The sequence below is a fragment of the Streptomyces sp. HUAS MS02 genome, assembly GCF_055702265.1.
Map to the genome: position 1 here is coordinate 4,439,973 of NZ_CM146747.1, position 57,100 is coordinate 4,497,072.

The 57,100-nt window shown below is 70.4% G+C and carries 50 protein-coding genes and 2 pseudogenes (2 of these 52 only partly in view); 33 read left to right on the plus strand and 19 right to left on the minus strand.

Translation table 11 applies throughout. The features are described from left to right. Together ACZ9QC_RS19070 and ACZ9QC_RS19075 are read left to right on the plus strand one after the other, a co-directional pair. Window positions 1–1,501 carry the 3' portion of an ATP-binding protein gene (locus ACZ9QC_RS19070; RefSeq protein ID WP_472921208.1) on the plus strand. It extends 1,376 nt beyond the left edge of the window, so only the last 1,501 of its 2,877 coding nucleotides appear in the window; its start codon lies beyond the left edge, outside the window; the stop codon is at window positions 1,499–1,501. Window positions 1,502–1,785: 284 nt separating this feature from the next. Further along, window positions 1,786–1,929: pseudogene (locus ACZ9QC_RS19075) on the plus strand (SIMPL domain-containing protein); the annotation flags it as partial. A gap of 24 nt (window positions 1,930–1,953) precedes the next feature. Here the strand turns inward: ACZ9QC_RS19075 and ACZ9QC_RS19080 are convergent. Beyond that, window positions 1,954–2,358: a DUF5994 family protein gene (locus tag ACZ9QC_RS19080; protein WP_472921209.1), complete on the minus strand. Its 405-nt coding sequence runs from the start codon at window positions 2,356–2,358 to the stop codon at window positions 1,954–1,956. A gap of 45 nt (window positions 2,359–2,403) precedes the next feature. Beyond that, window positions 2,404–3,411 (minus strand): acyl-CoA desaturase, encoded by a 1,008-nt coding sequence (locus ACZ9QC_RS19085; protein ID WP_472921210.1) that lies wholly within the window; start codon window positions 3,409–3,411, stop codon window positions 2,404–2,406. 141 nt (window positions 3,412–3,552) lie between these two features. On the opposite strand from ACZ9QC_RS19085, the gene ACZ9QC_RS19090 reads away from it, so the two are divergent. After that, entirely contained in the window at window positions 3,553–3,690 is a 138-nt protein-coding gene (locus ACZ9QC_RS19090) for a hypothetical protein (RefSeq protein ID WP_472921211.1), read from the plus strand. Between the two features lie 8 nt (window positions 3,691–3,698). Continuing rightward, window positions 3,699–4,088 carry a hypothetical protein gene (locus ACZ9QC_RS19095; protein WP_472921212.1) on the plus strand — a complete coding sequence of 130 codons (390 nt, stop codon included), beginning with the start codon at window positions 3,699–3,701 and terminating at the stop codon, window positions 4,086–4,088. Between the two features lie 108 nt (window positions 4,089–4,196). Here the strand turns inward: ACZ9QC_RS19095 and ACZ9QC_RS19100 are convergent, their stop codons facing one another. After that, entirely contained in the window at window positions 4,197–4,706 is a 510-nt protein-coding gene (locus ACZ9QC_RS19100; protein ID WP_472921213.1) for a DUF5994 family protein, read from the minus strand. A gap of 161 nt (window positions 4,707–4,867) precedes the next feature. Between ACZ9QC_RS19100 and ACZ9QC_RS19105 the strand changes: the two genes are divergently transcribed. From ACZ9QC_RS19105 to ACZ9QC_RS19120, 4 genes are all read left to right on the plus strand, one after another. Beyond that, window positions 4,868–5,164, plus strand: coding sequence for a hypothetical protein (locus ACZ9QC_RS19105; protein ID WP_472921214.1), 297 nt, complete (start codon window positions 4,868–4,870; stop codon window positions 5,162–5,164). Between the two features lie 361 nt (window positions 5,165–5,525). Further along, complete coding sequence (locus ACZ9QC_RS19110) at window positions 5,526–5,798, plus strand: hypothetical protein (RefSeq protein WP_472921215.1); 273 nt, start codon at window positions 5,526–5,528, stop codon at window positions 5,796–5,798. A gap of 81 nt (window positions 5,799–5,879) precedes the next feature. Further along, the gene (locus tag ACZ9QC_RS19115; protein ID WP_472921216.1) at window positions 5,880–6,236 is read left to right on the plus strand and encodes a PRC-barrel domain-containing protein; all 357 of its coding nucleotides are present in this window, start codon (window positions 5,880–5,882) and stop codon (window positions 6,234–6,236) included. Between the two features lie 37 nt (window positions 6,237–6,273). Next, window positions 6,274–6,444, plus strand: coding sequence for a hypothetical protein (locus tag ACZ9QC_RS19120; RefSeq protein WP_472921217.1), 171 nt, complete (start codon window positions 6,274–6,276; stop codon window positions 6,442–6,444). Window positions 6,445–6,545: 101 nt separating this feature from the next. On the opposite strand, the gene ACZ9QC_RS19125 is transcribed toward ACZ9QC_RS19120, so the two are convergent. Both ACZ9QC_RS19125 and ACZ9QC_RS19130 read right to left on the minus strand, forming a co-directional pair. Continuing rightward, window positions 6,546–9,227, minus strand: a complete 2,682-nt coding sequence (locus tag ACZ9QC_RS19125) for a SpoIIE family protein phosphatase (protein WP_472921218.1) — start codon at window positions 9,225–9,227, stop codon at window positions 6,546–6,548. 883 nt (window positions 9,228–10,110) lie between these two features. Continuing rightward, window positions 10,111–12,375 carry an MMPL family transporter gene (locus tag ACZ9QC_RS19130; protein ID WP_472921219.1) on the minus strand — a complete coding sequence of 755 codons (2,265 nt, stop codon included), beginning with the start codon at window positions 12,373–12,375 and terminating at the stop codon, window positions 10,111–10,113. A 512-nt stretch (window positions 12,376–12,887) separates the two neighbouring features. Here ACZ9QC_RS19130 and ACZ9QC_RS19135 point away from each other — a divergent pair. Together ACZ9QC_RS19135 and ACZ9QC_RS19140 are read left to right on the plus strand one after the other, a co-directional pair. Continuing rightward, window positions 12,888–13,331 carry a MarR family winged helix-turn-helix transcriptional regulator gene (locus tag ACZ9QC_RS19135; protein ID WP_472921220.1) on the plus strand — a complete coding sequence of 148 codons (444 nt, stop codon included), beginning with the start codon at window positions 12,888–12,890 and terminating at the stop codon, window positions 13,329–13,331. Next, window positions 13,324–13,851: an aspartate carbamoyltransferase gene (locus ACZ9QC_RS19140; protein ID WP_472921221.1), complete on the plus strand. Its 528-nt coding sequence runs from the start codon at window positions 13,324–13,326 to the stop codon at window positions 13,849–13,851. Before ACZ9QC_RS19135 ends, ACZ9QC_RS19140 begins: the two co-directional genes overlap by 8 nt. Window positions 13,852–13,938: 87 nt before the next feature. Here the strand turns inward: ACZ9QC_RS19140 and ACZ9QC_RS19145 are convergent, their stop codons facing one another. From ACZ9QC_RS19145 to ACZ9QC_RS19170, 6 genes are read right to left on the minus strand one after another with little or no spacing between them, the layout of a single operon-like run. Further along, window positions 13,939–14,262 (minus strand): hypothetical protein, encoded by a 324-nt coding sequence (locus ACZ9QC_RS19145; RefSeq protein WP_472921222.1) that lies wholly within the window; start codon window positions 14,260–14,262, stop codon window positions 13,939–13,941. Window positions 14,263–14,269: 7 nt separating this feature from the next. After that, a complete protein-coding gene (locus tag ACZ9QC_RS19150; protein ID WP_472921223.1) occupies window positions 14,270–15,952 on the minus strand; it encodes a SulP family inorganic anion transporter in 1,683 nt (560 codons plus the stop codon). 8 nt (window positions 15,953–15,960) lie between these two features. Then, on the minus strand, window positions 15,961–16,638 hold the full coding sequence (locus ACZ9QC_RS19155; protein WP_472921224.1) for a GAP family protein: 678 nt from the start codon (window positions 16,636–16,638) through the stop codon (window positions 15,961–15,963). A gap of 10 nt (window positions 16,639–16,648) precedes the next feature. Next, window positions 16,649–18,082, minus strand: coding sequence for a DUF1254 domain-containing protein (locus ACZ9QC_RS19160; RefSeq protein WP_472921225.1), 1,434 nt, complete (start codon window positions 18,080–18,082; stop codon window positions 16,649–16,651). Further along, window positions 18,066–18,998, minus strand: a complete 933-nt coding sequence (locus ACZ9QC_RS19165) for an HAD family hydrolase (RefSeq protein ID WP_472921226.1) — start codon at window positions 18,996–18,998, stop codon at window positions 18,066–18,068. Before ACZ9QC_RS19165 ends, ACZ9QC_RS19160 begins: the two co-directional genes overlap by 17 nt. A 50-nt stretch (window positions 18,999–19,048) precedes the next feature. Beyond that, on the minus strand, window positions 19,049–20,641 hold the full coding sequence (locus tag ACZ9QC_RS19170; protein ID WP_472921227.1) for a DUF1254 domain-containing protein: 1,593 nt from the start codon (window positions 20,639–20,641) through the stop codon (window positions 19,049–19,051). 512 nt (window positions 20,642–21,153) lie between these two features. On the opposite strand from ACZ9QC_RS19170, the gene ACZ9QC_RS19175 reads away from it, so the two are divergent. From ACZ9QC_RS19175 to ACZ9QC_RS19185, 3 genes are all read left to right on the plus strand, one after another. Next, window positions 21,154–22,599: a DUF1254 domain-containing protein gene (locus ACZ9QC_RS19175; protein ID WP_472921228.1), complete on the plus strand. Its 1,446-nt coding sequence runs from the start codon at window positions 21,154–21,156 to the stop codon at window positions 22,597–22,599. A gap of 415 nt (window positions 22,600–23,014) precedes the next feature. Next, window positions 23,015–23,851 (plus strand): DUF2182 domain-containing protein, encoded by an 837-nt coding sequence (locus ACZ9QC_RS19180; RefSeq protein ID WP_472921229.1) that lies wholly within the window; start codon window positions 23,015–23,017, stop codon window positions 23,849–23,851. A 145-nt stretch (window positions 23,852–23,996) separates the two neighbouring features. Further along, entirely contained in the window at window positions 23,997–24,653 is a 657-nt protein-coding gene (locus tag ACZ9QC_RS19185; protein WP_472921230.1) for a DUF1326 domain-containing protein, read from the plus strand. A 432-nt stretch (window positions 24,654–25,085) separates the two neighbouring features. Here the strand turns inward: ACZ9QC_RS19185 and ACZ9QC_RS19190 are convergent, their stop codons facing one another. Next, a complete protein-coding gene (locus ACZ9QC_RS19190; protein ID WP_472921231.1) occupies window positions 25,086–26,564 on the minus strand; it encodes a sensor histidine kinase in 1,479 nt (492 codons plus the stop codon). Beyond that, the gene (locus tag ACZ9QC_RS19195; RefSeq protein ID WP_472921232.1) at window positions 26,561–27,310 is read right to left on the minus strand and encodes a response regulator transcription factor; all 750 of its coding nucleotides are present in this window, start codon (window positions 27,308–27,310) and stop codon (window positions 26,561–26,563) included. The genes ACZ9QC_RS19190 and ACZ9QC_RS19195 overlap by 4 nt, the downstream gene beginning before the upstream one ends. A gap of 221 nt (window positions 27,311–27,531) precedes the next feature. Between ACZ9QC_RS19195 and ACZ9QC_RS19200 the strand changes: the two genes are divergently transcribed. Further along, complete coding sequence (locus tag ACZ9QC_RS19200; RefSeq protein ID WP_472921233.1) at window positions 27,532–28,884, plus strand: ferredoxin reductase family protein; 1,353 nt, start codon at window positions 27,532–27,534, stop codon at window positions 28,882–28,884. 7 nt (window positions 28,885–28,891) lie between these two features. Then, a complete protein-coding gene (locus ACZ9QC_RS19205) occupies window positions 28,892–29,365 on the plus strand; it encodes an FMN-binding protein (RefSeq protein ID WP_472921234.1) in 474 nt (157 codons plus the stop codon). A gap of 189 nt (window positions 29,366–29,554) precedes the next feature. Here the strand turns inward: ACZ9QC_RS19205 and ACZ9QC_RS19210 are convergent, their stop codons facing one another. From ACZ9QC_RS19210 to ACZ9QC_RS19225, 4 genes are all read right to left on the minus strand, one after another. After that, a complete protein-coding gene (locus ACZ9QC_RS19210) occupies window positions 29,555–31,501 on the minus strand; it encodes an alpha-L-fucosidase (RefSeq protein WP_472921235.1) in 1,947 nt (648 codons plus the stop codon). A 621-nt stretch (window positions 31,502–32,122) separates the two neighbouring features. Next, complete coding sequence (locus ACZ9QC_RS19215; protein WP_472921236.1) at window positions 32,123–32,416, minus strand: 2TM domain-containing protein; 294 nt, start codon at window positions 32,414–32,416, stop codon at window positions 32,123–32,125. A gap of 354 nt (window positions 32,417–32,770) precedes the next feature. Continuing rightward, the gene (locus tag ACZ9QC_RS19220; RefSeq protein ID WP_472921237.1) at window positions 32,771–35,482 is read right to left on the minus strand and encodes an alpha/beta hydrolase family protein; all 2,712 of its coding nucleotides are present in this window, start codon (window positions 35,480–35,482) and stop codon (window positions 32,771–32,773) included. A gap of 143 nt (window positions 35,483–35,625) precedes the next feature. Next, the gene (locus ACZ9QC_RS19225; protein ID WP_472921238.1) at window positions 35,626–36,426 is read right to left on the minus strand and encodes a hypothetical protein; all 801 of its coding nucleotides are present in this window, start codon (window positions 36,424–36,426) and stop codon (window positions 35,626–35,628) included. A 188-nt stretch (window positions 36,427–36,614) separates the two neighbouring features. Here ACZ9QC_RS19225 and ACZ9QC_RS19230 point away from each other — a divergent pair, with 188 nt between their 5' ends. From ACZ9QC_RS19230 to ACZ9QC_RS19240, 3 genes are all read left to right on the plus strand, one after another. Then, the gene (locus ACZ9QC_RS19230; protein WP_472921239.1) at window positions 36,615–37,304 is read left to right on the plus strand and encodes a response regulator transcription factor; all 690 of its coding nucleotides are present in this window, start codon (window positions 36,615–36,617) and stop codon (window positions 37,302–37,304) included. Next, on the plus strand, window positions 37,301–39,127 hold the full coding sequence (locus ACZ9QC_RS19235; RefSeq protein WP_472921240.1) for a sensor histidine kinase: 1,827 nt from the start codon (window positions 37,301–37,303) through the stop codon (window positions 39,125–39,127). The genes ACZ9QC_RS19230 and ACZ9QC_RS19235 overlap by 4 nt, the downstream gene beginning before the upstream one ends. A gap of 327 nt (window positions 39,128–39,454) precedes the next feature. Further along, window positions 39,455–39,790, plus strand: coding sequence for a hypothetical protein (locus tag ACZ9QC_RS19240; RefSeq protein WP_472921241.1), 336 nt, complete (start codon window positions 39,455–39,457; stop codon window positions 39,788–39,790). 51 nt (window positions 39,791–39,841) lie between these two features. Here the strand turns inward: ACZ9QC_RS19240 and ACZ9QC_RS19245 are convergent. Both ACZ9QC_RS19245 and ACZ9QC_RS19250 read right to left on the minus strand, forming a co-directional pair. Then, a pseudogene (locus ACZ9QC_RS19245) lies at window positions 39,842–39,982 on the minus strand (integrase); the annotation flags it as partial. A gap of 5 nt (window positions 39,983–39,987) precedes the next feature. Further along, a complete protein-coding gene (locus ACZ9QC_RS19250) occupies window positions 39,988–40,914 on the minus strand; it encodes a LuxR C-terminal-related transcriptional regulator (RefSeq protein WP_472921242.1) in 927 nt (308 codons plus the stop codon). A 259-nt stretch (window positions 40,915–41,173) separates the two neighbouring features. On the opposite strand from ACZ9QC_RS19250, the gene ACZ9QC_RS19255 reads away from it, so the two are divergent. The 15 genes from ACZ9QC_RS19255 to ACZ9QC_RS19325 all read left to right on the plus strand — a co-directional run. Then, entirely contained in the window at window positions 41,174–41,311 is a 138-nt protein-coding gene (locus ACZ9QC_RS19255) for a hypothetical protein (RefSeq protein ID WP_472921243.1), read from the plus strand. A 121-nt stretch (window positions 41,312–41,432) separates the two neighbouring features. After that, window positions 41,433–43,934: a dCTP deaminase domain-containing protein gene (locus tag ACZ9QC_RS19260; RefSeq protein WP_472921244.1), complete on the plus strand. Its 2,502-nt coding sequence runs from the start codon at window positions 41,433–41,435 to the stop codon at window positions 43,932–43,934. A 2-nt stretch (window positions 43,935–43,936) separates the two neighbouring features. Further along, window positions 43,937–45,184, plus strand: coding sequence for a hypothetical protein (locus ACZ9QC_RS19265; protein ID WP_472921245.1), 1,248 nt, complete (start codon window positions 43,937–43,939; stop codon window positions 45,182–45,184). Continuing rightward, the gene (locus ACZ9QC_RS19270; RefSeq protein ID WP_472921246.1) at window positions 45,181–45,963 is read left to right on the plus strand and encodes an HAD hydrolase-like protein; all 783 of its coding nucleotides are present in this window, start codon (window positions 45,181–45,183) and stop codon (window positions 45,961–45,963) included. The genes ACZ9QC_RS19265 and ACZ9QC_RS19270 overlap by 4 nt, the downstream gene beginning before the upstream one ends. Further along, on the plus strand, window positions 45,960–47,669 hold the full coding sequence (locus ACZ9QC_RS19275; RefSeq protein WP_472921247.1) for an alkaline phosphatase family protein: 1,710 nt from the start codon (window positions 45,960–45,962) through the stop codon (window positions 47,667–47,669). Before ACZ9QC_RS19270 ends, ACZ9QC_RS19275 begins: the two co-directional genes overlap by 4 nt. Before the next feature lie 4 nt (window positions 47,670–47,673). Then, entirely contained in the window at window positions 47,674–48,783 is a 1,110-nt protein-coding gene (locus ACZ9QC_RS19280) for a DUF6001 family protein (RefSeq protein ID WP_472921248.1), read from the plus strand. Continuing rightward, window positions 48,780–49,379, plus strand: a complete 600-nt coding sequence (locus ACZ9QC_RS19285) for a DUF6031 family protein (protein ID WP_472921249.1) — start codon at window positions 48,780–48,782, stop codon at window positions 49,377–49,379. The genes ACZ9QC_RS19280 and ACZ9QC_RS19285 overlap by 4 nt, the downstream gene beginning before the upstream one ends. A 20-nt stretch (window positions 49,380–49,399) precedes the next feature. Next, the gene (locus ACZ9QC_RS19290; protein ID WP_472921250.1) at window positions 49,400–49,864 is read left to right on the plus strand and encodes a type II toxin-antitoxin system RatA family toxin; all 465 of its coding nucleotides are present in this window, start codon (window positions 49,400–49,402) and stop codon (window positions 49,862–49,864) included. Further along, window positions 49,861–50,952 carry a hypothetical protein gene (locus ACZ9QC_RS19295; RefSeq protein ID WP_472921251.1) on the plus strand — a complete coding sequence of 364 codons (1,092 nt, stop codon included), beginning with the start codon at window positions 49,861–49,863 and terminating at the stop codon, window positions 50,950–50,952. The genes ACZ9QC_RS19290 and ACZ9QC_RS19295 overlap by 4 nt, the downstream gene beginning before the upstream one ends. Beyond that, window positions 50,949–51,512 (plus strand): P-loop NTPase family protein, encoded by a 564-nt coding sequence (locus tag ACZ9QC_RS19300; protein WP_472921252.1) that lies wholly within the window; start codon window positions 50,949–50,951, stop codon window positions 51,510–51,512. Before ACZ9QC_RS19295 ends, ACZ9QC_RS19300 begins: the two co-directional genes overlap by 4 nt. After that, window positions 51,509–52,036 carry a dCTP deaminase gene (locus ACZ9QC_RS19305; protein WP_472921253.1) on the plus strand — a complete coding sequence of 176 codons (528 nt, stop codon included), beginning with the start codon at window positions 51,509–51,511 and terminating at the stop codon, window positions 52,034–52,036. The genes ACZ9QC_RS19300 and ACZ9QC_RS19305 overlap by 4 nt, the downstream gene beginning before the upstream one ends. Further along, window positions 52,023–53,411: a cation:proton antiporter gene (locus tag ACZ9QC_RS19310; RefSeq protein WP_472921254.1), complete on the plus strand. Its 1,389-nt coding sequence runs from the start codon at window positions 52,023–52,025 to the stop codon at window positions 53,409–53,411. Before ACZ9QC_RS19305 ends, ACZ9QC_RS19310 begins: the two co-directional genes overlap by 14 nt. A 97-nt stretch (window positions 53,412–53,508) precedes the next feature. Beyond that, entirely contained in the window at window positions 53,509–55,191 is a 1,683-nt protein-coding gene (locus ACZ9QC_RS19315) for a CTP synthase (RefSeq protein WP_472921255.1), read from the plus strand. 11 nt (window positions 55,192–55,202) lie between these two features. Further along, window positions 55,203–56,462, plus strand: a complete 1,260-nt coding sequence (locus tag ACZ9QC_RS19320) for an ATP-grasp domain-containing protein (RefSeq protein ID WP_472921256.1) — start codon at window positions 55,203–55,205, stop codon at window positions 56,460–56,462. Further along, window positions 56,452–57,100: the 5' portion of an EamA/RhaT family transporter gene (locus ACZ9QC_RS19325; protein WP_472921257.1), read on the plus strand. Its footprint extends 326 nt past the window's final position; the window shows 649 of its 975 coding nt (coding positions 1–649); it begins with the start codon at window positions 56,452–56,454; its stop codon lies off the right edge, out of view. Before ACZ9QC_RS19320 ends, ACZ9QC_RS19325 begins: the two co-directional genes overlap by 11 nt.

Sequence of the window (57,100 nt, forward strand, 5' to 3'; positions counted from 1 at the left end):
GCTGCGGACCGTGCTGGCCGATCCGAAGCTGCCGGACGCCGTCCGGGGCGAGATCCGCCTGGGGCTCGGCCTGGTCATGCTCAACGTCGGCGCCGACCCGACCGGTTTCCGCGAGCTCGCCCACGCCGTCGACGAGCTGGCCACGCAGCCGCACAAGGCGGCTGTGGCGATGGTCAACCTGGCCCTCTACGAGCAGGACGGTGCCGCCGCGCACGCGTGGGACTGGCAGAGCCGAGCCGAGCAGGCCGTCCACGACAGCGCCGACGACACGAGCCGCAGAGCAGTCCAGATCAACCGGCTCATCCTGATGGCCCGGGACGGCGATCGGGCCGTCTGGCCGCTGCTGGAGCGGCTGCCGCGCCGAGATGCCGCCGGAGCGGTGCTGCGCCACGCCACCTACGCGCTGTACGCCCTCGCCGAGGTGGCGATCCAGCTCGGCCACGACCGCCGGGCCCGCGCTTTGCTGGCCGAGGTCGAGGACCTGGTCGAACACGCGGCCCACGGGCGCATCGAGTGCCTCCCCCGCGTCGCGGAGCTGCGCCTGGACTGGCTGGCCGGGCGCTGGACCCGGCTGGAGGAGGACTACGCGGCCCTGGCGCACGCCCACCCCGACGTGAAGCAGATCAACGTGGACCGGGCTCTGTGCCAGGGACACCTCGCCCTCGCCCAGGGGCGGCGCTCCCTGGCCCACGACCACTTCGCCACCGCGGCGGAGGCCGCCGACGGCACGAGCGAGGTGGACGTGAGCATCAGGATCGCCGCCGCGCTCGCCGCGCTCCGGCTCGCCGAGGGTGACCCGCGGGCGGCCTGGGAGATCGCCGAACCCGCGCTGTCGATGTCGCGAGGACTCAGGTCCTGGACCCGGACCATGGACCTCGTCCCGGTCGCGGCCGAGGCCGCGCTGGCCTGTGGGCACCATGCACTGGTCGAACGACTGGTGGCGGAGGCCGAGTCGGACCTGTGCGACCGCGACGCGCCGGCCGCCTCGGCCGAACTGACGCTGGTCCGAGGGATGTTGCTCCGCGCCACCGAGCCGGCGCGGGCCGCCGAATACTTCGCCGACGCGCAGCGCAGGTGGCAGGACATCGGCCGCCCCTACGAGGTCGCCAAGGCCGCCGAACGCCGGGGCGAAGCCTTGACCTGCTCGTCTCCCGAAGACGCGGCGGCGCACCTGGCCGACGCCGCGTGCGGCTTCACCGGGCTCGGCGCGACCGGCGACGCCGCACGCTGCCAACACCGCCTTCGCGAACTCGGTGTCCAGACGTCGCGGCGACCGGGACGCCGCGGCTACGGAACCCAGCTGTCGCCCCGTGAACTGGAAGTCGCCAAGCTGCTCGCCGACGGTGCCACCAACCAGGACATCGCCCAGACCCTGTTCCTGTCCCCCCGCACCGTCGAGAAGCACGTGGCCCGCGTCCTGGCGAAACTGCGCACCGGGCGGCAGGACATCCAAAGCAGCCTGCCCAACTCCGACAAGCCCGGGTCCCACGAACCCGCCTGAGGAACGCGCCGAACACCACCGACAAGACTGTGGAGTCGCCGAGCAGAGCCGCTGGACCGCGAGGTCGCCGCTGACGTCGGCAGAGCCGATCGCATGTCTACCTCGCCGGGCGTACCGTCGAGCGGCGCCGGCCGTGGAGCGATCACCCGAAACGAGCTGATACGCACGTAGGTTGGAGCGGCAGTCGTGTCCCTCGGTCTGGGAACCGCTTCTCACGGTGAACCTCAGACGGCACACGACGACCTGCCTGCGCCGAAGACCAAGGGGCACAGGCGTCAACCCACGTCCACATCACCGCCGAGCTGACGGACTTCACGGCCCTCGGCGAACTCACCACACGACTGGCCGACCTGGAACTCGCACGGGTCGACGGCCCCTGGTGGTCCCTGCGCCCCGATTCACCCGCCCACAGGCAAGCCCGCCACGAAACCCGGGCCCAAAGCCGTTCATGGTCAGCCTCCCGCAGGGGTGCCCGCCGCGGCCGCCATGAGCGGTTCGGCGGCCTCCTCGGTCGTGTCCGGGGGCACGACCAGCAGGTCCCAGCGCCCCTGGCCGGGGGCGAGCAGGACGACGGTGGGCGGGGCGGACGCGGCCAGGGTCCTGCACAGTCGTACGACCTGGTTGGACACGAACATCCGACCGGCCGTCACGGGCCAGGCCGCCCCGTTGACGGTGACGCTGGTGACGTGGCCCCACTCCCGTGGCAACCCGGCCAGCAGAAGCGGGAGTTCGACCAGGAGGTCGTAGGAACGCGGCCACCACGCTCCGTCGACGGCCCGGGGCAGGCCGCTGTGGGGTGCCAGGCGCAGGCGCAGCACGGGGTGAGGGGGAAGCGGGGGTTGCAGTGCGGTGGTCATGGGCGGGACTCCTGTCGACTGCCATGCGCGGATGGGTGGTTGACGTCAGGCGCGACGGGCAGCGACACGCTCCGGCGTGGGCCAGCGCACGTCGTACACCCAGCCGAGGCGTTCGAGGAGGCGGATGACGGCGGCCGACGGGTCGATCTGACCGCGGTCGACGCCGTGCCGGGCGCTGGTGGGGTCGGCGTGGTGGAGGTTGTGCCAGCTCTCGCCGAAGGAGAGCAGGGCGAGCGGCCACAGGTTGGTGGCCCGGTCGTGGCGCCGGGTGCGGAAGGGACGCTCACCGATCACGTGGCAGAGGGAGTTGACGCTCCAGGTGACGTGGTGGAGCAGCGCGATACGGACAAGTCCCGCCCACAGCAGGGCGGTCACGCCGTACATCCAGGTGCCGCCGATCGCCCAGCCCGCCGCGAAGGGCAGGGCCAGCGTGAGGACGCACAAGAGCGGGAAGGCGCGGGAGACGGCACGGATGTCGCGGTCGGCGAGGAGGTCGGGGGCGTAACGCTCGGCGGGGGTGCGGTCGTTACGGAACAGCCAGCCGACATGGGCGTGCAGCAGTCCGCGCAACTGGCCGCGCAGGTGTGTGCCGTAGCGGTACGGCGAGTGCGGGTCGCCGGGACGGTCGGTGAAGGCGTGGTGGCGGCGGTGGGTGGCGACCCAGCCGATGACGTCGCCCTGGAAGCTCAGCGAACCGGCCACGGCGAGCGTTATGCGCACGGGACGGACGGCCCGGTAGCCGCCGTGGGTCAGTCCGCGGTGGAAGCCGACCGTGACGCCCAGGCCCGTGATCGTGTAGAGGACGGCGGCGAGCACGACGTCGGCGGGGTGGATCAGGCGGCCCCACAGCAGCCAGCCGGCCAGGCCGAGGGCCACGAGCGGCAGGATGACGATCACCGCGGTCATGGCCACGTACAGGCGCTCCCCGCCGTCGCGCGCGGGCGTCGGGCCGTCCGGCGGGAAGGGGGAGGTGCCGTCGTAGGTCCGCTGCGGCGTGACGGTGTCCAGCGGGGGTGCCGGGACAGATGTGACATGCGTGGGAGTGGGTGGCATGGGACAGGGCTCCTGCCCTCGATGAGGCCGCTCTGGCGGAGGTACCGCCGGGGTCACGGGCTGCCCCTGGTGTGGGTGGTGTGCTGGAGACGACCTGTCGGGTCGGCACGACACACCCTCGTGCTCCCCACCGTACTCCTCGTGCGGGACGACGCTCGGACGCCGCTGGTCGGCACCTTGGCCACCGCCCTGGTCGGCGCCCTGGTCACCGTCCTTCTCAGCGCCATCGGAAGCCCGCGGCAGGCCGCCCAGGAGGCGAACGGCGCCTTCGGGCGGTGACTCATCCCATGGAAGCGGTACACACGACGATGTACGACCAGACACGCGCCCAGCAGCCCGCGGACCGGCCCTCGGGTCACGCCGGACGCCATGCCACGGGCCCGGAGCCGCTGCTCCCCTCGGACGGACGGGAGGAGATCGCGCACCGCCTCGGACATGCCGTCAACACCTTCGCGGACAGCCCGCGCGAGGCGCTGGAAGAGGCGGAAAGGGCGTTCGACGAAGCCGCCGCCCAGTTGATGAACGCCCTCGCGGAGCGGCGGCGGGCCCTGCGTGCGGGCCGGTTCTCACCTTCCCATCGGCTGGTGCGGCATCGCCGCGGTCATGGTGGCGTCATCACGGTCATGACGGCCGTGACGACGCGTCATGGCGCCCGTGACGACCGGCGGCGGCCGTGACGACCCGTCATGGAACCCCCCGAATGACGTCCCTGGGGCGACGAACACGGTGAAGATCACCCTGCGGGCGACTGGTGGGGCCCGCCCGGCTCTTCATCGGCGGGTTGTTCATCCGGACTGTTCACCGGGGCTCTTCACCGCGCCCCCGTGGGCTTGTGCAGTGCTCGGGTCCGTTCGTCCGGTGCCCGTGTCGATGAGGATCTGCTGGGCCCGCCTCCCGCTGCCGGGGCGGACGGCCTCGGCCATGGCAGCGCGCGCGGCGTCGGGCGTCGCGTGCGGCGGGACCACGAGGAGGGAGAAGAGATCCTGCTCGCCCCGGGTGATGAGAACCGTGTCGTCGCCGACCGGGAAGGAGTCGATGTGGACGACTCGGTCGTCGACGGTCATCCGCGTCGGCAGTTCGTCCCACGCCCCGGTGTCGAGGCCGACGCGTGTGATGGGCCCGAGGTGCTCGGTCAGTGCGCCGATCAGGCTGGGGAGTTCGGCGGCGATGTCGCGGGAACGAGGCCACCACACCCCGTCGAGCACGCCCTGCCGGTCATGTGTCGTCTCCAGCCGCACGAGGGCCGTCCCGGGCCGCACGGCCCGGTGCACGGCGTCCGGCAGGAGTCTCGTCATCCGCGGGGAGTCGGAGCCGGAGTCGACCATGGCACTCGCCTGCCTACCTGGACCGAGGAGACCGGGTGGCTTCCTCGTTCTCACGGTACTCCGCGCCCCGACAGCGGGCCGGGAGGTCGCCGGTCGCCCACGGGAGCTGCGGCAACTGCCGGAGTGAGGGGGTGAACCCGGCACGTCCCGTACGGGCACGTCGAACTCCGAGGTCGCCATGCGGTCCGTGGCCCCCCTCGGCCAGCCACGCCGAGGTCCGTGTCGTCGCCCCCTCGCCCGAAGTCGCCCGTCGGGTCGCGGAGGTCCTCCCTCGTTGCTTCGGCTCCGCCGAGCAGCGCAGCTACCCCGCGGGCCCCGACGGAGGAACCCGCCTCGACCTCACCGTGGACACCGCCCACGCGGCGGAACCCGCCCGATCATGGCTGGCGACCAGCCGGTCCACGGGACACAGCCACCGGGGACAGTAGGGGGATCCCCGCTGCGGGTCCCGCCGCGTCGGACGGCGCCTGGTGGCCCCCGTTCAGCGACCTGCCGAGCGCACCCGCCGCCCTGGCCGACCATCCGTCCGGAAACGTCGTCAACGGCCGCGCTCAGCCGCACCTGTGCTGCCGGATCCGCCCGTCGCGACCACGCGCACGGTCCGGCTGTGCGACGTACCGCACGCGGGCGCATCGCCCGCCATGACCACGCCGCACCACCACCTCGCACCACCGCGCCGCCCGTGCGCTGCCCTGCAAAACCGCTGGCCGTGGGCCCTTACCGGCGTACGGCCCGGAGTAGAGTGAACACGGAGAGCCGGTTCGGGAGCCCAGACAAGTGGCGGCGACCATGGCAACACTGCACCAGCGGAAAACCCACCGCGAAGCGATCATGAAGACCCTCTACGAAGACATGGAGGGAAGTGGCCTTCCGGACGTCTCCGGGGCCAGGCTGCGTGACGAGTTGGACATCCCGGAGCACGATCTGGCCGCGGCCTGCACCTATCTGGTGGGCGAGGGACTGGTCACGGTCCGTTGGGCCCATGGAGATGTCCCCGCGACGGTCGTGCTGACGCATCAGGGGATACGGCTCATGGAGGCCGAGGAGGAGAACCGCGGCTGACCCCGCGAGGGCGCCTTGGGACACGGAGGCCGGGGTATTCGTACCTACCACCCGGCAGAGCGTGCAGACAGGGAGCAGGCCATGATCCGTCCAGCCGACATCCGCGAGTGGCGCAACCAGGACGTGGTCGACGAGAAGCAGCGCAGGATCGGCATGCTCGAAGCGGTCTACGTCGACACCGCCACCGACGAACCGGCCATGGCCACCGTCCGGACCGGACTGCCCACTCGCCACCGGCTGGTCTTCGTCCCCCTCGACGACGCGGTCCTCGGACCGGACTACGTCCGGGTCCCCTACACCAAGGGGCAGGTACGGAAGGCCCCGTCGATCGGGACGGACGACGTCCTGCCGGCCGAGCGGGAGGAGGAGATCTTCCAGCACTACGGCATGACGTACCGGCCCGGGGCGGCCGGCGAACGTCAGCTCGCGCGCCGGTGATCACGCGCGCACGGCACGGAGGAGATGGTCCGCGGTGATGGCGCTCTTCCTTCTGCTGCTCCTGGTGGCCGTCGTACTGGGGATCATCGGTGTGGCGGCGGAGGGCCTCGGCTTTCTCCTGGCCATCGGCATCGTGGTCTTCGCCGCAGCCGTGATTTCCTTCACGGTGCTGGTGTCCCGGCGTGCCAGGCGGCGTCCCGTCCGCTGACGCCGGGGCCGACACCGTGTGTCGAGGCCCCCATGACAGGAGGGCGGCATGGCGGGTCCGGCGCCCGGCACGAGAGATGCCAGAAACCGGCGAAGGTCGTCTCAGTTGTTCGGTAGTGCCTGCTCGGCCCAGATCACCTTGCCCTGGGGCGTGTACCGGGTTCCCCAGCGCTCGGTCAGCTGCGACACCAGGAACAGGCCCCGGCCGCCTTCGTCGGTCGTCGCGGCATACCGCAAGTGGGGCGAGGTGCTGCTGCCGTCAGCCACCTCGCAGATCAGCCTGCTGTCGTAGATCAGTCTCAGGTGGATCGACTCGCCGCCGTAACGGACGGCGTTGGTGACGAGTTCGCTCAGCACCAGTTCCATGCTGAAGCCCAGTTCGGACAGCCCCCACTCGTCGAGCTTGCCGGTCGCCGCGGCGCGCACCCCGGCGACGGCAGCCGGATCGGGGGGCACGTCCCACTCGGCTATCCGATCCGGTGGCAGCGCATGGGTACGGGCGATGAGCAACGCCACGTCGTCCGTGGGGCGTTCGGGCAACAGCGCATCCAGCACCGCCTGACAGCTCTCCTCCGGCGCGCGCTCCGTGTGATCCGTCAGGGCTTGCCGCAGGAGTTCCATTCCCTCGTCGAGGTCACGGGTCCGGTCCTCGATGAGGCCGTCGGTGTACAGGACGAGCTGGGAGCCTTCGGCGATGTCCAGCTCGGCGGTCTGGAAGGGCATGCCCCCGAGCCCCAGGGGCGGACCCGGCGGCAGGTCGGGAAAGGTGACCTTCCCGTCGGGCTGGACCAGCGCGGGAGCCAGGTGCCCCGCGCTCGCCATGGTGCAGCGGCACGTCGCAGGGTCGTAGATCGCGTACAGGCAGGTGGCGCCCACCACGGCGGCGGGGCTTTCCGTGCACGACTCGTCCTGGTCGATGCGCCCGACCAGCTCGTCCAGATGACTCAGCAGTTCGTCGGGGGGCAGATCGAGCGTGGAGAAGTTGTGCACCGCGGTGCGCAGCCGCCCCATGGTCGCCGCGGCGTGCAGGCCGTGGCCGACCACGTCACCGACGACCAGCGCCACGCGGCTGCCCGGCAGGGGAATCACGTCGAACCAGTCCCCGCTCACACCCGACTGAGCCGGGAGGTACCGGTAGCCGACGTCGAGGGCGCTCTGCTCGGGCAGGGCCCGCGGCAGCAGGCTGCGCTGGAGGGTGACCGCCAGAGCGTGCTCACGCGTGTAGCGGCGGGCGTTGTCGATGCTGACCGCGGCACGAGCCACCAGCTCCTCCGCCAGCGAGAGCTCCTCCTGGTCGAAGGCATCGTGCTCCTTGGAGCGCCAGAAGTTGACCATGCCCAGCACGACACCGCGGGCCTGGATCGGAGCGGCGATGAGCGAGTGGATGCCGAAGTCCACTATCTGCTCGGTGCGCTCCGGGTCCTGCAGATGCCAGCCCGTCGCGGTGGACAGGTCGGCCACCAGTTCCGAGCGGCCGGAGCCGTAGCCGCGTGCCTGGGGCGTGGAGGGCAGGAAGTCGATCAGCCGGCCCTTCTCGTAGAGCGGTTGGTCGTCGCGGATACCGCATACGGCGACGCGTCGCATTCCCTTGGCCGTGGCCGCCGGTTCCTCACCGTGCAATACGGCGTCGGCCAGGTCCACGGTGACGAAATCGGCGAAGCGGGGGACGGCGATCCGGGCGAGTTCGTCGGCCGTTTGGATCACGTCCAGGGTGGTGCCGATGCCCAGTCCGGCGTCGTAGAGGAGCTTCAGCCGCTCACCGGTGATCTCGGCTCTGCCGGACACGGCCCGCAGCTCCGTGGAATCGCGCAGCGTCACGACGGTGCCCCGGGGACCTCCGCCGCGATCCGTGAGCCTCTGGTTGACCACCAGCAGCCGCGGCCCGGCCAGGTGCACCTCGTCCGTGGCCTCGCGGCCGGAGCTGAGCAACGACAGCATCTCGGGTTCGAGGGCCGGCATCTGGGACACGTGCTTCCCCTCTGCGTCCGGCTCCAGCTCCAGGAGGCGCCTGGCCTCGTCGTTCGCCAGCAGCAATCGCCCCTCACCACTGACAATGAGCACGCCTTCGCGTACGGAGTGCAGTACCGCGTCGTGGTGCTCGTACATGCGGGACATCTCGTTCGGTGCCAGGCTGTGAGTCTGTCGTCGCAGCCGCCTGCCCACCAGCACGGTGGCGGCGGTGGCCACTCCGAGAGCGCCCGCACCGGCGGTCAGGATGATCGGTATCTGCCGGTCCACCAGACTGGTCACGTTCTTGACCTTCAGCCCGGCGGAAACGAGGGCCACCACTTGGCCCCGCGTGTCCTGGATGGGCACGGTCGCCTGAACCTCGTCGCCGAGGGGGCCCCGCACGCTTTCGGTATAGACCTTCCCCGCCAGCGACGGCTCGATCTCTCCTACGAATCGCTTGCCGATCCGGTCCGGCAGGGGATGGGTGTAGCGGATCCCTTTCGTGTCCATGACCACGACGAAGTCGACGCCCGCGGACTTGCGTCCCGCTTCGGTCAGCGGCTGCAGGACCTTCGCGGGCTGGGGGGCCTGCAGTGCGGACAGCACGCCCGGGGAATGTGCGAAAGTCTGCGCGACGGCTATGGATCTTCGTTTGGCCTCGGCGTCGGTGTGCCGCTGCGACTGAAGGACAAGGGCGAAGACGGCGAATGCCACAAGCAGCACCACCAGCGCCACCTGCAGGAGGAATATCTGCCCCGCGACGCTTCGGGTGTTCCTTCGCGCCAGTGACCACAGTGACGATATATGACCAACTCGGACAAAATGTCCTTTCATCTGGCCTTTCTAGCATCCATCACCTCGTGCAGTCACGGGCTTGCGCTCGAAACCGTCCATGCCCGCCCCACAGTCCATCGCTTCTGTAGCCACATCTGTCACTTCAGTTACCGGGCACCCCGGCAGAAAAGGACCTACGCCGGTACGACGACCGTGGTGCCGCCGGTGCGTGCGAAGTCGGGGAGGTCGAACGAGACGCCCGAAGAAATCGTCTGCCGCCATCTCTGTGGAACGCGCGGAGGGGCCCTGGTGCCGTACGGCACCAGGGCCCCGAAGGAACTGTTACACCATCTGCCGGCCCCAGTGCTGCGCGGGCCTTCTGTGTCCGCCGACCCGACCGAAACGCTGTCGGGGGCGCGGGGATCGCGGTTGCTCGACCGGAGACCACCTCACTATCGATGTCCTGCGGTACCCGGGCTCAACACGTCCGCCCGGGCGATCCTGATGGCGCTCGGCTCCTCCGTCCTTCCCTCTGAACCAATCACTTGCCAAACGGGTACTGCCCACTGACTTCACTGCTGGGTACTACGGACTTCACGGGTACTGCCACTGCGGTACTGCTCATGGCGGCCCCTGATCACTGCGGGCCACCCGGTCCGGTCGTCAGCCCCGTCGCCGTCCTGCGACAACCCTGGCTTCGGAACTCCACCACCGCACCGTCCTGCGAACTGCAACTGCCTACCGCTGCCCGGTAGTTCGTGTCTGCCGGGCCCTTCTGTCTCTCTGGGCTACGAGAGAAACCATAACCACGGGACCACCCAATGTCTACTCCAGCGACTATAGATTTTCGCGTGTCCGATGGTGAGGTAATCCGCCTCGAACGGCGATGGCACCGGCGGATCGCGCACACCCGGCAGTGGTCGAACCCGGTGCCGTTCACCGATCAGTCGAGGCCGACTCGGGGCAGGTGCCGGTCCAGGAACGCCGGCACCCACCAGTTGGCCCTGCCCGCGACCTTCATGAACGCCGGTACCAGGAGCAGGCGGACGAGCGTCGCGTCCAGCAGGACCGCCACTGCCAGGGCGAGACCGAATTCCTTGAGTTCGAGCACGTCGGCGACGAGGAAGCAGCCGAAGACGGCCGTCATGATGACCGCGGCGGCGGCGATCGGCCTCGCCGTGTGCGCCAGGCCCTTCGCCACCGCGTGGTCGTTGTCGTGCGTGCGGAGGTACTCCTCCCGCATGCGGCCGATGAGGAACACCTCGTAGTCCATGGACAGGCCGAACAGGAGCGCGAAGACCATGATCGGGAGGTAGACCTGGACGAAGCCCACGCTGGTGAAGTCGAAGAGGCCTTCCAGGTGCCCTTCCTGGAACACCCAGGTCGTGATCCCGAAGGCCGCGAAGGTCGCGAGCAGGTTCAGCAGGACCGCCTTCAGCGGCAGCAGTACCGAGCGGAAGACCAACAGCAGGTAGAAGAACGTCAGCGTCAGCACCATCCCCATGACCAGGGGGAGTTTGCCGAGCGTCTCGTCGGACAGGTCGGCGAACTGTGCTGTCTCGCCACCCACCAGCATGTGCGGGCCGGCCGACGCGGTCCGCGCGGGGATCACGTCGTCGCGCAGGTCCTCCACCAGACCGGTCGCCTCGGAGGAGTCCACGGGAGCCCTCGGCACGATCGTGATGACCGTGCGGTCGCCCCCGGCGCCGACATTGACCGTCTGAGCGAGGAGCGGCTTCACCGCCGGATCCTGCTCCAGCTGTCGCAGCGCCTGCGGGGACACCGTCCCTGTCGTCTGTCTGAGCAGCGTCGAGACGGAGTAGACGTCGGCGACCCGAGGATCCTTCGCCAGCGACGCAGTGAACGAGTCGATCGTCGCCAGGTCGCTCGCGCTGAGCGCCCCCGAGCCCTCGTGCGACGCCAGGACCTGGACCGGGGACAACGCGCCCGCGCTGAACTTGTCGGCGAGGATCGCGGCACCCTTTCCGGACGGCTCGTCGGAGATCGCGGAGATGCCCAGGTCGATGCCCAGCTTGATGCCGACCGTCGGCAGGGCGAACAGGATCAGCAGGGCCGCGGCGGGGATGGCCATCCAGGGGCGCGCGAGAACGGTGCGGGCCCAACGCTCCCAGCCGCCGGGCCGTCCGGTCACGTCCGCGACGTCCTCCTTCGGCCGCAGACGCCGGGGCAGTGCCCCGCGGTTGACACGCTCGCCGAGCGCCGCCAGCAACGCGGGAAGCATCGTCCAGGCGACCACCAGCGTGCACAGGACCACCAGCACGGAACCCAGCGCGATGCCGTGGAACAGCGGCGAGTCCACCACGAACAGGGAGAGCAGGGCGATGGCGACGATCGCGCCGGAACAGGCGATCGTGCGGCCGCTCGTCGCCATCGCCACACCCACCGAGTGGGCCACGGCGTCAGCGCGTTCCCCGTCCCGGGCACGGGTCAGTTCCTCGCGGAAGCGGAACAGGATGAAGAGGGAGTAGTCGATCGAGATCCCCACTCCGATCATCGTGACGATCGAGAGGAGAAAGGCGTCGAACACCGTCACGGTCGTCAGCAGGGCGAGGACGCCGAAGGTGGTCGTGAGGCTGACCAGAGCGGTGATCAAGGGAACGAACGAGGCGACCAGCGCGGCCAACGCGATGAGCAGAACCAGGAAGGCGACCGGAATGCCGATCGACTCGGCCCGCTCCACGTCGGCGTTCTCCACCTCGGTCAGGTCGTTGGCAGTCGGCGAGTACCCCGTCAGATAGGCCTGGACCGGGGAGTCGCCCGCCGCGTCCCGCACGACGTCCTGGAGGTCGGCGGCCCGATCGCCCCGCTCACGGTCGTCGCCGGCCAGGCCCAGTGAGGCCACCGCCGCCGAACCACGCGACAGGACGTTCCGCATGCCGGGGTCGGTGGGCCCCGACACGGACGTGACCCCCGGCTCGTCCCGTACGGCCCTCACCACGCGGTCCACGACCTGGACGTACTCCTCGTCCTTGATGGTCAAGGTGTCCGAGTCGAAGACGATCACATCCTGCTCGGCCCCGGCGGAGGGAAAGTCCGACTCGAGCAGTTGGGTGACCTGCTGGGAGTCCGAGCCGGTCACGCTGTAGTCGGACGCGGCGAGAGTCGAGACCAGATGGGGATACGCGAGGCCCGAGGCAACGAAGATCACGGCCCAGAAGGACAGGACCCACCACCGGCGGCGGGCCACCCAACTGCCCCACCTCATCGGACGTGTAGCACGTGAACGGCCGGAGGGACCGCCGGAACCGCCTGCACCTCCGGAACCTGCGGTGGACATCATGAGTGCCGCTGTCTTTCCCTCGTGGCGGCACCGCTACCGAGCGGCTGGGCGGGAGCCGGGAGGCCGAGGAACACATCGGGCGCGTGCACCGGGGCCGTGCGGTGCTTCTCGCTGATGCTTCCCGTCGGTCCCCACCGCAGGTACATGTGCAAGCCACTACACACGTAGCCGTCAGTGGTCATGGATGTGCTCCCAACGCACCAGCGCTCCAGCAGCTCTGCCGGGCGGCCCCGCTTCCTGCTCTCAGCCAGTACACAAAGTAATAGGCATTAAAAAAGATACTTATGTGGACATGCCGAGCTTCTTGCGACTTGTAGCCCTGCCGCGGGAGGCGCCCGCGAAGTCGCCGACCGCGAAGCAGCGTGATGCGCACCCAACACTGGTTGCAGCGCCGAACCATCTGGTTGTACGGTCGAACCATGCCAGAGGATGGTGGAGCAGCGGAACCCGCCCTGCTGCAAGACGCGCTGCGGAGCTTCGTCCGTGCTTTCGGGCTGCACCAGCCCGAAAGCACCCCGTGCGGTCAGGCGATCCCGGTCTCCGAGGCTCACGCCCTCGGCGAGCTCGCGCAGGAGGGCGAACTGCGGCAGGTGGAACTGGCCCGTCGGCTGCGCCTGCAGAAGAGCACCGTCAGCCGGCTCGTCGGGCAGCTGACCGCCCGCGGTTGGGTGGAACGCGCTCCCGCCCCCGGCGACGGCCGCGGCGTCACCCTGCGCCTCACAGCCTCCGGACGGACGGCCGCGCACAACCTCGCCGACGCGCGGCGGGAGAAGTTCTCCCGGCTGCTCGACGCGATCCCGCCCCACGAACGAGCCGGCGTACTGCACGCCCTCGGAGTCCTGACGGAGGCACTGGATGCATAACCGCAAGCGCCGACTCTTGACGGCGGGCATCGCCGCAGGGGGTGTCGGCGCGGCGCTGGCCGCTCTCCTGCTGATCGGCGACCCACAGCGGGAGAGCGGCGATCGGCGGACCGATCGGCAGGAGGCGGTCGCCGAACGCGGTCGCACCGTGATGCCCTTCGACCTCGAAGCGACCACTCACCACTTCACCCCCAGCGAGACCGGCGGCGTCCAGGACGTCGTCGCCGACCAGCCCGACGACGCCCAGCAGGTCGACCTCATACGCGCCCACCTCCAGCAGGAGGCCAAAGCCTTCGGCCAGGGAGACTTCGGCGACCCCGCCCGGATCCACGGCGACAGCATGCCGGGCCTGGCGGAACTTCAGGACGGCTACGAACGCGTCGCGGTGCGCTACCGGGAACGGCCCGACGGCGCCACCCTCACCTACACCACCGACGAGCCCGCCCTGGTCGACGCCCTGCACGACTGGTTCGAAGCACAGCTCAGCGACCACGGCGACCACGCCGAAGCAGGACACTGAGCCGAGGGGAGCCGACCGGTCCCCGCCGGGGACGCCGGAATGCCGAAGGTGGTTCGAGACCTATGGGCGTTCCGGAGGAGGTTCGCGTCACGGCGCCGTGTCCGCCGCCGTCCCGGCGGGGACGGGAATACGTCGTGCCACCAGCCAGCCGACGAGGGCCAGCACGGCCATCCCGGTCGCCGAGACGGCCAGCGCCTCCTCCCTGGCATGTGCGTTGACCCGTACCAGCTCGTCGGCCGCGGCCCCCGTGATGCCGTGCGACATCACGGGGGCACGCAGGTCGTCGTCGGACGCGGCGGTGATCTGGACCTGCTGCTCCAGCGTCCGTGTCACCAGCTCCTTCTGAGCGGTGGACAGGACACCGCTGTCCTGCACTCCGGCCTCGAACGCGTACAGAGGGGAACAGGGCACGGTCGCGTCATGTGCCGGTCCTGGCCGCGTCGACGGCCGCCCGCACGGTGGGATGAACGTGCCTCAGCTCCGCCCTGGCCTCGGCGGTGCGCAGCACATCCCGTACCTGACCCACATCGCGGGCCAGCAGGAGCCGGACTCCGCGGGCCTCCAGTTCCTCGGCCAGCTCGTCGAGCATGCGTACCGCGCTGACGTCGACGAAGGGAACCGTCTCGGCGTCGATCACGACCGCCGTCGCCCCTTCCCGGCCGGCGGCCTTCCGTACCGTGGACCGGATGCGCTCGGCGTTGGCGAAGTAGATGCCCGCCTCGACGCGTAGCACCACCACCCCCGGAATCCTGCGACTGTCCGCGTGCCTGTCGAGCGCGGCGAAGTGTCCGTTCCCCGGCAGTTGCCCGAGTTCGCTGATGACCGGCCGCGAGGAGCGGTAGAGGAGCAGGAGCAACGAGGCACCGATGCCGATGAAGAGGCCGGGCAGCGTGTCGAAGATCATCACCCCGAGCATCGCGGCGATCGCGGCGAGGAAGTCGGGCCGCGCGGCGACGCCGTAGGCCTGGCCGAGCCTGCGGGTGAAGACGCGGTAGAGGGCGACCAGTGAGGGGATGTCGACCAGTTCGACCACCGCCGCGACCACCACCGCCGCGAGCACCGCCTCGGGAAGCTTCTCGAAGAGGTCGGTCAGGAAGAGAAGCGTGATCACGGTAAGTGGGGCGACGAACACTCCGGACAGCTGGGTGCGCGCGCCCGCCGACCAGTTGACGGCGGTCTTCGAGAGGCTGCCGTTGACGATCATGCCGCTGGACAGGCCGGCGCCCAGGCCGGCGGCTCCGAGCCCGATCAGCTCGCGGTTGGCGTCGACCTCGTAGTGGTCCCGAGCGGCGTAGCTCTTCGCCGCCCCGAGTCCCTCGGCGAAGGCGACGAGCAGCACACCGATGCTTCCGGCGGCGAGGTCGCCGAGGTCGCCGACCGAGACGTCGGGGAAGCCGAACGAAGGCAGCCCGGTCTCGACGCTGCCGACGACATCGACGCCGTGGTCCTCCAGATCGAAGGCCGCTGCCGCCGCGATCCCCAGCGCCACCGCGATCAGCGAGCCGGGCACGATCGGGGCGACGCGCCTGAGAACGAGGATCAGCAGGAGGCTGCCGACGCCGACCAGGACGGTGAGGCCACTGGCTCCGCCGAGGTCGCCGACCAGGGCCCAGATCTTCTCGAAGAAGTCCCCCGACCCGCCCTCGACACCGAACAGTTTCGGCAGCTGGCCCGCGATGATCGTCAGTGCCAGCCCGACGATGAAGCCTTTCAGCACCGGCTCGGAGATGAAACTGGCGAGGAAGCCGAGGCGCAGCAGCCCGGCGAGGAGCGCCGCGATGCCCACGGTGACGGCCAGTGCCGCGGTCATCGCGGTGAAGTTCGCGCTCGAACCGCCGGCGGCGTCACCGACGATCGCCGCCGAGAGCGCCGCCGTCGCCGCCATCGGCCCGACCACCAGGTGCTTCGAGCTGCCGAAGGCGGCGTAGAGGATCAGGGCCGCGGGTGCGGCGTAGAGGCCGACCACGGGCGAGACGCCGGCGATCGTCGCGTAGGCGAGTGCCTCGGGCACCAGCACCGCCCACACGGTCACCCCGGCCAGCGCGTCCCGGCCCAGCCACTGCCGCCGGTAACCCCGCAGCGAGGGGAACAGCCAGTGCATGTCCGCCCTCACGAGGAGAGGTCACCGATGGCGTCGCCCAGCAGCTTCGCGGCGAAGAGCAGGCAGATCACGGCCATGATCGCCGTGTTGTGCCGCTCCATCCAGACTTTGAGACCGTCGAGGATGTGCTTCGAGCGCTCCCTGAGGGCGAAGTAGAGCACGACCGGTGTTCCGGGCCCGAGCGCCCCGAGCAGCACGTAGACCGCCAGTGCCACGGCCTGTGCGCCGGCGGAGGTGTCCGTGCGCGCGATCGCCGACGCCGCGGCGATCGAGAGCAGCAGGTTCTTCGGGTTGAGGGCGGACAGCGCCATCCCCAGCGCCAGCGCCTTGCCAGGGGTGAACGAGTCGACCGTCTTCATCCACTTCGGCAGCGTCACCTCCTCGTCGCCGCGCGGCCGGCCGCGCCACTCCTTCACCGCCACCCACAGCAGCAGCACGCCGAGCGCCAGGTCGAGCGCGCTGACCCATTCCGCCGGCTGCCCCTCGTCGCCCGGACCGGCGCCACCGGAGACCAGCAGCACGATCGTGCCGACCAGAGCCAGTCCCAGGGCCCAGCCCACGAGCAGCGCCGGTCCGTTGACGCGCGCCCTGGGGGTGGCGAGCATCAGCACCACACCGATGATCGGGAACGCGCTCAGCGCGACGGCGACGCCGTAGGACAGAACCTGACCGATCGCCTCACCCACGGCCGCCTGCCTACGCCGGTTCGATCTCGCCCGGCCGCCAGCTCTTGTCGAACCAGCTTTCGAGCGGACCGTAGAGCCGCAGCATCACGAAGAATCCCTTGCCGGGTACGGTCTGGACCCAGTTCGCCTCCTTGCCCTCCGGCGCGGTCGGGCCGAAGTGGATGACCGTCTCGCCGTCGGCCTCGGGCCGAACGTCTTCCGACAGGCTGTTGACGCTCGGGTAGGGGTGGTCCGTGCGCAGCAGCGAGCGGGTCTGGGGGTCGTAGACGTTGACGGCCCAGAAGTTCTTCACGGGGATGCCGCTCGGCAGAGTGAGCGTGTACGCCCGTCCGCCGTCGAGCCACTGGCCCGTGGAGTCCTCCGCCGTGTAGGCGTACTGCGATCCGGTGCCGACGGCCGCCGTGACCATCGCCGGAGAGGAGGCGGCGGCGAAGTAGTAGAACACCGCCCGGGAGTCCAGCAGCCGGGCACCCTCCGGCGACAGGAATTCGTGACTGTGCGTGGGGAACGGGGTCTTCCACGAACTGTCGGGGTAGTAGAAGAAGCCCGGGTCACGTGGCTTGAAGGCCAGCGTCCGTACGACGCCCGAGGCGATCCTGGCGGCGTTGTCGAGGATCGAGCGCATACGGTCGTCCGGCCGGAAGGGCTTGCCGCGCTCGATGCCGAGCGCGGCGAGCTGACCGGCGCGCTCGGGATCGAGCGACTCGGGCGGCTCCGCCTGGACGATGGTGTCGATCTCCTCGAAGAAGGAGATGTCGTTCGCGTGGACGGTGTTGAAGTCGGACTCCGCCCAGTTGAGGAAGCGCTGCTCGGGCGGGTCCGCCGCGGCCGAGAGCGGGTAGATGCGCGCCGTGAGCAAGCTCTCCGTGCCACCCAGCGCGCGCAACAGCACCCAGGAGCCGTACGTCGCCGGCCGCACGACGAAGTACCGTTCGGGAACGTCGCCCACGTACCCCGGAGGAAGGAAGAGGTACTTGCCGCCTTCTCCCCGGTCGGGCCCGGCGATGCCCATGTCGGTGACGTAGCGCTGCCACATGTCGTTGACGATGCACAGCGAGTTCCCCGGCGCCTCGATGACGGTGGGCCCGTCCTCGTCGAGCGCCAGGAAGGTCATCCCGTAGGTGGTTTCCGTGTTGCCCGTGAGCACCACCGGTGCCGAGGTGCATCGCGGGGCGGTGTAGCCGATCGTGCGGGAGTCGACGCCGACGCTCCGCAGTCCGCGTCGCATCGCCACCATGGAGGCACCGGGGACGCAGTTGAGGAACGCCTCGATCCCGCGCAGCGCATCCAGCGTGTCGTAGCTGCGGCTGACCGCGTCGGGCGAGGGCATGCCGTCGAAGAAGTCCAACGTTCCGAAGGGCGTCTCCAGCCGGTCCGGACAGATGATCGACGCGAGGGTCCCGGGCGATGTGCCCGGGCTGGGAGCATCACTGATGCGGGGCACTGGTTTCCTCCTGAGTGTGTCGTTCCTTGAGGACCACGTTCCAGTCGGCCTTCACGCTGACCGTCGTCCAGCCCTCCCGCCGCGCGGTCGCGCGTGCCCGTTCCGCCCCCTCGGTGTAGGCGTACTCCCGCACGTCGTCGTCGTGCACGACGAGAAGGGCGAACCGGGCGGACGCCAGCAGCTCGACGTCCACGTCGTCGTTGCCGACGGCGAAGGCAGGCAGCCGGCCGGTGCGGGCGAGGACGTACTCCGGCTTTCCGGGCCCGAGCGCGACGGGGCCGTGCAGCACCGCCCGGCGGACCAGCGCACCGTCCCGGTAGGCGAACTCCGGGGCCGAGCCGATCACGTTCTCCCGCGGCAGGCCCCAGAGCTCCTCGGAGATCACCCGTATGAAGTCGCGTCCGCCACCCGAGCACACGAACAGCCGCCAGCCGTGCGCCCGGAGGTAGTCGAACAGCTCCAGCATGGGCTGGTAGACGAGGCCGGCGTACGGCAGGCCGAGGCTCTCGTGACGCCAGGACGCCAGGTACCGGGCGGCCTCGGCCTCGAACTCCCCGAAGGCGGTGCCCTCCCAGGCCGAGCCGATGGCCTCCACCATCGACCGCACGGCGTCGGGGTCCTGTACCTCCAGCGCGCGGAGGAACGACTCGTCCTTGTCGACGATCGCGCGGTACGGCTGCTGCCGGGCCAGCGACGGATCCTCCCTCATCCGCGCGGCCAGTTTCCCGAAAATGAACGCGGACTGCACCGGCGCGGGCTTCTCGACCCACAGGGTTCCGTCGTTGTCGAACACGGCGACCCGGTCCATCGGCGGGACGAAACCCGGTGAGTCCTCCGCCGCCGCGGATGTCACGAACTCGACGATCGCCCGCTTGGCGGCACCGTCGTTCCAACTCTCCAGTGGGCTCGTGCCCATGGCCACCTCTCCGTCCGGACCTCGTGCCTTCCGAGCGCCGCGGGGCGCGGTCAACCGACCGCCTCGATCTCGCCCGGCCGCCAGGTCTTGTCGAAGAACGGCTGAAGCGGGCTGTAGAGGCGCAGGACCGCGAACCACCCCCGGTCCGGTGTGGTCTGGATCCAGTTGCCCTCCGGCACGCCGTCGGGCCGGTCGGGCCCGAAGTGCACCGTGGTCGTGCCGTCGGCGTCGGCGACCGCCGCCGGGGTGGGGTAGGCCTGGCTGCCGGCCCGGGGGAAGCGTTGCGGGGTGTCGAGCATCGATCGCGTCTGGTTGTCGTAGACGGTGACCGACCAGAACTTCGCGGCGGGGATGTCCGGCGGAAGCACCAGTCGGTAGTACGTGCCGCCGTCGAGGGCGCGGCCCTCCCGATCCGCGAGGGCGAAGACGTACTGGGAGCCGACGCCGGGCAGCGGCGCGGTGAACGCCGGGCTGATGCCCACGCCCAGGTACCACCACCAGGACCGCAGGTTGAGCTTCCGGGCGCCGTCGTTCGGGCGGGGCTCGACGCCCTTGTCGGTGATGTCCGCGGGCGGGGCCAGGAACTCGTGGCCGGACACCAGCAGGCCGTTGAGCCACCGGGACGAGGGGCCGTAGTAGTGCGCCCCCTCGGCCGGACGCGGACTGAAGGCGAGGGTACGGGCCGTGGCGTTGCCGACCGCGGCCGCCCCGGCGAGGATCTCCCGCATCCGCGCGTCCGGCTCGAAGGGCTTGCCCTTGACGATGCCGACGGCGGCCAGCGCACCGGCGATCTCGGGGTCGAGCGCCTCGGTCGGCTGGTCGTTCACCAGCTCGCTCGCGAAGTCGAAGTACGTCGCGTCCGCGGGCGGCACCATGTTCACGGCACGCCCGGAGCCCTCGACGAAGCGCGGCGGGTCGGGCCTGCGCAGCGCGGCGGTCCAGGTCTGGGCGGTCCATGGCAGCGGCGGGGCCGTGCCGCCGGTGACGATCTCCCCGATGCTGGTCCCGTAGTACCCGGGGACGTAGCGGTAGATGCGCATGCCCTCCTTGATGCGCTCGACCGCCGGCTTCGGGTCGTCGCCCTCCAGGAAGGCGCGACCGCCCAGGATGAGCCGCGTGGTGCGGGTCCGGAGCGTGAAGAACCCGCCCTCGGGCAGAGGGCCCTCGTGGCCGGGTGGCACGAAGAGGTACTTGCCGCCCGCTCCGCGGTCCGGACCGGCCATGCCGGGGTCCGTGACCCAGCGGAACCACATGTCATTGAGGAAGCAGAGGGCGAGGGGTGGCACCTCCACCACCAGCGGGCCCTCGGTCAGGTCGAGGAAGCTGACGAAGTAGACGGTGTCGGCGTTCCCGGTCAGCACGAGCGTCTTGGGATCCATGAACTCCGAGAAGAGCAGGACGTCGTGGTCCTGGATTCCGGCCTCCAGGAACCCCCGGCGGGCCGCCCACAGGCTGACGCCGGAATACGCGTCGAGGAACGCGCTGACCGCCCGCACATGGTCCAGATGGTCGTAGACGCGGTCGGCGGTCTCGTCGGTGGGCACTCCCAAGGGGAACTCCAGAGTGCCCAGCTGTGTCTCGACCTGCTCGGGAGTCGAGATCGACTCCAGGACCTGGGGCGAGATCCGTTCGGCCTGCTGCAAGGCATCGCTCCGTTCACGGGGGAGGCTCTCCTTTTCGACCATGAGCCGTACCGGCCGCGGACCACCACCGCACCTAGTCCGTCGGAGGGCAATTTCCTTCGAGCGGTGATGGTGCCGGAGGGTCCCGTCGTGCGGTGTGGGCCGCGACGCGAAGACACAGGGGAAACCGTCACGGGGTCGATCCCCCCCGGGGGCGACTTCCGCTCCCCGCCGGGCGGACCGGAATCTCCGTCGCGGGCCCTCTCCGACAGCCCGTACGTTCACCACACCGGACAGGCAGGGGCGTGGCCCGCCCCGGAGGACCACGCCGCGTCCAGCCTGACCCGGCACCTCCACGTCGCGGGCACCGTCGTGATGGGGGAGGCAGCCCCTCGGCGCCTTTCCCGACGCCGTCCCTTCGCCGGCGCGGAGCCATGACCGACGCTCCGGGACGCTACGGATGCACGTGCGGATCAGCTCTCCGACACTGGTGTCATCGGAGCCGATGGCATGGTTGAAGAGGTGAACCGTCCATGGCGACACATACGACCAGGCCGCCCGTCCCGTCCGGCATCGCGTGTCCCGCCGAGGTGCGGACCCGGCTGGGGACGCTGAGGTTCGTCGACGGCTTCCCGGACGATGCGACGGTCCGGACGTTGTACGAGAACCTCGACTTCCAGCGCGCCGTGCAGGCGTATCTGCTGGGACTGGCCCCGGTGGACATGGCGACGATGCGGACAGCGCTGTCGCGTTGGGGCCCGGCGAACTCCACGATGGCGATCTGGGAGGACCTGGTCCACCCACACTTCATCGGGCTCGTGTACAACACGAGCACCTCCTACTGCTACGCGTGGCTCGACCTCCGCGACGGGCCACTGGTCGTCGAGGTTCCGCCCGGCGTGTACGGCGGAGTCGACGACCACTGGTGCCGGTGGGTCGTCGACCTGGGTCTGACCGGGCCCGACCGCGGCAAGGGCGGCAGATATCTGTTCCTGCCGCCCGGGTACGACGGCCGCATCCCCGACGATCACGTGGTGGTGCGACCGCGCACCTACGGCAACTTCCTGGCCCTCAGAGGGTTCCGCGACGAACACGGCGACCCGCACCCCGCGGTCGAGGTGATCAAGGCGAACACCCGCGTCCACGCGCTCTCGCAGGCCGACGACCCACCGCCGATGCGCTTCGTGAACGTCTCGCCCGAACCGGCCGTGGCCGTCCCACCCGCCGACCACCGGTTCTGGGATCTGCTGAACGAGGTCGTGCAGTCGGAACCACCCGAGTCGGCCGACCCGCTCACCCTGGGAATGTTCGCCTCCATCGGTGTCCAGAACGGCAGGGCCTTCGATCCGGACGACCGGATGCGGGCCATCCTGACCGAGGCGGCGGCCGTGGGCGACGCCACCGCCCGCGCCCTGACCTACCGGTTCCGCCAGGACGAGGCCTGGTACTACCCGGGCAGTTCCTGGCGCAAGGGCTTCCTCGGCGGCTACCGGAGCCAGGACCGTGGAGCGGCCCTGCTCGACTCCGCCGCTCAGCTCTATTTCTGGGGCGGTTCGGTGAGTCCGGCGTGGGATCAGAAGATGGTCGGCACCGGTTCGCAGTACGCCTTCGCCTTCGTCGACTCCACCGGATCGCCGCTCGACGGCGGCAGGACCTACCGGCTCCACGTCCCCCCGGCGGTTCCGGTCAACAACTTCTGGTCGGTCATCGTCTACGACACCCAGACCCGGTCCATGCTGCAGACCGGTCAGGAGTGGCCGTCGGTGACCAGCCAGGACCAGGGCCTCACCACGAACGAGGACGGCTCCGTCGACATCCGCTTCGGGCCCGAGCCGCCCGACGCCGGCAGCCGCAACTGGATCCAGACGCTGCCCGGCAAGGGCTGGTTCACGATGTTCCGGCTCTACGGTCCCCTCGAGCCATGGTTCGAGAAGACATGGCGACTGCCGGACATCACCCCGCTCACCTCAGACTCCTGACGGAACGCGGGGGGGGCAGGCGGCGCCCGCAGATCAACGAGCCGCCGACTTCAGGAACACCTCCCCGCGCCTCACCCTCGCTGCCTCTGCGCGTGTACGGCGGGCAAGTGGAGGAGCCGCAACGCCCCGAGCGCGCGGGCTGGTTCAAAGCCCATGGCGGTCAGGACCACCTCTCGCCCCACAAGGCACGCGTGATGGCGGAATGCGCCCGCGTCCTGCGCCCCGGCGGACACCTGTGCGTCTCCGAACGACCGTCCATCGTGAGGACGGCCAAGGGCGTAGAGCTCGTCGGGCCGCCGCTGCCGCGGGCAGGCATGGGAATGCGCGCCAAGACCTTCGCGAAGAACTGCCCGGACCAGCTCGCGCCGAGGGCGGGGAAATGCTCTCCTGGAAGGAGCCGCAGGAGAACACGCCGATGCGTCACAGCCGGGGTTCCGCTCTCACAGCCGGCCGGTCGGTCGCCCCGACCGGAAGGGGTGGGGGGTTGCTGCCCACTCGGGATCTCGCGGCCGCCTGGTTCCTCGTGGTCCTGATCGGCGTCCCCGCCTGGGTGCTGACAATCGGCCAGGCCCAGGACATGGGGGTGGAGCCCGGCACGATGGGGATGGCACTGCCGCTGTTCCTGGTGCTCTGGGTGACGATGATGGCGGCCATGATGCTGCCGTCCATGGCGCCGGTGGCCATTACCTGGGTCCGTGGCATCGGCCGACAGTCCTCCGGCTGGGCCCGGACTGTCCGCACCGTCGAGTTCGTCGCCGGATATCTGCTCGTGTGGACGGCGTTCGGGCTGCTCGCCTACGCCGCACTGGCCCTCACCGGCAGCCTCGTGGACGACCACCCCACAGCCGGTCGCTGGATCGGCTCGGTCGCCTTCCTGCTCGCGGGCCTCTACCAGCTCGGCCCCTTGAAGTACGTCTGCCTGCGGCACTGCCGCGACCCCCTGGGCCATCTGGTGCGCTACTCCGGCTTCCGGGGGCCGACCCGCGACGTGCGGGTGGGCCTCCACCACGGCGCCTACTGCGTCGGCTGCTGCGCCGGGCTGATGGTCGTCCTCGTTCCGCTGGGCGTGATGAACGTGGCGGCCATGGCCGGGCTGGCCTTGGTGATCTTCCTGGAGAAGCTGTCGCCCCGGGGTGTGCTGCTGGGGCGCGTCGTGGGCGTGGCGTTCCTCGTCCTGGCCGTGCTCGCGCCCTTCCAGGACTGGCTGCTGCCCGGGCTGCAGGACTCGATGCCGTCGATGGACGACATGTGATCCCTGGGCGTAACCGGGTTCCGCGCAGAGGGGCGGGAGATGCAAGCTGGAAGGGAGACCGTGTCCCGTGCCCGGGACCGGGCTCGGCGCACGCGGTCTCGTCACTCCGAGTGAGCTCCCTGGAGCTCGGCAGGAGGGAAGCGAGATGACAGAACAGGCCACGACTGCGACGCGCTGGCATCTGACCGGCGACTGGTTCGATGTGTGCAAGTGCGCCATCCCCTGCCCGTGCACCTTCGCACAACCCCCGACCTACGGCGACTGCGAAGGCGTCCTGGTCTGGCACATCCGGGAGGGCAACTACGGCGATGTCCGGCTCGACGGCCTCAACGTCCTGATGCTCGGCTCCTTCATGGGCAACGTCTGGGCCGGCGAGCACAGCGCCCCCTACGCCGCGGTGTTCCTCGACGAACGCGCCGACGAACAGCAGCGGGGTGCTCTCGGGGCCGTCTTCGGCGGCGAGGCGGGCGGCTGGCCTGCACAGTTCGGGGAGATGCTCCACCCCGAGATACGCGGGACGGATGTCGCTCCCATCCACGTGGAAATAGACGATGACCTCGCCACCTGGCGGGCCGAGGTCCCTGGCCGGGTCACCGCGGTCGCCGAGGCACTCACCGGCCCGACCACCACCGAAGGCGGGCGCGTCCAGGTCCACAACGCCCCGGGCGCCGAGGTCGGGCCGGGCCAGGTCGCCACCTGGGGCCGGGCCACCGTCGACCAGGCGAACGCGTTCGGCTTCTCCTGGGATCGCTCCGGCAAGTCGAGCAAGCACTTCCCCTTCGACTGGAGCGGCCCCACCTGACGCGGGCCGGCGTTGCGGGGGACGCTCCGAGCCACCTCCGCCCCGAGTTGTTCGGCCGTTACCGGCCCACTCCATGTGCTCCCGCGACCGCGCCCTTCGGGTCGGCGCTCGGTCCCGGAACTGGGTGGTCCGTGAGACGCCAGCAGGAGCCCTCCACACCTCCGAGCCGACTCCGTGCCCATAGCGTGCCCACAAGACCGGCGGACCACGGTCGCTACGGTGCGATCATGCGCTCCCGGGCACCACGCAAGAGAACGTATGCCCAGGTCAGAGGCCATCCGGCTGGGAAGCGCCGTCGCTTCCCGGGCTGAGAGCGCGGGTCCGGTTCTCGCCACCCACTCCAGATCGAGGCCCCTGGGCAGCGACCTGGGGCCTCCTGGTTTCTGTGGTGGTCCTCCGAGAACGGGGGCCGGGAAGACGCAGCGGTTCCGGTCACTCCTCGCCGGTGGGGAGCCGGACGGTGAACGTGGTCGATCCGGGGCGGCTGTCGAGGCTGACGCTCCCCTCGTGGGCCTCCGCCACCGCCGCCACGATGGACAGGCCGAGGCCGGTGCCGGTACCCGCGCCCTCTGTGCGGCGGCGGTCGGCGCGGGTGAAGCGTTCGAAGACCTTGGGCCGGATTTCCTCGGCGACGCCCGGTCCGTCGTCGTGCACCTTCAGTACCGCCGTACCGGCGTCGATCCGCAGGGAAACGGTCACCGTGCTCCCGGCGGGTGTGTGCAGGCGGGCGTTGGCCAGCAGGTTGGCCAACGCCTGATGGAGCCGGTGGGCGTCGCCCGGCACTGTCACCGGCTCCTCCGACAGCTCCAGCGCCCAGTGGTGTCCGGGGCCCGCGGCCTGTGCGTCCGTCACGGCGTCCAGGACGAGGCGGGTCAGGTCGACGGGGCTCCGTTCCAGGGGGCGGCCCGCGTCGAGGCGGGCGAGGAGCAGCAGGTCGTCGACCATCTCGCCCATTCGGGCCGCTTCGGCCTCGATGCGCTCCAGGGCCCGCACGACCTTCCGGGGCACCGGGTCCGGGTGCAGCAACGCCAGTTCCGCGTGCCCGCGGATCGATGCCACGGGCGTGCGCAGTTCGTGGCTGGCGTCGGCGGCGAAACTGCGCAGCCGTTCCTCGCTCGCGTGCCGTTTGGTCAGCGCGTCCTCGACATGGCCGAGCATCGCGTTGAACGCTCCGGCGACGCGTCCCACCTCGCTGCGCGGGTCGCTCTCGGGCGCGCGGGACGGAAGGTCCACCTCGCCGCTGGAGAGCGGGAGTTCACTGACCCAGGTGGCGGTCGCGGCCACCCTGCTGAGCGGTCGCAGCGACCAGCGCACCCACAGGGCTCCCGCGACGCCGGCGACGGCGAGCGCCGCGCCGAAGACGATGGCGGCGACGAGTTCCAGGCGGTGGACGGCGGCCTCGACGGACTCCATGGGAAGCCCGGTGATCAGGACGTCGCCGTCCCTGCCCTCGGTCGCCATCATGCGGTAGTCGCCCAGCGACGAGAGGTCGGTCGTGTGCCCCTCGCCGTCGGCGGGCAGCCCCGCGAGCCGCTTCCGGTCCCGCGCGCTCAGCTCGACGGTCACCGTGCCCGTACCGCTGCCGGACGACACCACCGCCGCGTTGGTGACAGCGCCGCCGACCAGCCGGGCGCCGAAGGTTCCGGCGGCCTGGCGGCGGGTGTCGCCGTCCTCGTCGCCGTCGTGGTCCGACGGCAGCGGGCCGCCGTGTTCCAGGCTCGCCGGGAACCGTACGCCCGTCTCGCGCAGCTGCTCGTCGAGGCGGCCGGTGAGGAAGCCGTTCAGCTCCACCACCGCCGCCACCCCCACGGCCGCACAGCTGACCGCGAGCAGCACGACGAGCCCGGCGGTGAGCCGCGCCCGCAGGGTGTGCGGCCCGGGTGGACGCGGCAGCCTGCGTCGTGTCCTCACCTGGTCACCGGCTTGAGCACGTATCCGGCGCCCCGCACCGTGTGGATCATGGGTGGGCGGCCCGCGTCGACCTTCTTGCGGAGGTAGGAGATGTACAGCTCGACGACATGGGCCTGGCCGCCGAAGTCGTAGGACCAGACGCGGTCGAGGATCTGCGCCTTGCTGAGCACCCGGCGCGGGTTGCGCATGAGGAAACGGAGCAGTTCGAACTCCGTCGGGGACAGCTCGACGAGGTCGCCGCCGCGGGTGACCTCGCGGGCCTCCTCGTCCATGACGAGGTCGCCGACGGTCAGCCGCGGCCCGCCCTCCGTCTGCCGGGCCATGCCGGCCCGGCGCAGCAGTCCGCGCAGGCGGGCGACGACCTCCTCCAGGCTGAAGGGCTTCGTCACGTAGTCGTCGCCGCCCGCCGTGATGCCGGCGATGCGGTCCTCGACGGCGTCCCGGGCGGTCAGGAAGAGCACGCACACATCGGGTCGTACGGTGTGCAGCGAGCGCAGGACGGCGAAGCCGTCGGTGTCCGGGAGCATGACGTCGAGGACGACGGCGTCGGGCAGCAGTTCGCGTGCCTCGGTGACGGCCGAGACGCCGTCGCCCGCAGTGCGGACCTCCCAGCCCTCGTAGCGCAGGGCGCCGGAGAGGACCTCCGCGAGGTCGGGGTCGTCGTCGACGACGAGGACCCGGAGCGGAGTGCCGTCGGTCCGGGTCAGCGCGGGGCGGCCGGGGCCGCGGGGGCGGGAAGTGTTCATCTCGACTACCAGGATGCGGTCTCACCGCGTCCCCGGGCCGCTTTCCCGACCTCTGAGTTCCCTCTGAGTCCGCTCTGCCACCGGACCACCCGACCGACCCCTCCCACCTGCGGTTCGGCCGCGCCGCGGGCCACGCGCTGAGAGCGGGCTCAGAGACTGCGTCGGCACAGTGTCGTTCCCGGACGGCCGACAGGACGTACGGAAACGAAGGGAGTACACGGATGACGACGGCGTACGCGCGACAAAGGGTCGCCCCCGCGCCTCCCGCGCCCCGGCGCTCCCCCGCCGGCCCGTTGCTCGCCCTCCTGTGGGGCGGGGCCGCCGCCGTGGTCGCCCTGTGGTGGCACGACACGGGGTCGGTCGTCGGTGCCGCCGGCTGGCTGACGGGGGCCGGGCGGATCGCGGGGCTGCTGTGCGGGTACGCCTGTGCCGTCCTCGTCGGTCTGATGGCCCGCGTACCCCTGCTGGAGCGGCGGATCGGGGCGGACCGGGTGACGCGCTGGCACGCGATGGCGGGCCGCTACACGGTCTGTCTGCTGGTGGCACACGTCGTGCTGATCCTGCTCGGGTACGCCGCCCAGGACGGCTCCTCGTTCCTCGCCGAGACGCTCACAGTGGTCCTGGACTACCCGGAGATGCTCAAGGCCACCGCGGGCACGGTCGTCCTGCTCGCGGTCGGGTTCGTCTCGGCCCGTGCGGTGCGCCGCCGGGTCGGCCACGAGTTCTGGTACTACGTGCACCTGCTCACGTACGCCGCGGTCTTCCTCTCCTTCGGCCACCAGATCGCCCTGGGCTCCGACTTCACCGGCAACCAGGCGGCCCAGGCCGCCTGGTACGCGCTCTACCTGGGCGTCGCGGCCCTGGTGGGGTGGTTCCGGATCCTCGCTCCGGTACGGCTCAACCTGCGTCACCGGCTGCGGGTCGACTCCGTGCACCGGGAGGCTCCGGGCGTGTACTCCGTCGTCATACGTGGCCGACGGCTGGACGAGACGGGCGCGCGGCCCGGGCAGTTCTTCCGCTGGCGGTTCCTCACCGAGGGCATGCGCTGGACCTCCACGCCGTACTCCCTGTCGGCGCCGCCCCGCCCGGACCTGCTGCGCATCACGGTCAAGGCGCTCGGCGACCACAGCGCCGCCGTCCCCCTGCTGCGGCCGGGCACCCGGGTGTGGGCGGAGGGTCCCTACGGGGCGCTGACCGCCGACCGGCAGACCTCGCACAAGTCCCTGCTGATCGCGGGCGGTGTCGGCATCACCCCGCTGCGGGCCCTGTTCGAGACGCTGCCCGGCGACGTCACCCTCCTCTACCGCGCCCGCACGGTTGAGGACCTCGCCCTGGGCGGCGAACTGGAGGCCGTCGCACGATGGCGCGGGGCGAAGGTGCTCTACGCCCTCAACGGCCCGCACGGCCGACGTCCGGACCTCACGGCCCACTCCCTGCGCGCCGCCGTGCCCGACCTGGACGACCACGACGTGTACCTGTGCGGCCCGCACGACCTCGCGCGGGACCTGTACGAGGCGCTGCGCGCCGCCGGGGTCCCCGACCGCCGTATCCACCACGAGTCCTTCGAGCTGTGAGGCCCCCTTGCACACGTTGAGGAAGAACCGTCCCCTGCGCCGCATCGTGTTGGCGAGCGCCGCGACTGTCTCCGGCATGGTGCTGCTGCTGTCACTGAAGCCGCACACCATGCCGACCGTCGCCGACGTGGCCACCTCTCCCGTACCTTCCAGCAGTTCGGGCGCGTCGAGCGGAGGAACCGGATCGAGCGGCTCGGCCCCAGGTGCCCAAACCCTCACCGGGGACTCGGTCCAGACCCGCTACGGCCCCGTCCAGCTCCGCATCACCCTGAAGAACGGGAGGCTCACCGACGTCACCGCGATCACCTACCCCCAGGAGAACCCGAGGGACGAGCAGATCAACAGCTACGCGATCCCGCAGCTGACGCGGGAGGCGCTCACGGCTCAGAGCGCCGACATCGACACCGTCTCCGGAGCCACGTACACCAGCGAGGGCTACCGCCAGTCACTCCAGTCGGCGCTGGACTCCGCGAGCCGCTGAAAATGGCTTCACGCGGTGGACGCCGTCGTCCCGATCGGCCAGCGCCCCGGTGAGCCACTCCTGCACGCTCTTCAGCGACAACGTGCCGGTCAGGCCAGCCATGAGACTCACTCACGCCGGCTGACACCGGCGTGGAGCAAACGCGTCAGGCGATGTCGTGGACGTTGTGCTCGGTCAGGTCAGGTCAGGTCAGGAGGGGATGATCTGCCACTGCTGCCGCGCCAGTGACGCGTACGGCTGCTGCTCGACGTTGGCTCCGTCGGCGGTGCTGCCCTCGTCGACGGCGAGGCAGAGCCCGCTGTAGCGGTTGATGAGGAAGTAGTAGCCGTCACCGGTGGGCGTGACGGCCCAGTGCTGCTGGGGGACGTTGGAGTCCGACCAGATACCGACGTTGCCGCCGTCGGCGCGGGAGAGGCCCGCGACCTCCAGGAGCTTGCCGCTGCCCACACCCTTGATCTCGTAGTAGCCGTCGCCGGTCTTGGCGAAGGTCCACTTCTGGTTCGTCTTGTCGAGCCACGGCCACTGCAGGACGTTGGTGCCGTTGGCGGTGCCCCCGCTCCGCACGTCGGCGGCCTTGCCGCTGTGCCGGGCGACCAGCCGGTAGACGGTGCCGTCACCGGGCAGCGTGGTGGACACCAGGGCCGGCTTGGCCGTCCGGCCGCCGATCCTCACGTTGCCGATGTTGGCGTAGCCACCGGTGGCGGCGTTGACCTGGATCCGTACGAAGCCCACGTTCCGGGCGGGCCACTCCACCACCTTGTACGTGCCGTTGCCGGCCCAGGTGCCGCCGGCGACCTGGGTGAAGGTGACCCCGTCGGTGCTGGTGAGGATGGTGTACGAGGTGATGTCGCCGTCGGTGGAGTTGGTGCGGCTCCACTGCTTGGGCAGGTACTCCAGGGTGGAGACGTTGCTCCATACCCCGCCCAGATCGATGGTGATCGACTGCGGCAGCGACAGGCCCCAGGTCGACCAGCAGGTTTCGTAGCGGACGTCGCTGAGTCCGTCGATCGCGTTGAGCGGGCCCTCGCCGGCGTGGAAGGCGGTGGCGTACGCGTTGACCGGTGTGACGGGGTGCTCGGCGCGCAGTGGCTGGGCGGGCAGCGGCGGCCGGGAGGTGTCGGGGCTCCATGCCGCGCCGACCTCGGCCAGCCGGTTGACGACGTTGGTGTCCAGCCTGCCGTCGCGGTTGGGCGGGCAGTTGAGGATGAACGAGGTGTACTTCGGTTCCAGGTCGGCCAGGTGCGAGAGGATCGCGTCCTTGCTCATCAGGCCCTCGGTCGGGGTGGAGGGGTGCCAGAACCAGCCGTTGCTGATGGTCTGCCCTTGCATTCCGGCGTAGGTGTTGCCCGCGGGCGCCGTGACGCCCAGCGGCTCCTCGAAGAAGATCGCGTCGCTGAGGAAGGGCTCGGACAGCCCGCCGATGTCGATCATGACGCAGTCGGGCTGAAGCTGCTGCACCAGTGAACGGATCCTCTGGTAGGAGACGGCCTGCTGTCCCATCTGCCACGCATAACCGTCAGTCATGAACATGTCGATGGTGCCGTAGTTGGTCAGCAGCTCGGTGATCTGACCGAGGATGAAGGTCATGTCGGCGGGTTGGATGGCATCGGTGATCTCGAGACCCGACACCTTGTGCCGGCTCTCCCACGCCTCGACGCCGAAGGTGCGGTCCCAGATCGAGTAGTAGAACCCGACCTTCAGCCCCTTCGCGCGGAAGGCGTCGCAGTACGCCTTCACCACGTCCTGCCTGTAGGAGCTGTTGGCGACGTTCTGGGTGCCGTAGGCGCTCGGCCAGAGGGCGAAGCCGTCGTGGTGCTTCGTGGTCAGGATGCCGTAACTCATCTTCGCGGCCGCCGCCGCGTCGGCCCACTGCCCACAGTTGACACTCGGGGGAGCGAAGCGAGTGGGGCTCTGGTGGGGCGCCGCCCACTCCTCGTTGGTGAAGGTGCCCAGGCTGAAGTGGTTGAACATGCCGAACCGCATGTCGACCATCCTGCTCAGGTTGGTCTGGGTGTCCGCGGCAGACGCCTGTGACAGAAGGCCGGAGAAGCCGGGGACGATCGGCAGGGCGGTCGCGGCGGTCGCCGCACCCGCCGCGCCGAGAAACGTACGGCGAGTCATTCTTCGCGAGGACATGGCTCACTCCTGGACTGATTGCAGGGGACGACGTCTGGACATGCCGCACCGACTCACCCTCGGGCCGCGAGGCGCAAGGAGGCCGACACCGGGGCACGTTCGGCTCTACAACATCGGATGTATTAAGTGGCACCAACCCACGACGCGTCTAGAGGCATGCAAGAAGAACCTCTTCAAAGCTGCGACTTACCTTCAAGTTCACGTCATGCCATCGGAGCACCGACTGGGATCAAACTCAGATAGATCGGATGAGTATGCTGAGTCGGCACGGACCCTCCACCGGCGAGCCCTGGACGGGGGTGCCCCCGCTCAAGCGCAGCCGAGCACTCAGGGAGCGGTGCCACGCCTCGCGACCCGGGCGGGCACGGCGAAAGGACCCCTGAGACTGAGTGAGGCCCTCCGCCCCCGCAGGCACCGCACGGCGACTTGGATACCGCCGTGCAGGAGAACGGTCCCTCGGTGCCGTCGGCGCAGCCGCAGAATCGGCGTCGCCGTGATGATCGCCGACCCCCGAGCGGCCGTTTCAGAGTCCGCCGAAGGTCAGCAAGGTTCCCGTCCCTCAAGCCCCCAACACTGCGAGCGCGAGTCGATCTCGTCACCCTCTCCTACGAAGCACGGATCTCAACGCAAGCTACGCAGCTCCCGATCGATGTCCTCCTCGGTGATGGGCCGCCGGAAGTAGGCCTGCCACGCGTCAAGCAGGAGGAACACGCCCCATCCACCGAGGACCCAGCCCGGCCAGAAGTACCCGGCTCCGGTCAGTGCCCACACCACGATCAAGAAGACGTTGATCACAACGTAGGCCGCGAGGTCCGCCCGGAGTTTGCGCTTCTTCTCAAGCCGTTTGTGGGCCCATTCCCTCTCGGGCTTCGCTCGTGGGGCGTGGGAATCGTCGGGGCCGAAGGGACCCACCATGATCGCCACCTCCTCGGTCGCGGTGGCTGCCGTACCTCTTTGCAATGATCCCCCGGATCGGCTGTGGGCGCCGCTCAAGGCACCGACACCGGACGCGCCCCCTGGCGCGGGCAGCGCGTGAGCAGGCCAGAGCCAGTACTCAGGCAGGAGCGGCGTCCGTCTCGGTTTCCGTCTCGTTCAGCGTTCAGCACCGTTCACGGCCGTTCAGACGAGACCGAAGCCAGTGGCCGCTCCCGCGGCCGAACGCCCGTGAACACCCCGGCACTCAGCCCACCACCCCACCACCCCAGTCGGAAAGCGTGCGCACGGTGGGTTGTTGCGTTCCACGGACACGAGCGGAAGTCGTCATGCGCCTCAGGAACCGTCCTCGACCCTGCCGGTGAAAACCGGGCCGACCGGCGGTTCCTCGAAGCCGAACAGCTGGATCCGCACCGCTTCCTCCGGCTCGGTCGCCCCGTCCTCGACGGTGGGTATCGCCACCTCTGTGCTGAGCCGACCGGCAGGGACGGCGGCAAGCAGGGACATCCCTCCCACCTGGGACAGGGGCCGCTCAGGGAGCGCCGCTTCGCCGTAGTTCTCCATCAGCCACTGCGGATCCACGTCCGTGCTGGACAGCTCCGCGCCGTCCTCGGTCGGCAGGACGCTGAAGGGGACGAGTATCTCGGTGTCGGCGGTCTCGGACAGGGTCACCCGCCAGGTCAGGCTCTTCCCCTCGGTGACCAGGTCCGCGACCGGTGTGACGGTCACCTCGGGCATCGGGTCGTCGTTCCGCACGGTCACACCGCCGTGGAAGGAGCCGACCACCGCGCCCCGCACCGCTTTCACGAGGACGTCGTGCGAGATGTCGTAGGAGTAGCGCGTGTTGCCCTCCACCTCCACCGGCAGGTCGACGACCTGGCTGCCGGGCCGCACGGTCACCAGCCGAGCCGTGGCCCGTCCGGTGGCGTGGTCCATGACGAACAGCCGTACCTGACCGCTGCCCTGGCCGGAGACACGCACCGGGACCTGGTGGGTCCGGGAACCGGAGTCCCCTTCCTCGACCTTCAGCCGGCCGATGTCGACACGGGGCAGTGCGGCCGGCCGGACAGCCGGTGTCCCGGGGCGCCAGCCCCAGGCGTCCATCAGCCAGGCCCGTCCGGAGCCGCTGCGCGGGGTCAGTTCCAGGCTTCGGACGTTCTCCAGGTCCAGCCCGGCCCGGGTGGCGGCGGTCAGCGGAACGCGGATCTCCTGCCCCCAGTGGGAGGCCGTGCGGTCGCTCCCCGGCAGCCCGTCGACACGGACCACGCCGAGCGTGAGCCGGCGGCCGGACGTGTCGGCGACCGCCACGTCCAGCTCGGTTCCGGTGCTGCCCGGCGGCACGATCACCCGCAGGGCGAGCGCCTCGGCACCGGAGAGGGAGACCGGCTTCGCGGGGCGCATCCTGACGGCGGAACCAGGAACCGACCAGCTCAGGGCCACCGCGTCGCGGCCCGGTTCGGGTCCCGTCCTCCATTCCGCGAAGTGCGGCGACCTCCCGGTCTCATCGGGGTCCAGGCAGGCGACCGCCGGGTCGGCGTCCACCGCCGAACACAGCCGTCCCCCGCTCACGGTGGCCGAAGGGCCGGGGAGGAAGGCGGCAGTGCGGTGCGCTCCGACGGCGTGGGTGAGGACGCGCGCGGGATCCGCGGACGGTGCTCGCAGGTTCGAGCCGTCCAGCAGCGGTCGTACGCGGTCGTCGCCCGCGACGAACAGGCGGGCCGCCGCGGCGATGTACGTGGCGCCGGCGGTCTGTTGCTGCACCGCCGTCAACCGGGTCGCCCGGCCCGGCGCACACACCGGGTCGGACCCGCCGTCGTCCACGAAGTCGTCCTCGGCGGGAGCCTGTGCCTGCCCGGGTGTCCACTCGCTGTTGAAGAAGTTGTGGTTGGCGCCGACCATGTACACCGCGCTGTGCAGGGCGGCGCCCCGGCTGACTCCGCGCGTGCCGTCCACGTACATCTCGCCCTGGAGGTCGGCGACGTCGCCGTCGCACCCCGGCAGGATGGTCATCGACGGCACGTCGGGCGCCGGGTTCTGTCCGAAGGCGGTGGGGCCGATGAGGGCGGTGCCGCGGATGCGCCAGCGCACCGCACCCCCGTACCCGTCCTGATCGGCGGGCGGCGGGGTGATGCTGTCCGTGGCTGCCTGGTTGACGCCCTCGCCACCGCGCGAGTGGCCGACCAGCAGGACCCGGGACAGGTCGGCCGTCGGTGCGGTGCGCACGATCTCCGGTGCCGTCGCCCGGTCGGCGGCCCAGTCCGCCCAGCGGGCGAGGTGCAGCCGCACCAGGGAGGAGCGTGCCTGGGCCCCGCCGTCCTCCAGTGCGTCCTGCGCGTTCACGCCGTTGGCGGAGACGGACACCGTCACGTACCCCTGGGACGCCAGGAGTTCCTGGTCGCGCAGATACCCCCGGTGGCTCGGCACCGGCTTCGAACCGGCCGGGCACGGCCATACGCCCGAGCGGTCGCCTTCAGTCGTGTAGCAGGTGTCGTGGCGGCCGTGCAGGAACAGCGCGAGCGGCCGACGGCCCGTGGCTCCGGTCGGTGCCACCACGACCGCGTTCATCTCCACGGGGGCCAAGAGGCCCGGCAACCGGACCGGCGGCAGGGCGTATTCGCCGGTGACCGTCCCGTACCCGCCTGCCTTGCCGGGGTCGACCGAGCCCGCCGGCAGCGCGGGCAGTTGTTTCGCCGCCGGTGCCGTACGTCGGTTCTGCTCGCCCGCGGCGACTCCGGCCGCGTCCAGACGGCGTCCCCCCGCCCGCGCCTGGAGGTCCGTCGGCTGCCCCAGCCGCGCACTACGAAGGTCGAGCCGGAACGTACGCCGGTCCTTCTCCGCCACCGGCCGGCCGAGGAACACGTCCCCGGCGTAGAACTCCACGCCGGCGTCGGTCAGGGGTACCGGCTCGGCCGAGCGCCAGATCAGCCGCCGTTTCCCGGAGTCGTCACCGGTGATCCGCCAGTCGGACGGGAGCGGACCGTCCGGGCCGACCCGCGAGGCGGACGTTCGGGGGTCGGCAGCCTGCTGGGCGGCGGTCGGCCAGGGCACTGCCACCGCTGTCGCGAGCACCGCTGCGGCGGCGATCAATATTCGCCGGTCACGTCGCCGGGCACGTCTCAATGTTCCGCTCCTACTTGGTACTTGCTCGGTACTTGCCTGGTACTTGGTTCTTGATCGAGTGCTTCGTCGCGTCAACGTGCGAGAGACGCCGCGTCCCCCATGACGATCACCGGATGCAGAGCGGGATCGAGGGTGCGCAGCAGCTCCTTCATGTGCTGCTTCGCGACGCTCACGCAGGCCTGCGTGGGTCCGTCGTGGTCGACGTGCAGCCAGATGCCGCCGCCCCTGTCCGCGCCGAGCGGGCGGGTCCAGTCGAGGGGCGAGGTGCCGGGCCTGCGGTTGTAGTTGATCGCCACGACGTAGTCGAAGGAGCCCGCGAGCGACTCGCCTTCGAAGCCCGTGCCGTTGATGGTGAATCCGCGCCCGTGGTCGTACGGCAGCTCGGTGCCGGGATCGGGGAGCAGCCCGCCGGCGTCGGTGAGGGTGAACACGCCGATGGGCGAGCGGAGATCGCCGACGCGGTGGTCGTCCGTCCAGCCCTTGAGGGCGTTGTGGGCCGGCCAGGTGGATCCCGGCTCCCAGCCCGCGTCGGTGCGCCGGTACAGCACCACCTGCGAGGCCGAGGAGTTCCTGCCCCGTCCGGTGACCAGGACGACCTGGCGTGCGCTGTCGGGGATCTCGGCAAGCATCCGGGGCCCGACACCCGGCAGCGGCAAGGGACTTGTGCTGTTCGGTGACGTCTGCCCGGGTCTGGCCCGGGTCGTGCCGGGGGCGGCGGACACGGTGGCCGATCCGTCGGACGCTCCGCCGGTCGCCGACCGACCGTCCTGGGCCGTCCCGGCACCCGCCCCCGTTCCGCCACACCCCGTGAGCGTGAGGAGCAGGGCCAGGCCGACGGCCGGTATCCCGAGATGACGCGTTGATGAAGCCATGAGCGTCAGGCTGAAGGAGACGTATGAGGAACTCGTCAGCTTCGGACTCCGGCCCCGGAGCGCCGGCCGACCGGCCCGGTGCGCATCGGCGCCGGGCGCGGAACGCAGTCGTGTCAGGAAGTCGTGAGGGTGTGGGAAGCCTCGCAGCCGGTCCTGGACACCGGTCACCCGCGCTTAGAGTCGATCGCGTGTGCGCACATATTCTGGTCGCGGAAGACGACACCATGCAGGCCGAGCTGATACGGCGGCTGCTGCTGCGGGAGGGTCACACCGCCGTCGTCGCCGCCGACGGGCGGGCCGCGATCGACGAGGCCGGGAGCCGTCGGCCCGACCTGGTCGTCCTCGATCTGATGCTGCCGAAGATCGACGGCCTCGGTGTGTGCCGTGTGCTGCGGCAGAACGGGGACATACCCGTGCTCATGCTCACCGCCCGCTCCACCGAGGACGACGTGCTGCTCGGCCTGGAGGTCGGCGCGGACGACTACATGACCAAGCCGTACAGCCCACGGGAGCTTCTGGCCCGTATTCGCACGGTGCTGCGCCGCACCCAGCGCCCCGCGGACGTGACACCCGTGCTGCGCGCGGGGGGCATCGCCGTCGATCCCGCACGGCACGAGGTCACCTGCAACGGTGTCCCCGTGCTGTGCACCCCCGGCGAGTTCGCCATCCTCCAGGCCATGGCCGGGGCACCCGACCGGGTCTTCTCACGCCGCCAACTGCTGGAACGCACCCGGGGCCACGACCGGGCCTCCACCGAGCGGGCCATCGACGTACACATCATGAACCTGCGCAAGAAGATCGAGGCCGACCCGCGCACACCCGTCCGGCTGCTGACCGTCTTCGGCGTCGGCTACAAGCTCACCGGGCAGCCGTCGTGACGCCCGGCCCCCGCATACCCTGGCGGAAGAGCCTGCTGGTGCGGCTGCTCCTCACGTCCGTCGCCATCGCCGTCGTCTCCGTGGGTGCCACGGCGTGGCTGGCCACGGAGACGACCACACGGGCCATCCAGGAAGAGCGCGGACAGGTGCTCTCCGACGACACCGACATCCTGCGACAGCTCAGCGGCTACGCCGCGACCCACTCCGACTGGGACGGCGTACGTTCCTCGGTGCGCGAGCTCTCCCACACCATGGGGCGGCGCATCGCCCTGACGACGGAGACCGGACGCACCATCGCCGACTCCGCCGCCCCCGGCACGGCCCTGCCGGCCCGCGCGTCGGCCACCGTCGACCCGCTGAACACCGACACCCACACCGAACCGGGGGCCCAGCTCGCCGGGATCGACCCGCGGGCGGCGGGGCCGTACCGGCTCCCGGCGGCAGAACGGGCGCAGGTGAGGGCCCTCGCCGACAAGCGCCTGGCGTGTGTGCGCAAGCACCTGGGCGACGGCAGTGTCCGGGAGCTTCCCAGCGGCCGCACCGTGGTCGTCGCCGACGGCGGAGAGGCATCCGTACCGGCGCCGTGCGCGGACGGAGCGCTCAACACCCCCACTCGCACCGAGCAGAAGGCACTGGACGAACTCATCGCCCTGGCCGCTCCCTGCCTCCGCCCCGATGACGAGAAGAAGAGGACAGCCAACCCTCTGGCCGGAATCGGAGTCGATGTCGCCCCCGGCTTCATCTCCACCGCACAGGATCCCGACCGCCGACTCGGCGGCGGCCGGCAGACGCAGAACTGTGTCGACGACGCCCGTCGCACCCAGCTCGACCCGTACGTCGCCCCCAGAGCGAGGCTCTATCTGGGGGCCCTCGGCCAACAGCCCGTGGGCTTCGACCTCTCCCCCGCCAACAAGGCCAAGATCGTCGGCGTCGCGGGGCTGGTCCTGGTGGTCACCGTCGCCACGACCACCGCGGTCGCGATCCGCCTCGTCCGCCCCCTGCGGGCCCTGACCGCCGCGGCCCGGCAGCCGACGCAGCAGCACACGCGTGTCGCGGTCACCACCAAGGACGAGACCGGCTACCTGGCCGCCGCGTTCAACGACCTCACCGCACGCCGCCAACAGCTGGAGGCCCAGCGCAAGGCCATGGTCAGCGACATCGCCCACGAACTGCGGACCCCGCTGACGAACATCCGCGGCTGGCTGGAGGTCACCCGCGACGGGCTGCTCGAACCGGACCCGGACCTCATCGCCTCCCTGCACGACGAGGCACTGCTCCTGCAGCACATCATCGACGACCTCCAGGACCTCGCCGCCGCCGACGCCGGCACCCTGACGCTGCACCGCGAACCCGTACCCGCCGACGACCTCGTCGAGCGGACGGTGTCGGCCCACCGCACCCTGGCCGAGTCCGCGGGCGTCCGCGTGCGCGCCCGCACCGACCCCGGCCTCGTCCTGGACGCCGACCCGGTGAGGATGCGTCAGGTCCTGGGCAACCTGACGTCCAACGCCCTCCGGCACACCCCGGCGGGCGGCACGGTCACCCTCGCCGCCCGACAAGCCGGCGACGTGGCCGTCCTCACCGTCCAGGACACGGGCAGCGGCATCACCGCCGAAGACCTCCCGCACGTCTTCGAGCGCTTCTGGCGGGCCGAGAAGTCCCGCAGCCGACGCACCGGCGGAAGCGGTCTGGGCCTGTCCATCGTGCGCCAGTTCGTCGAGGCGCACGAGGGAACCGTCACCGTCGACAGTGAGCCCGGCAAGGGCTGCGTGTTCACCATCAGGCTCCCCCGGTCCCAGCACGCGGACCGGCGAACCCCATGAGGTGCGCAACGCCACCACCCCTCGGTGTGCACGACCGACACCCTTGCTCCCGCACGGGTTGCCCGTTGTGTGCCCGTAAAGGCGGAAGACCACGGTCAGCAGCGGTGCGATCCGACCCACACGACCACCTTGAGAACGAGACATCTGCGCTGGTCAGGGCAGTGAAGCCCCCTGAGCGCCGTCGCTTCCCGAGCTGAGAGCGCGAGTTCGATTCTGGGGACGGTGTACCCTCCGCGCGCTCACGAGTAGTGTGGCCGGCCCGGTGAACCTGAGCGGTCACCGCACTACCCTGGTTCCGGAATGACGCGGACGGAGGTGTGGGCACAGATGGGCAAGACCGATCCGCACATCCACGTAGAGCAAAAGGTGGTGCAGGCCACCTCGGACGTCCGCAGTCTGATCGTGTCGACGCTGGGCCGCGCACCCGACGCACCGAGCGTCGTCACCACTGGTTGCGGACACCAGGTGCCGTACGCCATGACCTCTGCCCGTCCGGAAAGTGTCACGTGCCTCGCCTGCCGGGAACATGCACACGGTGAGTACCTGCGCTTCGCCGACCAGGTCGAGAGCCTGAGCCGGATGCCCGGTATGACCATCACCGGTGACCAGGCGGCCACGGCCGTCGCACGGCTCCGGGACCTCGCGAAGAGGTTCTCCGCCTGAGGTGTTGTGACGCATCGGTCCGCCGCGTTGGATCAAGCCGCGGTCTTGAGTGCGCCCGCCCCAGCGGATGCCTTTCTCGCTGCGGATGCGGGCGCGTTCCCTGCGTTCGGCGGCCAGGACGTCGCGGTGGCGGGCATTGGCGTTGCGCCGGCGCAGATAGGCATGCAGGACCCGGGTCTGCCCGGTGTGGTCCCTCGCTACGCCGAGTTCCGTCGGGCCCGCATGGCCCACAGGTAGCCCGCCTGGAAGCGACTCTGCGCGCCCAGTTCGACCATGAGGTCCGCGATGTGCCGGCGACAGGTGCGAACGGACATGCCCAGGCGCACGGCTATGGAGGCGTCGGTCATGCCCTCGATGAGGAGACGGACGATGGCCTGACGGATGTCGTCCGTGATCTCGCTCCCGGCACCGAACGCCGTGGAGAAGGGTTCGGCCGTGAGCCAGAGCCGCTCGTACGTCTCCTTGATGAAGGCGACCACGTTCGCCTCCCGGACGATGGTCGCGGCGAGGGGGTCGTCACGCACGGAGATGACCGCCGCCTCGTCGTCGAAGACCAGGAGGCGGCTGAAGCGGTCGTCCAGGGTGCGTACTTCCGCGCCCAGTTGGGTGATGCGGTCGACATACTCACTCGTGCCCAGACCGAACCGCGCGGTGTGCTGGTAGAGGACGCGCATCTTCACGCCTCGCTCGAGAGCGGCACGGTCCCGGGGGGCGGCTTCGGCGAGGATGCCTTCCTCCCGGGCGCCGCCGGGCTGGGCCGTGAGGATCTCGCCGCGGGCCCGAGTGGTCAGGTCGGCGATCGCGATCCGGACCTTCGACAGGTCGTCCAGGACTTCGAAACGGTTGTCGTCCTCGTACGCGACCTGGGCCGCCTCGAAGAGCGGGAGGAAGGACATGATGGATGCGCGCGTGCCCTCGACGAGGGCGCGGCGAGCCCGGATCTCCCGTTCGAGAGGGAGCACGACCCCGTCGACCGCCTCTCCGGGCGCCACCACACGCAGCCTGCCCCTGGAGTGACCGCGTAACAGCCCCATCGCGATCAGCTTCTCCACAGCGGCGGCGGCGAGGGCGTCGGGCAGCCCGAGGGCCGCGCCCACTCCGGCCCTCAGGAACCCCTGACTCACATCGTGATCAAGAGCATGTTTATACACGGATTCCAGGGTCCCGTGATCCACCTCAACCAAGCCCAACAACCCCTATTTGCTATATGTTGTCCCATTTTTCCGGGCGTCATCATGCTGCGTGGCAGCATGATGACGCCTCATTATTATGTAATCACCATGCATTGAATGGCATGGTGATTCGCCTCGCCTCCTTCACTTCGCACCAACTTGTGTGATCAGGAGGTGGACATCACCCCACATGCAGGCGAAGGAAAGACTCTTGAAGCTCCTATACACGACCGTTCTCGTCGGCTGGGCCCTGGCCCTGGCCGTCGGCGCAGCGAGCGGGCCGACGGATGTCACGACCACGGCGGCCGGCAAGGTCGGCGTCGCCACGCAGGACACCGGCTGGGGCTGAGCGACCCCCACCGACTCCAGGTGGCCTTCCGGTCTCTCCCTCCTCCTCCCCGCCACCCACTCTCCGGCCGGACAGTTGCGTCGGCATGCCCCCTCACCGGGAACAAGCGAATAGGCGATCCATGATTCTGACCGGGACCGAAATCGAACGTGAACGCAAGAATGGTCGGATAACGATCGAGCCGTTCACTCCGGAACAGGTCAATCCCAACAGCTACAACTTCCGCCTGGGCAAGACCCTGAGGGTCTACCAGGACATGCCGCTCGACGCCCGGCAGACCAACCAGTACGAAGAGATAGAGATACCGGACGACGGCTACGTCCTGGAGCCCGGTCGGCTCTATCTCGCCCACACCATCGAGCGGCTGGGCAGCGAACACTACGCGCCCACCTTCGCCGCGCGCTCCTCCGTCGCCCGGCTCGGCCTGTTCATCAACCTGTCCGCCAGCCTCGGGGACATCGGCTACACCGGCCAGTGGACTCTGCAGCTCTACAGCATGAACCGCGTCCGCGTGTACCCCGGTATCAATATCGGCCAGATGATGTGGTGGCGCCCGCAGGGCGACATCATCCTCTACGACGGCAAGTACCAGGGCTCCGTCGGCCCCCGGTCCAGCGATATTCATGTGGACTTCGACAAGCAGTTCGCACGTCAGCGCTTTCCGGGGCTGGGCGCGACCTTCGAGCCGAGCGAAGTGGGTCCCAAGTTCGCCCAACTCGGCTTCTCCAGCCACGCTTTCAAGGTGCCGACCGCATTCTGCGTGCCGGCGGGTGAATTTGCGGACGCGCTGACCGACGAGCAGAAGACGTCACTCGCGGACACCTTCGCCGATCTCAAAGCCACGGTTGGCGCCTTCTTCACGGACTCCGTCGCGAAGATCCAGAAGATCAGTGCCGAGATCCGCGTCCCGGAGCAGGCCCGCGCACTTCTCGCCGCCCGGGTGACCGAGGTCTTCGGCGACGTGGACGGGGTGGAGCTGGCGGTCCGCTCCTCGGGCCTGGACGAGGACACCGAGGACTCGAGTCTCGCCGGCGTGCACCAGTCCGTCCTGGGCGTTCGTGGTGTCGACGCGGTGATCGACGCCATCGAGCGGTGCTGGAGGTCCTACTACGAGGCTCCGGCGGTCGCAGCCCGGATCCGAGCCGGGAACTTCCGGTCCACGCCGCGCCTCGCGGTGATCGTCCAGCGTCTGGTGCGGCCGACGCTGGCCGGTGTGGCGTTCACCGGACTCGACGGCGCCGACGACGACGTGGTCGTCGAGTACGTCGAGGGGCTCGCCGACGCGCTGGTCGCCGGTGTCGCCGTACCGCGTCGTACCGACTCGGCCGAGGTGGCCGCCGGGCCGTCGCCACAGACCGAAGCGGACCACCCTGTGCTCGTCGAGGTCATCGACATGGTCCGGCGCCTGCGCGAGAGCCGGGGCCACCACGTGGACGTCGAGTGGGCGGCCGACGCGGACGGTGTCCACCTCGTCCAGGTCCGGCCGCTGACCGCGGCCCGTGAGGTGTCCACCACCTCCCCCGTGCCGGTCGCCGAGGGCCACCGGCTCTACCTCGACGAACTCCCTTCCTCCTTCAACCTCGGCGCGGTGGCGGCCGTGTACGGCGGCTACACCGCCAAGCGGGGGCCCGCCCACCGGATGGCCCACGAGCACGGTGTGTCCACCGGAGCGGGCTGGGTCGTGCGGTTCAACGGCAGGGGCCTGCACGGTGCGGAGACCGCGGCGTCCCTGAAGGCGATGCTGAGCGGCGGCACCGACGAGTGCGTGCTGGACTTCGGCGACACCCTGCGCCAGATCGTGGTGCCCAAGGAGGAAGTGCTGCCCCAGCTCGCGGTCACCACCGGGGCGTCCGCGGACGGTACGGCGCTGCACAGCGTGGTCGTACGCGACTTCATCCGCGGCGAACTCGGAGTGATCTCCCGTCAGGTGGGCGAGACGGGCCTGGTCGTCGAGTACACGGACGAGGGCCTGATGGCCCTGAACCGGGGCACGGCCGGCGGCGAGACGATCGTCGTCAAGGACGTGACGGCGGGTCATGACGACCCCGCCAACGCCACGTTCCCGCCCGCCGGGGTCGTCCTGCGTCCGCACCTCGACGAGATCGCCAGCTTCACCGCGGCCATGCACACCAAGCACGGGCCTGTCACCCTGGAGTGGGTGTACGACAACGGCACCCTCTACTTCGTCGACTACTCGGTGCTCGGCGGCGACGACTCCGTCACCGTCTCCCACGGCGAGGTCTGCATCTCGCCCGGCACGGCCCGCGGACCGCTGCTGCGGCTCGACGACGACGCGCTGCTGCGCCGGCTCTCCATCGGCCCGGCCGTGAGCATCGACAAGTCCCAGGACGTCAGCGAGCACGAGGGACTGGCCCGGATCCTCGACCTGGTCTCGTCTTACGACGAGAAGCCCGTGGTCAGCGCCTCCCGGCCGTACGCCGTGCTCTCCGTCCTCATCGAGCACGTCGCCGGATTCGTCTTCGACCAGGGATCCGCGCTCGGACACCTGGCGATCCTGCTGCGCGAGGCCCGGATCCCCGCGGTGACCGCCGCCGGAATCACCGGAGCCGAGGCAGTGATCAGCGACGGCACCGTCGCCACGACCGGCCGCAAGGGAGAATGAACGTGAGCGACACCTCCGTACCGACGGCGAACACGGCCGGCCGCCGCCGGGCCTGGCTGGCCCTGGGCGGGCTCCACCTGCTCAACGGAACGGCCCCGCTCGCCGGCACCGACGCGGTGGTCCTCGTGGAGCTCGACGCTCCCGTGGAGCAGCCCTTCCCCAGCAACACGGTCGTGGTGCGCTGGGACCGGCTCGGACCGCTGGAACTGTCCGCCCGAACCGTCGACGGCTCCCGTCGGCACACGCTCAAGGCCCAGGGCGACGACCTGTTCCCCGGCATGCTGCCGGGCGAGGCCCTGCGGGCGGCGGTGGCCACGGTCACCGACGGGCGGACCGGCCCCCTGGTGCCGCTCTTCTATGTGACGGCGGAGGGCGACCGGGCCCATGTGCACAGCCAGATCAGGTTCCTGGCCGAGGACGCCTGCTTCATCCGGATCACACCCGAGCCGGTGGCCGCGTCCGAGGTCGAGAGCCTGGGGTGGCTGCCGGAGGCGGTGCGGCTGCACGCGGAACGGTTCCTCTTCCTCAACAACCACCAGCGCTACTACCGCAAGTGCTTCGCCGGCAAGGAGCTGGAGTACAAGTACACGCTCGCCCCGCCCGTCGACTCCTGGACGCTGACGGTCGAGCTGTACCAGGAGATGCTGGCCGGCGGGCTGCCGGGCTACATCATGGAGTACCGGGACGAATACCAGGCCTGGGACTACCTGAACCACCTCTTCGAGATCACCGGCCCCGAGGAGGAGCGCGGCTACGCCTCCTTCATCCCCACCACCGACGGCAAGCACCTGCTGAAGCGCAAGTGGTACGCGGAGGACACCTTCGAGCGCCGGGAATCGCACACCTACGGCCTCGACCTCGCGGACGACGGCCGCTTCGAGCAGTACGTCCGGGAGGAACTCCAGGTCCAGGCCGTGCGGCTGCCGTCGTTCCGACGGGTCCGCTACGACATCAACTTCGAGTCCGTGCGCACGGGGCACGTCTACGGGATCTTCTTCGACCACTGCAGTCTCGTCGAAGCCCGCGACATGACCCTCAACCAGTGCGAGCTGGAGTACCTGCGCAGCCGCGTCGCCGTCGAGCCGGACGAGGCGGAGGTGCTCGCGGAGATGACGGAGATCGTCGCCTGGCTGGAATCGTTCCTGCGGGCTCGTGGCCTCAACGACGAGCGGGGCTTCTACTCCAAGCGGACCTTCCTCCAGGACGCCGTGGCCGCCCGGCCCGACCTGGCGCGGAAGGTGGACCGATGACGGGCACGCCGGTGCGAGCCGTCCTGCTCGACCTGGAGGGCACCCTGTACGCCCGGGGAACCGCCGTCGACGGTGCGGTGGAAGCGGTGGCCGCCCTGCGCGGACTCGGGATCGGGCTGCGCTTCCTGACCAACACCGACTCCAGGACGGCGGACCGGATCCACGCCGAACTGGCGGGGTACGGGCTGACGGTGGCGGTGGACGAACTGTTCACCCCCGTGGTCGCGGCCACGCAGCTGCTCACCGCGGCCGGGGCACGCACCCGCGCGCTGGTCTCGCGGGAGCTGAGCGCGGTACTGCCCACGCTGGCCGACGAGCCGCCGTACACCCATGTGCTGATCGGGGACTGCCGGGACACGCTGGACTACGCGACGCTCGACAGCGCCTTCCGGGCGGTGCGCGACGGGGCCGAACTGCTCGCCCTGCAGACCGGCCGCTACTTCAAGCGGGCCGACGGCGACCATCTGGACACCGGTGCCGTGGTGGCCGCCGTCGAGTACGCGTCGGGCGCGCGGGCCCGGGTGCTGGGGAAGCCCGCCACCGACTTCTTCGAGCTCGCGGCCAGGTCCCTGGAACTGCCCGTCGGCGCGTGTGTGGTGGTGGGCGACGACGCCACCACCGACATCGCCGGTGGCCGGGCCGCGGGCATGCGGACCGTGCAGGTACGGACGGGCAAGTTCACCGACCAGCGGGCCGAGGGGCTCACCGGCCGGGCCGACCACGAGATCGACTCCGTGGCCTCTCTTCCCGGGCTGCTGCGCGAGCTGGTCGCCGTATGACGGTGTACTGGGTGGTGTGGGACGCGGCGGCGCACTGGGTCGTGGACCGGCTGGAGCGGGAGGGCGCCCTGCCCTCGCTGCGCCGCATGCGGGAGCGCGGCGCCTTCGCGGCCGCCCGTCCTGCGCACCCCAACTGCCAGACCCCGCCGTCGCTGGCGACCCTGTTCACGGGTGCCTGGCCCCGCGAGCACAAGGTCACGGGGTACACCGTGCCCGGCGCGGGCGAGGGCATCGCCAGCCATGTCAGCGGCTTCTCACCGGGGTTCCCCGCGGTTCCGCCGGTCTGGGAGACCCTGTCGGAGCGCGATCTCAGCAGCGCGCTCGTGCACGCCCCCTGGGTCTTCGACCACGAGGACCAGGTCGGCCCGCACATCGACGGCGCGGTGGAGGCGTACAGCCGACGCGTGACCCGGCCCGCGGCACGGGAGCTGGACGCCCCGCACCAGGACTGGCGGATCGGTGGGTTCCGGGTCGGGGTCTCGGTGGAGGCAGGGCTCTCCCGGCGGGTCCGGGTGCGGGTGCGGGTCTCCGGGGCTCCGGGGGGCGGCGGTGCCGACGAGCCGCTGCTCGAACCCGGCGGCGGCTGGCAGCCGCTGGAACTGGACCGCGAGCACGGCACCTGGATCTCCTGCGTCGAAGCCCGCGGCCGGCTCCTGCTGGTGCACACCGGGGTCTGGCGGCCCCGTTCCGCCGGACGCAATCGCAAGACGCTGCAGCGGTTCGCCCAGTGCCCGCCGTTCGCCGGTGAGGGGGTGGGCCCGCTCTACCGGGAGGGGGTCTTCGGCCCCCGGCTGGCGGAGGGCGGAGACGGCAGCGCCGAGGAGGTGTTCCTCTCCTCGGTGGAGTGCGTGGCCCGCTCCTTCGGCGCCGCCGCCGATGCCGTACTGGAGACGCACGAAGCAGATCTGGTCGTCGTCTACCTGCCGATGACGGACGACGTCGGTCATGAACTGCTCGGCTGGTGCGACGAGAAGAGCGCCGCCCACCGCGCGGACATCTCCGAGACGGTGTGGTCGTACATCCGGCGTTGCTACCAGTGGTCCGACTCCGTGCTGGGCCGGATGCTCGACCGTGCGGGGCCCGAGGACACGGTGGTGCTCGGCGCTGACCACGGCATGGTCGGGAGCACTCATCTGGTCCACGTCAACGACCGGTTGGCGCAGGCCGGCCTGGTCCGGACGGGCCCGGACGGGAGCCTCGACGCCGACGGCTCGGCGGTGTTCTACCACCCGGCGAACAACGGCTCCCTGTGGGCCGGGCCGAGCCTGGCCGGCGATCCCGTACGGGCCCGGGCCGCCATGGAGCGGGCCCGCACCGCCCTGGACTCCCTCACCGATCCCGATACGGGGCGGCCCGTCGTGGCCGGCTTCCTGGACCGGGACGGCACCCGTGCGGCCGACCTGGGCTCCGACCCCTTCGTCGCCTATGTCGCCCTCGCCGACGACTACCAGCCGACCGCCCAGATCCTGGGCGAGGAGAAGGTGGTGCGGCGGGTCCCGAAGACGGGCGCCCACGTCGTCTACACCGGTGACAGCAGGCTCCATGCCGTCCACGCGGCCGTCGGTCCGGGCATCACGGCCGACGGCCGGGCGGGCGTCATCGACAACACCTGGCCGGCCGCACTGGTCCTCGGCCAGCTCGGCGTGGACCCCGCCGTGGCGGGCGCGCACACCCCCGGCACATTCGAACCGACCGACGAAAGTTGATGGTATGCCGTCCGGCTTTCCCCACGTCCTGGCCCCGGCCGACCTGACAGCACACCGCCACGCCCATGTGGCCGCGTTCCTCGAGAGCCGGTCCCTGGACGCCGAGTGGCTTTCCGACCTGATGCGCGAACGGGTCGGCGAGGGGCTGCTGATGCTGACCAGCTCCCCGGTGCACGGGCTGGCCAACCCCACCAGTGACCTCGACTTCATCCGCATCCAGGAGGCCGAGATCGACGGCCCCCGGATCTCCACCAAGATCTTCGAGAACGGGCACCACCTGGAGGTCGTCTCCTTCAGCCGGGCCGAGCTCGCCTCCAACCTGGACGAGCTGCACCGGCTCGCCGGCCTGCCGGCCGAGGAGACCGTGGCCGGCTTCCGGGCCTGGGACAAACTGCGCGAGCCGCGCCGCAAGCAGACCGAACGCATTGTCAACGGCATCACCCTGGACGGCTCCGCGCCGTATCTCGACTGGTTGCCCCCGCTCAGCCGGGTCTGGAGCCGGGCCTCTCTGCAGACCGCCGTCGAGCAGGCCGTCCACTGCGTGCTGGCCGAGGCCGCCGGGGAGACCCGCGGGCGGGTCGGCTACGCGTACAACGTGCTCCTGCACCTGATGGACGCACTGTTGTCGCACCACGGCGACGTCTACACCACACGCAAGTGGTACGCGCTGCGCTGGACGCGGCTCGTGGCCGAGGGCGGCTGGCACGACGACCGGCTCCAAGCGGTCGCCTCGGACGTGGAGCGGCTGCGCAAGGGCGTGGGCGCCGCCCTGAGTCCGGCCGCCGCCGGCGAGCCGCTGGCCGGGGCGTTCGCCGCGCTCGCCCTGGACGCCGTACGGGCCACCGGTACCGCCGAGACGGTCACCGTGGGCGCCGAACTCACCGGATCCGTCCAGCCGTTCCTCGCCGGCTCGACGCTCGTGCTGGGCTCCGGAAACGGGGTGGTGCTCCCCGGTGTCGGTGCCGAGAGGGACCTTCCGCTCACCGGCCCCGCCGTCGGCCTGGACGAGTTGGCCGGGCTCGACGCGAAGTCCGCGGCCTCGCTGCTGCGTGCGCTCCGCGCGGGCGCGGCCGCGCTGCGCGTCGGCTACCCGGTCACGGAGGCGGGCCGATGACCACGTACGGGAACAAGGAGTCGGACATGACCGAGGGCCGCACGCCCCGCACCACACGGGCCGCCGCCGAACTGACGGCGTTCCCCTCGGTACGGGCCGGGCACGTCATGGCCGGCCCGCGGGCCGTCGAGGCCTGGGTGCAGGCCGCCTGGCTGATGCTGGCCGAGGGGCGGGCGTACATCGAGGATCTCGAAGGAGGCACCGAGCAGCCGCAGATGCAGCAGGCCGCGAAGCTCCGTTTCCTGGAGCAGCTCCTGGACATCGACCAGCGGCTGGCCGGCCGCGCCCCGGTGGACGACGCCCACTGCCTGGCGGTCGCCCTGGAGTACGGGATGCGAGAGGTGGTCGACGCCACCGGCCCCGAACTGGCCGAGGTCTTCGGCCTGTACGAGGAGTTCGGCGGCGACAGCTGCGCGGTCGAGGAGATCCACACCCTGTGGGAACGGCTGCTGGCCGCCTTCCCCGGCGAGCTGCCCGACCGGCTGGTGGCCGAGGGGCAGCGGGACATGCTGCACACCCTGCGGGTCTGGGCCGTCCTCGCCCGCGCGGCCGGGCTCGACATCGGATTCCTGGCCCCCTTCATGAAGGCCGCCTGAAACAGAGAGGTGAGGTGAACATGCCTGAGATTCAGGCGGAGCTGCTCGTCGAGGGGCGAACCCCCGACGAGATGTGGGCACTGGTCAAGGACAGCGCGGGCATCGCGTCGCGGGCCCGACACGTGGTCGCCGTGCGCCCGCTGTCGCAGCAGGACAAGACCTTCCGGCTCAACGAGTGGAAGGTGCTGCTCAACGGCAGCGAGGTGACCTGGGTGCAGCGGGAGGCCGCCGGCCCGGGCCTGCGGCTGCGCTTCGAGCAGACCACCGGCGACCTGGAGCAGCTGTCGGGCGAGTGGGCCGTCACCGCCGCGCCGGCCGGGACCCGGGTCCGGCTCTCCCTCGCGTTCGAGCTGGGCGTCGACGGCCTGGCCCCGCTCCTCGAACCCATCTGGTCCCAGTCCTTCCAGGCCCACGCGGACGCGCTGATGCGCTCCGTGTCGGCCTGCGCCGCAGCACACCGTGCACCGGAGAAGAACCTGACATGAGTCTGTACCTGAACTTCCTGCACACCACCGTGCGGTTCGACGTGGCCGAGGACGCGGAGGCCGTCTTCGAGCCGGTGCGTCGCTTCTTCCGGCACCTGATCTCCGCCGAGGCGGCCCACGAGCCGACCTTCCGGATCGACGTGCACGGCTACGACCCGGAAGCGGATGTCGCCGCCGAGATCTGGGAGACGCCCCAGTCGATCGTGCGCCGCAGCAACGCCGCCGAGTTCAACTTCGACGCGCACATCGTGGACGGGGGCGGCCGTCGCCGGTACATCAACCGGGCGACCCTGCTCGACGCTCCCGTGGACACCGCCAAGGACAACACCTTCGCGCTGCGCATCACCGAGAAGTCCACCGTCCAGGTCCTCGACTTCGTCCGCGATCTCGTGATCCGCAACGAGGAGAACCTCGGCACGGTCGTCCTCCACGCCTCGGGGGTACACCGCGACGGCGAGGCCGTGATCATCGCCGGGCCGAAGGGCGCAGGCAAGACGACCACCCTGCTCTCCGTCCTGCGGCGGCCGGGATGGCGGTACTTCACCGGCGACAAGCTGTTCTGCACGATCGAGGACGGCACGGTCCTCGTCCACCCGTGGCGCGACTACCCGTACGTGGGCGTGGGCACCATCCGGGCCGACGCGCGGCTGGAGCAGATGGTCCGCGACGGCGTCGACGACCAGGTGGACACGTACGAGCCCGGCCACAAGATCCTCATGGACCCCGACGTCTTCGAGTCCTGGCTCGGCGCGGAGTTCACGGCCGAACCCAGGCGACTGACCGCGCTGCTGCTGCCCGAGGTCAGGCCCGGGGAGCCGCTGACCGTCCGGCACCTCACGGACGACAACGAACGCTGGGCCCATCTGAACAAGATCGTGGACCGGCAGGTCGACACGACCTTCTTCACCTGGCAGTCGTACCTGGTCCCGGACTACACGCGGTTCTACCGCTCACTGGGCGAACTGCGCACCGTGCTGGACTCCGTGGCCATGGTCCGCCTGCACGGCACTCTCGACGTCGACCCGGACGTGGTCCTGGGCAGTCGCCCCACCGGCACCGGCACGACCCCCGAACAGGAGAACCGATGACGACGACCGAAGCCCGCCGCCCCCTCCGGGTAGCCGTCGTCGGCCTGGCCGGCGCGGGCAAGTCCACCTGCGCCACGTTCATCGAGGAGTTCGCCCGGGACAAGGGCCTGGCCTACGCCCGGGTCAAGCTCGCCGCCCCGCTGTACGACCTGCAGCAGCAGGTGTATCGCAGGGCGGGCGGCTCCCTCCACGAAGGAGCCCAGGACCAGGTCCTGATGGAGGCGCTCGCCGACGCGATGCGCCGGATCCGGCCCGAGTCGCTGGCGGACGACTTCGCCGCGCGGCTCGCCGCGGTCGACGCGGATCTCGTCGTCAACGACGATCTGCGCGACCCGCACGTGGACGCCCCGGCGCTGCGCGGTCACGGGTTCCGGGTCCTGCGCATCACCTGTGCCGAGGAGCTGCGCCAGGTGCGGCTGGCCGGCCGCGGCGACCCGTCGCGCGCGGACCGCTCCACCCGGGAGATCGACCTGATCGAGCCGGATGCCGTGATCGACAACGGGGCGGGCCTGGACACCTACCGGTCGGCTGTCCACGAGCTGCTGGGGAGCTGGCTGTGATTCTGAGCGGGCCCGAGATCCTGTCCGAGGTACGAGCGGGACGTATCCACATCGACGACTTCGACGCGGAGCGCATCGAGCCGAACAGCTACGGCTTCAGGCTCGCCGACGACATCCTCTGGTACGAGCAGGACGTCATCGACTGCTTCGAGCCGCCCCAGGCCGCGCACGTGAAGATGGGTGCCGAGGGCATGGTCCTCGAACCGGGCCGCTTCTACCTCGGCGGCACCATGGAGGCGATGGGAAGCCCGCACTACGCCGCCACCCTCTACGCCTGCCGGTCCGCCTCGACGCTCGGCATCTGGATCCAGTTCTCCGCCCCGCTCGGACACAGCGGCGCCGTCTTCCCCTGGACACTGGAGATGAAGGTCGCTCACCCGGTGCGGGTGTACCCGGGCATGATGATCGGCAAGCTGGCCTTCTGGTCCATGCAGGGCGAGGCCGTCGGCTACGACGGCAAGTACACGGGCTCCTCCTCCGCCGTGGCCTCCCGCTTCAGTCTGGACGCCCGTGTCACAGGTTGACCTCTTCCGCGTACTGATGGCCCTGGCCCTGCTCCTGGCATCGGCACACGCGGTGGGGCGACTCTTCGCCAGGTTCCGGCAGCCCCCGGTGATCGGAGAGATCGTCGGCGGGCTGCTCCTGGGGCCGACCGTACTGGGCCAGCTGCTGCCGGAGGCGCAGACCTGGCTCTTCCCCGGGACGGGTCCCGTGGCGTCCGGGCTGTCGCTGGTCTACCAGGTCGGCATGCTGCTGCTGATGTTCACCGCGGGCGTGGAGATGCGCACGGTCTTCTCCCGCAGGGACAGCCGCTCCGTGGTCCTGATCGCGGTGGCGGGCATGGTCGTGCCCTTCGCACTCGGCCTGCTCCTGGTCAGGGCGATCGACACCGGGGATGTGCTCGGGCCGGCCGCCGACGTGCCGGCCCTGGCCCTGGTCGTCGCCTGTTCCATCGCGATCACCAGCATCCCGGTGATCTCCCGGATCATGCTCGACCTGGGCATCATCCGGACCCCGTTCGCACGGATCGTGCTGTCGGTCGCGGTGCTGGAGGACATCGTCCTCAACGTGGTCCTGTCCGTGGCGCTGGGCATGGTCGCGGGCGGCGAGGAGAACGGCTTCGGCCTGGCGCACACCCTGGGGATCAGCTCGGCGAACGGCTCGGCGGCCTACCACTCCATGGCGTCGGTGGCCTTCTTCGGTCTGATGGTGCTGGCGGCAGCGGCGCTGCGGCGCCTGCCGGGCGCCACGTCCGGTACGGGGGACCGGCCACTCGGCCGGGTGGCGGTCCGGATGGCCGTCGTCCTCGCCGTGGCCGCGAGTTGTGTGTTCCTCGGGGTCGCCCCCATGTTCGGCGCGTTCGTCGTGGGTCTGCTGTCCGGCATGACCGGGGGCCTCTCGCGGAGCGACGCGCTCGGCCATCTCCGGGGTTTCGCGTCCGGGTTCTTCATCCCGGTGTACTTCGCGGTCGTCGGCCTCAAGCTGGACCTGGTCCACTCCTTCGACCCCTGGCTCACCGTGGGATTCATCCTGGTGGCCTGTGTCGCGAAGGCGTCCAGTGCGTACGGCGGGGCCCGGCTGGCCAAGCAGCCGAAGGCGGAGTCCCTGGACCTCGCCGTCGCGCTGAACGCGCGCGGCGGGCCGGGCATCGTGCTCGCCACCGTCTCCTACGACGCGGGGATCATCAACGCCTCGCTGTTCACCACGCTGGTGCTCACCGCCGTCTTCACCTCACAGTTCGCCGGCTGGTGGCTGGAGCGGGCCGTGGGCCGGGGGGCCTTCTCCCACGACCCGGACGATCAGGAGCCGATGCCGAACGATCGCGACCCGATGCCGGCCGATCCCGATCCGTCCGTGGACGGGCAGCGCACGCGGCCCGTGAAGGCCGCGGCGGACTGAGCACGCCCGGGCACCTCCCTCGCCCTCCTTCTCCGCACCCCTTCCTCCCCCTCCTCCGCCTCCTCCCCCGCACCCTCGCGACCACCGGAGCCCTGCCTTGGCCAAGCCGCGCACAGCAACGACGACCAAGCACATCTTCGTCACCGGGGGTGTCGCCTCCTCGCTCGGCAAGGGCCTGACGGCCTCCAGCCTGGGGGTGCTGCTGAAGGCTCGGGGGCTTCGGGTCACGATGCAGAAGCTGGACCCGTACCTCAACGTCGACCCCGGCACGATGAACCCCTTCCAGCACGGCGAGGTGTTCGTCACCGACGACGGCGCCGAGACCGACCTGGACATCGGCCACTACGAGCGCTTCCTCGACGTCGACCTGGACGGCTCGGCGAACGTGACCACCGGACAGGTGTACTCGACGGTGATCGCCAAGGAGCGGCGCGGCGCGTACCTGGGCGACACCGTGCAGGTCATCCCGCACATCACCGACGAGATCAAGCACCGCGTCCGCCGCATGGCGGCGGACGGGGTCGACGTGGTGATCACGGAGGTCGGCGGCACGGTCGGCGACATCGAGTCGCTGCCGTTCCTGGAGACCGTCCGCCAGGTCCGTCACGAGGTCGGCCGCGACAACGTCTTCGTCGTCCACATCTCGCTCCTGCCCTACATCGGCCCCTCGGGAGAGCTGAAGACCAAACCCACCCAGCACTCGGTCGCCGCCCTGCGGAACATCGGCATCCAGCCGGACGCGATCGTGCTGCGCGCCGACCGCGACGTACCGGCGGCGATCAAGCAGAAGATCTCGCTGATGTGCGACGTCGACGAGGCCGCCGTGGTCGCCGCGATCGACGCCAAGTCGATCTACGACATCCCGAAGGTCCTGCACAGCGAGGGCCTGGACTCCTATGTGGTGCGCAAGTTGCGCCTCCCTTTCCACGATGTGGACTGGACGCGGTGGGACGACCTGCTGGATCGCGTCCACAACCCCGACCACGAGGTCACCGTCGCTCTGGTCGGAAAGTACGTCGACCTGCCCGACGCCTACCTCTCGGTCGCCGAGGCGCTGCGCGCGGGGGGTTTCGCCAACAGAACGCGGTGCAAGATCAAGTGGGTGGAGTCGGAGAAGTGCGGAACGGAGGACGGTGCGCACAAGCAACTCTCCGACGTGGACGCCGTCCTGATACCCGGCGGCTTCGGCGACCGAGGTGTCTCCGGCAAGATCGGCGCCATCCGGTACGCCCGTGAGAACAAGGTGCCGCTGCTCGGTATCTGCCTGGGCCTCCAGTGCGTCGTGATCGAGGCGGCCCGCAACCTCGCCGGCATCCCGGACGCCGACTCCACCGAGTTCGACGCGGCCACCGCCCACCCGGTCGTCTCCACCCTGGCGGAGCAGCTCGACATCGTGGCCGGCGAGGGCGACCTGGGCGGCACGATGCGCCTCGGCACCTACCCGGCGAAGCTCGCCGCGGGCTCCCTCGTACGCGAGGTGTACGGCGGCGAGGAGTACGTCGCGGAACGCCACCGCCACCGCTACGAAGTCAACAACGCCTACCGCACGGACCTGGAGCGGAAGAGCGGCATCGTCTTCTCCGGCACCTCCCCGGACGACCGGCTCGTCGAGCATGTCGAGTACCCGCGGGACATCCACCCCTACCTGGTCGCCACGCAGGCACACCCCGAACTGCGCTCACGGCCGACCCGCCCGCACCCGCTCTTCGTGGGCCTGGTCGGAGCAGCCGTCGACCGCATCACCTCCACCCCCTGCGCGGCACCCCGCGCCCACACATGAAGGATCCCCGTATGAGCACCCCCCAGGGCCCGCGCCCCGTCGTCGCCATCGTCGACGCCTACTCCACCGCGAGCCATCTCGCGCCGCTCTTCCATGCCCGGGGCTACGACTGCCTCCATGTGCGGAGTCTGGAGGAACCACCCCCGGTCTTCGGAGCGTCCTTCCGGCCCGACGACTTCCTGGACACCGTCGTCCACCGCGGCGACGTGGCCGAGACGCTGGCCGCCATCGCCCCCTACAGCCCGGTCGCGCTGCTGCCCGGCGCCGAGATAGGTGTCGAACTGGCCGACATACTCAGCGAGGCACTGGACCTGCGGACCAACGGAACAGCGCTGAGCACCGCTCGGCGGGACAAGTTCCGGATGGTGGAAACGGTCAAGGCCGCCGGCGTGCCGGCCGCCGACCAGATTCTCGCCGGCGATCTCGACACCCTGCTGGCCTGGTACGGCGAAACCGACCGGACCGTGGTCCTCAAGCCGGTGCGCAGCGCGCTCAACGACGGTGTGTCCTTCTGCTCCACCGCCGCGGAAGTCCGTTCCGCCTTCGAGGCACTGGTCGGCGCCGAGAGCGCCCTGGGACTGCGCAACGACGCGGTGGTCGCCCAGGAGTACCTGGTGGGGGCCGAGTACTACGTCAACACGGTCAGCCTGGACGGAAAGCACTACGTGTGCGACCTGTGGAAGACCCAGCACCTCGGCGTCAACGGGGTCCGGGATCTGCTCGGCGGATCGGCGCTGATGGTCCGCCAGGGTCCCGAACAGGACCTGTTGGCCGCCTACGCCTTCTCCGTGCTCGACGCCCTGGGCATCCGCAACGGCCCCGCGCACACCGAGCTGAAGCTCACCCCGCAGGGCCCCCGGCTGGTCGAGACCGGCGCCCGGGTCTGCGGCGCGATGCTCCCGCTGCTCACCCGGGCGGCGATCGGTGAGAGCCAGTTGGAGTGGACGGTGCTCGCCTACACCGACCCGGCAGGTTTCGAGGCCCGTCGGCACACCGACTACGAGGTCGCCCGGCACGCGGTCTGCGTCAACATGATCGCGCCGGAGGGCGGCAAGCTCGTCGACTACCCGAAGCTGTCCGAACTGCGCGCCCTGGAGAGCTTCCACGACGTGCTCCTGAAGGTGCGGCCGGGCGAGGAGATGTCCCGGACGGTCAACGACCTCACCTACCCGATGCTCGTCCACCTGCTCCACGAGGTGGAAGGCGTGGTCACGCACGACTACATGACGGCCCGATACCTGGACGGCGAGGGCTTCTACGATGTCGTCTGAGCGCCGCCTCGCCCTCGCCGCCGGCCCCCTGCTGGTCCTCGGCTACTGCGTCATCAACTCCACCAAGTCGGTCTTCGAGGGCGCGCTGGTCCAGGGCCTGTCACCGGAGTTCATCGCCTTCAACTCCTTCGTCGTCGCCCAGGCCTTCTACTTCCTCACCCTGCGCGACAAGCAGGCGCTGAAGTCCGTGGTGCGCCGCTGTCTGCCCGACGTCATCATGCTGAACATCTCCACCGCGGTCTGCTGGATCGCGGTGCTGTACGCGTTCACCGTCCTCGAGCCCGCCGTGGCCAACTCTGTGATCATCGGGCTCGGCCCCACCATCACCATCGTGCTCGGCTTCAAGCTCCGTCCCGGCACGAAGGCCCTCCCGCTGGAGCTGGCCGCGGCCGCGGCCATGCTGGGGGCCATGGGCTACCTGCTGGCCATGGCGTCGGACGGGGCGTCGGCCATCGGTGAAGTGCCGACCGGGGAACTGGTCTTCGGGCTGGTGATGTGCTTCCTCACCTCGATCTCCCTGTCGGGGGTCACCTATTACACCAAGCGGCTGGGCGACGCCGGCATGACGGTTCCGCAGATGATGGCCTCGCGTTTCGTGGCCCTCATCGTGGCCACGCTCACCCTGCTCGTGGTCCGCG

What these genes read in the sequence shown, in the direction of transcription:
- ACZ9QC_RS19095 (WP_472921212.1), top strand. Translation starts at nt 3,699, where the DNA reads ATGGAAGCGGTACACACGACGATGTACGACCAGACACGCGCCCAGCAG.
- ACZ9QC_RS19150 (WP_472921223.1), bottom strand. Translation starts at nt 15,952, where the DNA reads ATGCACTGGCTGTTCCCCTCGCTGCGGGGTTACCGGCGGCAGTGGCTG.
- ACZ9QC_RS19285 (WP_472921249.1), top strand. Translation starts at nt 48,780, where the DNA reads ATGACCACGTACGGGAACAAGGAGTCGGACATGACCGAGGGCCGCACG.
- ACZ9QC_RS19270 (WP_472921246.1), top strand. Translation starts at nt 45,181, where the DNA reads ATGACGGGCACGCCGGTGCGAGCCGTCCTGCTCGACCTGGAGGGCACC.
- ACZ9QC_RS19275 (WP_472921247.1), top strand. Translation starts at nt 45,960, where the DNA reads ATGACGGTGTACTGGGTGGTGTGGGACGCGGCGGCGCACTGGGTCGTG.
- ACZ9QC_RS19115 (WP_472921216.1), top strand. Translation starts at nt 5,880, where the DNA reads ATGATCCGTCCAGCCGACATCCGCGAGTGGCGCAACCAGGACGTGGTC.
- ACZ9QC_RS19210 (WP_472921235.1), bottom strand. Translation starts at nt 31,501, where the DNA reads ATGTCCTCGCGAAGAATGACTCGCCGTACGTTTCTCGGCGCGGCGGGT.
- ACZ9QC_RS19110 (WP_472921215.1), top strand. Translation starts at nt 5,526, where the DNA reads ATGGCAACACTGCACCAGCGGAAAACCCACCGCGAAGCGATCATGAAG.
- ACZ9QC_RS19225 (WP_472921238.1), bottom strand. Translation starts at nt 36,426, where the DNA reads ATGGCTTCATCAACGCGTCATCTCGGGATACCGGCCGTCGGCCTGGCC.
- ACZ9QC_RS19100 (WP_472921213.1), bottom strand. Translation starts at nt 4,706, where the DNA reads ATGACGAGACTCCTGCCGGACGCCGTGCACCGGGCCGTGCGGCCCGGG.
- ACZ9QC_RS19300 (WP_472921252.1), top strand. Translation starts at nt 50,949, where the DNA reads ATGACGACGACCGAAGCCCGCCGCCCCCTCCGGGTAGCCGTCGTCGGC.
- ACZ9QC_RS19240 (WP_472921241.1), top strand. Translation starts at nt 39,455, where the DNA reads ATGGGCAAGACCGATCCGCACATCCACGTAGAGCAAAAGGTGGTGCAG.
- ACZ9QC_RS19080 (WP_472921209.1), bottom strand. Translation starts at nt 2,358, where the DNA reads ATGACCACCGCACTGCAACCCCCGCTTCCCCCTCACCCCGTGCTGCGC.
- ACZ9QC_RS19280 (WP_472921248.1), top strand. Translation starts at nt 47,674, where the DNA reads ATGCCGTCCGGCTTTCCCCACGTCCTGGCCCCGGCCGACCTGACAGCA.
- ACZ9QC_RS19295 (WP_472921251.1), top strand. Translation starts at nt 49,861, where the DNA reads ATGAGTCTGTACCTGAACTTCCTGCACACCACCGTGCGGTTCGACGTG.
- ACZ9QC_RS19165 (WP_472921226.1), bottom strand. Translation starts at nt 18,998, where the DNA reads ATGGGCACGAGCCCACTGGAGAGTTGGAACGACGGTGCCGCCAAGCGG.
- ACZ9QC_RS19215 (WP_472921236.1), bottom strand. Translation starts at nt 32,416, where the DNA reads ATGGTGGGTCCCTTCGGCCCCGACGATTCCCACGCCCCACGAGCGAAG.
- ACZ9QC_RS19195 (WP_472921232.1), bottom strand. Translation starts at nt 27,310, where the DNA reads ATGAACACTTCCCGCCCCCGCGGCCCCGGCCGCCCCGCGCTGACCCGG.
- ACZ9QC_RS19200 (WP_472921233.1), top strand. Translation starts at nt 27,532, where the DNA reads ATGACGACGGCGTACGCGCGACAAAGGGTCGCCCCCGCGCCTCCCGCG.
- ACZ9QC_RS19185 (WP_472921230.1), top strand. Translation starts at nt 23,997, where the DNA reads ATGACAGAACAGGCCACGACTGCGACGCGCTGGCATCTGACCGGCGAC.
- ACZ9QC_RS19140 (WP_472921221.1), top strand. Translation starts at nt 13,324, where the DNA reads ATGCATAACCGCAAGCGCCGACTCTTGACGGCGGGCATCGCCGCAGGG.
- ACZ9QC_RS19290 (WP_472921250.1), top strand. Translation starts at nt 49,400, where the DNA reads ATGCCTGAGATTCAGGCGGAGCTGCTCGTCGAGGGGCGAACCCCCGAC.
- ACZ9QC_RS19125 (WP_472921218.1), bottom strand. Translation starts at nt 9,227, where the DNA reads ATGAAAGGACATTTTGTCCGAGTTGGTCATATATCGTCACTGTGGTCA.
- ACZ9QC_RS19135 (WP_472921220.1), top strand. Translation starts at nt 12,888, where the DNA reads ATGCCAGAGGATGGTGGAGCAGCGGAACCCGCCCTGCTGCAAGACGCG.
- ACZ9QC_RS19085 (WP_472921210.1), bottom strand. Translation starts at nt 3,411, where the DNA reads ATGCCACCCACTCCCACGCATGTCACATCTGTCCCGGCACCCCCGCTG.
- ACZ9QC_RS19175 (WP_472921228.1), top strand. Translation starts at nt 21,154, where the DNA reads ATGGCGACACATACGACCAGGCCGCCCGTCCCGTCCGGCATCGCGTGT.
- ACZ9QC_RS19260 (WP_472921244.1), top strand. Translation starts at nt 41,433, where the DNA reads ATGATTCTGACCGGGACCGAAATCGAACGTGAACGCAAGAATGGTCGG.
- ACZ9QC_RS19120 (WP_472921217.1), top strand. Translation starts at nt 6,274, where the DNA reads ATGGCGCTCTTCCTTCTGCTGCTCCTGGTGGCCGTCGTACTGGGGATC.
- ACZ9QC_RS19180 (WP_472921229.1), top strand. Translation starts at nt 23,015, where the DNA reads ATGCGTCACAGCCGGGGTTCCGCTCTCACAGCCGGCCGGTCGGTCGCC.
- ACZ9QC_RS19320 (WP_472921256.1), top strand. Translation starts at nt 55,203, where the DNA reads ATGAGCACCCCCCAGGGCCCGCGCCCCGTCGTCGCCATCGTCGACGCC.